This is a genomic window from Lysinibacillus antri, assembly GCF_003977595.1.
GTDB classification, from domain to species: Bacteria; Bacillota; Bacilli; order Bacillales_A; family Planococcaceae; genus Ureibacillus; species Ureibacillus antri.
The window spans coordinates 1-57,671 of record NZ_RYYR01000017.1; the positions used below are offsets into that span (position 1 = coordinate 1).

General features: G+C 37.1%; 63 protein-coding genes, 2 pseudogenes and 1 other annotated feature. Of the genes and pseudogenes, 13 read left to right on the top strand and 52 right to left on the bottom strand.

The features are described from left to right. Positions 1-92: 92 nt before the first annotated feature. The 6 genes and pseudogenes from radC to EK386_RS12710 all read right to left on the bottom strand — a co-directional run. Positions 93-614, bottom strand: a pseudogene (gene radC, locus EK386_RS12685) (RadC family protein); the annotation flags it as partial. 45 nt (positions 615-659) lie between these two features. Further along, entirely contained in the window at positions 660-1,247 is a 588-nt protein-coding gene (locus EK386_RS12690) for a Maf family protein (RefSeq protein ID WP_126659550.1), read from the bottom strand. Between the two features lie 95 nt (positions 1,248-1,342). Further along, positions 1,343-1,984 carry a hypothetical protein gene (locus tag EK386_RS12695; protein WP_126659551.1) on the bottom strand — a complete coding sequence of 214 codons (642 nt, stop codon included), beginning with the start codon at positions 1,982-1,984 and terminating at the stop codon, positions 1,343-1,345. Between the two features lie 152 nt (positions 1,985-2,136). After that, positions 2,137-3,381 (bottom strand): bifunctional folylpolyglutamate synthase/dihydrofolate synthase, encoded by a 1,245-nt coding sequence (locus tag EK386_RS12700; RefSeq protein ID WP_126659552.1) that lies wholly within the window; start codon positions 3,379-3,381, stop codon positions 2,137-2,139. Further along, entirely contained in the window at positions 3,365-4,657 is a 1,293-nt protein-coding gene (locus EK386_RS12705; protein ID WP_126659553.1) for a bifunctional folylpolyglutamate synthase/dihydrofolate synthase, read from the bottom strand. The genes EK386_RS12700 and EK386_RS12705 overlap by 17 nt, the downstream gene beginning before the upstream one ends. A 95-nt stretch (positions 4,658-4,752) precedes the next feature. Continuing rightward, entirely contained in the window at positions 4,753-7,404 is a 2,652-nt protein-coding gene (locus EK386_RS12710) for a valine--tRNA ligase (protein ID WP_126659554.1), read from the bottom strand. A 73-nt stretch (positions 7,405-7,477) separates the two neighbouring features. Further along, positions 7,478-7,731 (bottom strand) — a binding site (T-box leader). 167 nt (positions 7,732-7,898) lie between these two features. Here EK386_RS12710 and EK386_RS20830 point away from each other — a divergent pair. After that, positions 7,899-8,108 carry a YszA family small membrane protein gene (locus EK386_RS20830; RefSeq protein WP_126659555.1) on the top strand — a complete coding sequence of 70 codons (210 nt, stop codon included), beginning with the start codon at positions 7,899-7,901 and terminating at the stop codon, positions 8,106-8,108. Here the strand turns inward: EK386_RS20830 and EK386_RS12720 are convergent. The 12 genes from EK386_RS12720 to EK386_RS12775 all read right to left on the bottom strand — a co-directional run bounded on the left by EK386_RS12720 (position 8,085) and on the right by EK386_RS12775 (position 22,999). Continuing rightward, positions 8,085-9,098: a hypothetical protein gene (locus tag EK386_RS12720; RefSeq protein ID WP_126659556.1), complete on the bottom strand. Its 1,014-nt coding sequence runs from the start codon at positions 9,096-9,098 to the stop codon at positions 8,085-8,087. The genes EK386_RS20830 and EK386_RS12720 overlap by 24 nt on opposite strands. Before the next feature lie 105 nt (positions 9,099-9,203). Continuing rightward, positions 9,204-10,490, bottom strand: a complete 1,287-nt coding sequence (gene hemL / locus EK386_RS12725) for a glutamate-1-semialdehyde 2,1-aminomutase (protein WP_126659557.1) — start codon at positions 10,488-10,490, stop codon at positions 9,204-9,206. 3 nt (positions 10,491-10,493) lie between these two features. Then, complete coding sequence (gene hemB, locus EK386_RS12730; protein WP_126659558.1) at positions 10,494-11,474, bottom strand: porphobilinogen synthase; 981 nt, start codon at positions 11,472-11,474, stop codon at positions 10,494-10,496. After that, entirely contained in the window at positions 11,471-12,232 is a 762-nt protein-coding gene (locus EK386_RS12735) for a uroporphyrinogen-III synthase (RefSeq protein WP_126659559.1), read from the bottom strand. Before EK386_RS12735 ends, hemB begins: the two co-directional genes overlap by 4 nt. Next, positions 12,225-13,154 carry a hydroxymethylbilane synthase gene (hemC, locus tag EK386_RS12740; protein ID WP_126659560.1) on the bottom strand — a complete coding sequence of 310 codons (930 nt, stop codon included), beginning with the start codon at positions 13,152-13,154 and terminating at the stop codon, positions 12,225-12,227. The genes EK386_RS12735 and hemC overlap by 8 nt, the downstream gene beginning before the upstream one ends. An 18-nt stretch (positions 13,155-13,172) precedes the next feature. Beyond that, positions 13,173-14,000, bottom strand: a complete 828-nt coding sequence (ccsA, locus tag EK386_RS12745; protein WP_126659561.1) for a cytochrome c biogenesis protein CcsA — start codon at positions 13,998-14,000, stop codon at positions 13,173-13,175. A gap of 152 nt (positions 14,001-14,152) precedes the next feature. Next, positions 14,153-15,514: a glutamyl-tRNA reductase gene (hemA, locus tag EK386_RS12750; RefSeq protein ID WP_126659562.1), complete on the bottom strand. Its 1,362-nt coding sequence runs from the start codon at positions 15,512-15,514 to the stop codon at positions 14,153-14,155. Positions 15,515-15,871: 357 nt separating this feature from the next. Next, a complete protein-coding gene (yihA, locus tag EK386_RS12755) occupies positions 15,872-16,453 on the bottom strand; it encodes a ribosome biogenesis GTP-binding protein YihA/YsxC (protein WP_126659563.1) in 582 nt (193 codons plus the stop codon). A 4-nt stretch (positions 16,454-16,457) separates the two neighbouring features. Beyond that, positions 16,458-18,776, bottom strand: coding sequence for an endopeptidase La (lon, locus tag EK386_RS12760; RefSeq protein WP_126659564.1), 2,319 nt, complete (start codon positions 18,774-18,776; stop codon positions 16,458-16,460). A gap of 319 nt (positions 18,777-19,095) precedes the next feature. Continuing rightward, positions 19,096-20,364, bottom strand: coding sequence for an ATP-dependent protease ATP-binding subunit ClpX (gene clpX / locus EK386_RS12765; RefSeq protein WP_126659565.1), 1,269 nt, complete (start codon positions 20,362-20,364; stop codon positions 19,096-19,098). 228 nt (positions 20,365-20,592) lie between these two features. Further along, the gene (gene tig, locus EK386_RS12770) at positions 20,593-21,885 is read right to left on the bottom strand and encodes a trigger factor (protein WP_126659566.1); all 1,293 of its coding nucleotides are present in this window, start codon (positions 21,883-21,885) and stop codon (positions 20,593-20,595) included. 106 nt (positions 21,886-21,991) lie between these two features. After that, on the bottom strand, positions 21,992-22,999 hold the full coding sequence (locus EK386_RS12775) for a tetratricopeptide repeat protein (protein WP_439331235.1): 1,008 nt from the start codon (positions 22,997-22,999) through the stop codon (positions 21,992-21,994). Between the two features lie 345 nt (positions 23,000-23,344). On the opposite strand from EK386_RS12775, the gene EK386_RS12780 reads away from it, so the two are divergent. After that, complete coding sequence (locus tag EK386_RS12780; RefSeq protein ID WP_126659568.1) at positions 23,345-23,857, top strand: DUF3231 family protein; 513 nt, start codon at positions 23,345-23,347, stop codon at positions 23,855-23,857. A 182-nt stretch (positions 23,858-24,039) separates the two neighbouring features. Here EK386_RS12780 and EK386_RS12785 read toward each other — a convergent pair whose 3' ends face one another. Together EK386_RS12785 and EK386_RS12790 are read right to left on the bottom strand one after the other, a co-directional pair. After that, complete coding sequence (locus EK386_RS12785) at positions 24,040-25,140, bottom strand: acyltransferase family protein (protein ID WP_126659569.1); 1,101 nt, start codon at positions 25,138-25,140, stop codon at positions 24,040-24,042. Between the two features lie 161 nt (positions 25,141-25,301). Then, positions 25,302-26,345, bottom strand: a complete 1,044-nt coding sequence (locus tag EK386_RS12790; protein WP_126659570.1) for a Cj0069 family protein — start codon at positions 26,343-26,345, stop codon at positions 25,302-25,304. 170 nt (positions 26,346-26,515) lie between these two features. Here EK386_RS12790 and EK386_RS12795 point away from each other — a divergent pair, with 170 nt between their 5' ends. Further along, on the top strand, positions 26,516-27,262 hold the full coding sequence (locus EK386_RS12795; protein ID WP_126659571.1) for a glucose 1-dehydrogenase: 747 nt from the start codon (positions 26,516-26,518) through the stop codon (positions 27,260-27,262). A gap of 240 nt (positions 27,263-27,502) precedes the next feature. Here EK386_RS12795 and EK386_RS12800 read toward each other — a convergent pair whose 3' ends face one another. Further along, positions 27,503-28,780 (bottom strand): L-lactate MFS transporter, encoded by a 1,278-nt coding sequence (locus tag EK386_RS12800; RefSeq protein ID WP_126659572.1) that lies wholly within the window; start codon positions 28,778-28,780, stop codon positions 27,503-27,505. Between the two features lie 559 nt (positions 28,781-29,339). Further along, positions 29,340-29,762: a universal stress protein gene (locus EK386_RS12805; RefSeq protein WP_126659573.1), complete on the bottom strand. Its 423-nt coding sequence runs from the start codon at positions 29,760-29,762 to the stop codon at positions 29,340-29,342. Positions 29,763-29,927: 165 nt separating this feature from the next. Here EK386_RS12805 and EK386_RS12810 point away from each other — a divergent pair, with 165 nt between their 5' ends. From EK386_RS12810 to EK386_RS20475, 3 genes are all read left to right on the top strand, one after another. After that, positions 29,928-30,104 (top strand): asparagine synthase, encoded by a 177-nt coding sequence (locus EK386_RS12810; protein ID WP_126659574.1) that lies wholly within the window; start codon positions 29,928-29,930, stop codon positions 30,102-30,104. A gap of 775 nt (positions 30,105-30,879) precedes the next feature. Continuing rightward, a complete protein-coding gene (locus EK386_RS12815; RefSeq protein WP_126659575.1) occupies positions 30,880-31,161 on the top strand; it encodes a hypothetical protein in 282 nt (93 codons plus the stop codon). 162 nt (positions 31,162-31,323) lie between these two features. Next, entirely contained in the window at positions 31,324-31,590 is a 267-nt protein-coding gene (locus tag EK386_RS20475) for a Parvovirus coat protein VP1-like protein (RefSeq protein WP_255508022.1), read from the top strand. A gap of 55 nt (positions 31,591-31,645) precedes the next feature. Here the strand turns inward: EK386_RS20475 and EK386_RS12825 are convergent, their stop codons facing one another. Beyond that, complete coding sequence (locus EK386_RS12825; RefSeq protein WP_126659576.1) at positions 31,646-32,401, bottom strand: GTP cyclohydrolase II; 756 nt, start codon at positions 32,399-32,401, stop codon at positions 31,646-31,648. 134 nt (positions 32,402-32,535) lie between these two features. Between EK386_RS12825 and EK386_RS12830 the strand changes: the two genes are divergently transcribed. Further along, positions 32,536-33,564 (top strand): threonine aldolase family protein, encoded by a 1,029-nt coding sequence (locus EK386_RS12830; RefSeq protein WP_126659577.1) that lies wholly within the window; start codon positions 32,536-32,538, stop codon positions 33,562-33,564. A 50-nt stretch (positions 33,565-33,614) separates the two neighbouring features. Here the strand turns inward: EK386_RS12830 and EK386_RS12835 are convergent, their stop codons facing one another. After that, complete coding sequence (locus EK386_RS12835) at positions 33,615-34,187, bottom strand: YdcF family protein (RefSeq protein WP_126659578.1); 573 nt, start codon at positions 34,185-34,187, stop codon at positions 33,615-33,617. A 66-nt stretch (positions 34,188-34,253) separates the two neighbouring features. Then, positions 34,254-35,861 (bottom strand): M20/M25/M40 family metallo-hydrolase, encoded by a 1,608-nt coding sequence (locus tag EK386_RS12840; RefSeq protein WP_126659579.1) that lies wholly within the window; start codon positions 35,859-35,861, stop codon positions 34,254-34,256. Between the two features lie 244 nt (positions 35,862-36,105). Between EK386_RS12840 and EK386_RS12845 the strand changes: the two genes are divergently transcribed. After that, positions 36,106-36,495, top strand: a complete 390-nt coding sequence (locus EK386_RS12845) for a DnaA N-terminal domain-containing protein (RefSeq protein ID WP_126659580.1) — start codon at positions 36,106-36,108, stop codon at positions 36,493-36,495. A 407-nt stretch (positions 36,496-36,902) separates the two neighbouring features. On the opposite strand, the gene EK386_RS12850 is transcribed toward EK386_RS12845, so the two are convergent. After that, the gene (locus EK386_RS12850) at positions 36,903-37,616 is read right to left on the bottom strand and encodes a class I SAM-dependent methyltransferase (RefSeq protein WP_126659581.1); all 714 of its coding nucleotides are present in this window, start codon (positions 37,614-37,616) and stop codon (positions 36,903-36,905) included. A 393-nt stretch (positions 37,617-38,009) separates the two neighbouring features. On the opposite strand from EK386_RS12850, the pseudogene EK386_RS12855 reads away from it, so the two are divergent. Together EK386_RS12855 and EK386_RS12860 are read left to right on the top strand one after the other, a co-directional pair. Beyond that, positions 38,010-38,415 (top strand): annotated as a pseudogene (locus tag EK386_RS12855) (DNA/RNA helicase domain-containing protein); the annotation flags it as partial. Positions 38,416-39,092: 677 nt separating this feature from the next. Next, positions 39,093-39,653 carry a DUF6143 family protein gene (locus EK386_RS12860; protein ID WP_126659582.1) on the top strand — a complete coding sequence of 187 codons (561 nt, stop codon included), beginning with the start codon at positions 39,093-39,095 and terminating at the stop codon, positions 39,651-39,653. Positions 39,654-40,116: 463 nt separating this feature from the next. Here the strand turns inward: EK386_RS12860 and EK386_RS12865 are convergent, their stop codons facing one another. From EK386_RS12865 to EK386_RS12965, 23 genes are all read right to left on the bottom strand, one after another. Then, entirely contained in the window at positions 40,117-40,989 is an 873-nt protein-coding gene (locus EK386_RS12865; protein WP_158674423.1) for an alpha/beta fold hydrolase, read from the bottom strand. A 736-nt stretch (positions 40,990-41,725) separates the two neighbouring features. Continuing rightward, entirely contained in the window at positions 41,726-41,992 is a 267-nt protein-coding gene (locus EK386_RS12870; RefSeq protein WP_126659584.1) for a hypothetical protein, read from the bottom strand. Between the two features lie 198 nt (positions 41,993-42,190). Further along, positions 42,191-42,394 carry a hypothetical protein gene (locus EK386_RS12875; RefSeq protein WP_126659585.1) on the bottom strand — a complete coding sequence of 68 codons (204 nt, stop codon included), beginning with the start codon at positions 42,392-42,394 and terminating at the stop codon, positions 42,191-42,193. Further along, positions 42,395-43,093 carry an AbiTii domain-containing protein gene (locus EK386_RS12880; RefSeq protein ID WP_126659586.1) on the bottom strand — a complete coding sequence of 233 codons (699 nt, stop codon included), beginning with the start codon at positions 43,091-43,093 and terminating at the stop codon, positions 42,395-42,397. A 126-nt stretch (positions 43,094-43,219) separates the two neighbouring features. Then, positions 43,220-43,390: a hypothetical protein gene (locus EK386_RS20335; protein WP_179966038.1), complete on the bottom strand. Its 171-nt coding sequence runs from the start codon at positions 43,388-43,390 to the stop codon at positions 43,220-43,222. A 628-nt stretch (positions 43,391-44,018) separates the two neighbouring features. After that, entirely contained in the window at positions 44,019-44,423 is a 405-nt protein-coding gene (locus EK386_RS12885; protein ID WP_126659587.1) for a phBC6A51 family helix-turn-helix protein, read from the bottom strand. Then, positions 44,408-44,935: a hypothetical protein gene (locus EK386_RS12890; protein WP_126659588.1), complete on the bottom strand. Its 528-nt coding sequence runs from the start codon at positions 44,933-44,935 to the stop codon at positions 44,408-44,410. The genes EK386_RS12885 and EK386_RS12890 overlap by 16 nt, the downstream gene beginning before the upstream one ends. 62 nt (positions 44,936-44,997) lie before the next feature. Further along, on the bottom strand, positions 44,998-45,336 hold the full coding sequence (locus EK386_RS12895; protein ID WP_126659589.1) for a DUF2577 family protein: 339 nt from the start codon (positions 45,334-45,336) through the stop codon (positions 44,998-45,000). Further along, complete coding sequence (locus EK386_RS12900) at positions 45,326-46,879, bottom strand: hypothetical protein (RefSeq protein WP_126659590.1); 1,554 nt, start codon at positions 46,877-46,879, stop codon at positions 45,326-45,328. The genes EK386_RS12895 and EK386_RS12900 overlap by 11 nt, the downstream gene beginning before the upstream one ends. After that, the gene (locus EK386_RS12905; RefSeq protein WP_126659591.1) at positions 46,879-47,196 is read right to left on the bottom strand and encodes a hypothetical protein; all 318 of its coding nucleotides are present in this window, start codon (positions 47,194-47,196) and stop codon (positions 46,879-46,881) included. Before EK386_RS12905 ends, EK386_RS12900 begins: the two co-directional genes overlap by 1 nt. 170 nt (positions 47,197-47,366) lie before the next feature. After that, positions 47,367-47,600, bottom strand: coding sequence for a hypothetical protein (locus EK386_RS12910; protein WP_126659592.1), 234 nt, complete (start codon positions 47,598-47,600; stop codon positions 47,367-47,369). Between the two features lie 48 nt (positions 47,601-47,648). Continuing rightward, positions 47,649-47,861 carry a hypothetical protein gene (locus EK386_RS12915; protein WP_126659593.1) on the bottom strand — a complete coding sequence of 71 codons (213 nt, stop codon included), beginning with the start codon at positions 47,859-47,861 and terminating at the stop codon, positions 47,649-47,651. A 1-nt stretch (position 47,862) separates the two neighbouring features. Further along, complete coding sequence (locus EK386_RS12920; protein ID WP_126659594.1) at positions 47,863-48,534, bottom strand: hypothetical protein; 672 nt, start codon at positions 48,532-48,534, stop codon at positions 47,863-47,865. Next, positions 48,524-48,949 (bottom strand): hypothetical protein, encoded by a 426-nt coding sequence (locus EK386_RS12925; protein WP_126659595.1) that lies wholly within the window; start codon positions 48,947-48,949, stop codon positions 48,524-48,526. Before EK386_RS12925 ends, EK386_RS12920 begins: the two co-directional genes overlap by 11 nt. Before the next feature lie 4 nt (positions 48,950-48,953). Further along, positions 48,954-49,088 carry a hypothetical protein gene (locus EK386_RS20590; protein ID WP_281274264.1) on the bottom strand — a complete coding sequence of 45 codons (135 nt, stop codon included), beginning with the start codon at positions 49,086-49,088 and terminating at the stop codon, positions 48,954-48,956. A gap of 103 nt (positions 49,089-49,191) precedes the next feature. Continuing rightward, a complete protein-coding gene (locus EK386_RS12930) occupies positions 49,192-49,455 on the bottom strand; it encodes a hypothetical protein (protein WP_126659596.1) in 264 nt (87 codons plus the stop codon). Next, positions 49,445-49,675, bottom strand: a complete 231-nt coding sequence (locus EK386_RS12935; protein WP_126659597.1) for a helix-turn-helix domain-containing protein — start codon at positions 49,673-49,675, stop codon at positions 49,445-49,447. Before EK386_RS12935 ends, EK386_RS12930 begins: the two co-directional genes overlap by 11 nt. Positions 49,676-49,789: 114 nt before the next feature. Continuing rightward, positions 49,790-50,650 carry a hypothetical protein gene (locus tag EK386_RS12940; RefSeq protein ID WP_126659598.1) on the bottom strand — a complete coding sequence of 287 codons (861 nt, stop codon included), beginning with the start codon at positions 50,648-50,650 and terminating at the stop codon, positions 49,790-49,792. Between the two features lie 84 nt (positions 50,651-50,734). Further along, a complete protein-coding gene (locus tag EK386_RS12945; protein ID WP_158674424.1) occupies positions 50,735-52,150 on the bottom strand; it encodes a TOTE conflict system archaeo-eukaryotic primase domain-containing protein in 1,416 nt (471 codons plus the stop codon). Then, complete coding sequence (locus EK386_RS12950; RefSeq protein ID WP_126659600.1) at positions 52,062-52,328, bottom strand: hypothetical protein; 267 nt, start codon at positions 52,326-52,328, stop codon at positions 52,062-52,064. Before EK386_RS12950 ends, EK386_RS12945 begins: the two co-directional genes overlap by 89 nt. A 118-nt stretch (positions 52,329-52,446) precedes the next feature. Beyond that, positions 52,447-53,037, bottom strand: a complete 591-nt coding sequence (locus EK386_RS12955) for a hypothetical protein (RefSeq protein ID WP_126659601.1) — start codon at positions 53,035-53,037, stop codon at positions 52,447-52,449. Between the two features lie 696 nt (positions 53,038-53,733). Further along, a complete protein-coding gene (locus EK386_RS12960) occupies positions 53,734-53,967 on the bottom strand; it encodes a hypothetical protein (protein ID WP_126659602.1) in 234 nt (77 codons plus the stop codon). A gap of 1 nt (position 53,968) precedes the next feature. Continuing rightward, positions 53,969-54,205 (bottom strand): hypothetical protein, encoded by a 237-nt coding sequence (locus EK386_RS12965; RefSeq protein WP_126659603.1) that lies wholly within the window; start codon positions 54,203-54,205, stop codon positions 53,969-53,971. Between the two features lie 135 nt (positions 54,206-54,340). Between EK386_RS12965 and EK386_RS12970 the strand changes: the two genes are divergently transcribed. After that, on the top strand, positions 54,341-54,532 hold the full coding sequence (locus EK386_RS12970) for a helix-turn-helix domain-containing protein (RefSeq protein ID WP_126659604.1): 192 nt from the start codon (positions 54,341-54,343) through the stop codon (positions 54,530-54,532). A gap of 34 nt (positions 54,533-54,566) precedes the next feature. Here EK386_RS12970 and EK386_RS12975 read toward each other — a convergent pair whose 3' ends face one another. From EK386_RS12975 to EK386_RS12985, 3 genes are read right to left on the bottom strand one after another with little or no spacing between them, the layout of a single operon-like run. Beyond that, positions 54,567-55,064: a pilin gene (locus EK386_RS12975; protein WP_126659605.1), complete on the bottom strand. Its 498-nt coding sequence runs from the start codon at positions 55,062-55,064 to the stop codon at positions 54,567-54,569. 12 nt (positions 55,065-55,076) lie between these two features. Next, positions 55,077-55,670 carry a replication-relaxation family protein gene (locus tag EK386_RS12980; protein ID WP_126659606.1) on the bottom strand — a complete coding sequence of 198 codons (594 nt, stop codon included), beginning with the start codon at positions 55,668-55,670 and terminating at the stop codon, positions 55,077-55,079. Beyond that, the gene (locus EK386_RS12985) at positions 55,609-56,880 is read right to left on the bottom strand and encodes an FtsK/SpoIIIE domain-containing protein (RefSeq protein WP_126659607.1); all 1,272 of its coding nucleotides are present in this window, start codon (positions 56,878-56,880) and stop codon (positions 55,609-55,611) included. Before EK386_RS12985 ends, EK386_RS12980 begins: the two co-directional genes overlap by 62 nt. 241 nt (positions 56,881-57,121) lie before the next feature. Between EK386_RS12985 and EK386_RS12990 the strand changes: the two genes are divergently transcribed. Both EK386_RS12990 and EK386_RS12995 read left to right on the top strand, forming a co-directional pair. Next, complete coding sequence (locus EK386_RS12990) at positions 57,122-57,337, top strand: helix-turn-helix domain-containing protein (RefSeq protein ID WP_246027666.1); 216 nt, start codon at positions 57,122-57,124, stop codon at positions 57,335-57,337. 80 nt (positions 57,338-57,417) lie between these two features. Continuing rightward, positions 57,418-57,669 carry a hypothetical protein gene (locus EK386_RS12995; protein ID WP_126659608.1) on the top strand — a complete coding sequence of 84 codons (252 nt, stop codon included), beginning with the start codon at positions 57,418-57,420 and terminating at the stop codon, positions 57,667-57,669. Positions 57,670-57,671 lie beyond the last annotated feature (2 nt).

Genomic DNA, 57,671 nt, shown 5'->3' on the forward strand with positions numbered 1-57,671 from the left:
ACCTATCGAGTGAAGAGTTCACGACTCTCTTACTTGTCATTTTGACTTTCGGACAGCGTGCATAACCTTTTCAGTTATGAACGTGTCGCACGATGGTTATGTGCACAAATAATTGAAGCAGCAGAACGTTTTACTGCTTCGCGGTATATCTCCCTAGGGTGTACGATGCTAGAGTTTAGACTTCCAATAAAGATGGTTTGCTTGTGCAATACTTGATTTTTTACATTTAGGAATAATACCACGAAATGTTCTTGCTGAAGTGAGGACATTTCAGGAATTAAAAAAGTTGCAGCATCTTGTGGAGAACGGATTGTAAAGCGAGAATCGACCTGTTTTTGAGCTAGTCTTCTACCCAGTTCGATTGCCGCAAGCAATTGAGCGGCTTTCGCTTCACCAATCCCCCGAATGGAGACAATTTCCTCAAAGGTTGCGTGTTTTAGTTCATGAATTTTTTCAAATTCCTTTAGTACACGATTAGCAATTGTTAAAACGGATTCTTTCTTTGTTCCTGTCCGCAATAAAATAGCGATCAGCTCTTGATTGGATAAACTTTGGACACCTTGACGGATTAATCTTTCCCTTGGCCGTTCGTCTGCATGAACATCCCGTAACATCAAGCTAGGAAATTCTGCAGTTGTTGTCATACAACATCCCTTCCTTTATAGTTCAAGTAATTTCAATGCAACTAATTTTTCAAAGAGACTGGCTAATGGTAAACCTACGACGTTGTTATAATCCCCTTCAATTTTGTCAACAAATAATACACCATCCGTTTGAATTCCATAACCACCCGCTTTATCAAATGGATCTCCAGAATCTACATATCGTTCAATCAGTTTTAGAGGAAGGTTTTTAAAATACACATTCGTCACTTCAACAAAAGTATGCTCCATTCCATTCGGTTCAATAATAGCTACACCGGTCATGACTTGATGCATACGATTTGAAAGTTTTTGCAAATGTGTAATTGCTTCCTCATGATTTTTTGGTTTATGTAGAAGTGTATTCTCGAAGACAACAATGGTATCTGCACCGATGAGCGTTTTGCCTACTACCTTTTTCGCTACATCTCGCGTTTTTAATAACGCTACTTCCCGCACATAATCTATTGCTGTATTTGCTTCAACTGTTGTTTCCACAACATCACTCGTGATCACTTCAAAAGGAACACATAGTTTTTCAAATAATTCCTTTCTTCTTGGTGATGCAGATGCTAAAACAAATTGTTCGTTTGTAGTAAAATTCATTTCCATTCCTCCTCCCTCTATAATAGCCGAGAAAAGCCTTTTTGAAAATTTTTGCATTTTTGTAGAAAAGTAAATTTTGGTCGGAATTCATCATACTATAATTCAATTTTCATACAGTCGTTTTTTGTAAAGTAATGGACAATTAAGTGTAATCTTGCAACACTTAAATCCCCCGAAAGGCTTGTTAATGCTGATGTTATCGACTGCCAATCCTTTGGCATATTGCCTTGATTTTGACTATCCTCAAAATAAAATTTTGAAGGGTCATTACTTTGTAGATGTGCTGGTAGTGATTGTAAAGCAGGATCCGTACATGCAGCACCAGAAAGCTTAAAGGGTTTGGCAAAGGAAGTCGGATTATCTGTAATCACTAGCTCCTCCTTGATCGAAGTAATAGAAGACCAAACATAGAAATTCCCATCTATTTCAACAATTGCACTCGTATTTAATGAACCAAAACCTGCAATAAAATCTAACGCAGCTTTATTACTTGAAAATACTCCATGTTGGTTTGCGAAAAATTCCACAAAAGAATTTTTATCGACAACTGGCTGTTCTTGTTCTGAATTTACTGGTATTACTTCTTCTTCAGTTGAGCTCGCTTGTTGCTCTTGTTTTGCTGGATCCATTGAGCTAAGGATTAATATAAAAAACAGTACGCCAGCTAACCCAGCTACTGACCCAATTATTGCCGCATGAATAAGATCTCTTCGCCCAATTACGTTTGGAAATTTCATTCGCATCACCTCATTGTAACCGTATCAAATCAAGCACAAAAAAAAGCGAAACTAATGTCGCCTCGCTTAAAAAACATTTCGCAAAAAGCGTGATTAAACGATATCATTCAACATCATTCCCTATCACTATTTGCAATTTCATTTAATTTCAATCATAAAAATTCTTGTCTTCCTCGAAGTTCTGTTAATAAATACAAGGAGCCCGTTACAACCGTAATCCCTTCACAATGAGTAAAATCACTTATCTTTTTATTTAAAATACATTTCTTCGCTGCTTTCGAAATGCCTATCATATTTTCTGCTTCCATCGCACGCTCATTAGAGAAGTCCACAAAATAAAATTCATCGCTGATTGTTTCAAAAATCGATAAAACAGTAGCAACGTCTTTATCCGCTAACATCCCAATGACAAAACGGATATTGTTATTAGGAAATTCTGCCTGAAGTGTATCTACAAGCTTTTGTGCACTTGCCGGGTTATGCGCTCCATCAAAATAAATGTTTGGCCATACTTGTTCGAAACGGCCAGGTAAACGGGCAGCGCGTACTCCATCTCGCAGTTTTTGAGTTTCAACCGTCAATTGAAAATGGTCTGCTACCTCAAAGAAAGCTGTGATTGCTAAAGCCATATTATCCCCCTGATGGCGACCAGGAAGTTTTCGTTCTAGTTGCGAAATTGTGATCCCTTTCTCATGATTCGAATAACTATCCCCTTCCAGCGACGCCTCTATCTCAAAATGTTCGCCAATTATTCGCAATGGCGCATTTTTCTCAGAAGCTTCTTTTTGAATGATGGTCAATGCATCCTCTGGCAATCTACCAATCACAACAGGGGTATCTATTTTAATAATTCCTGCTTTATGTGCTGCAATGCTTTCAATTGTGTTTCCGAGAAATTTCGTATGCTCCAATGCGATGCTTGGAATTATGGAAACAATAGGGACAATAACATTTGTACTGTCTTCTCTTCCACCCATTCCTGCTTCTAACAAAACTAAATCTACCTTTTTTCGAGCAAATTGAAGAAACGCCACACAGGTTAACAGTTCAAAATCAGTTAATCGATTATGTAAGCCAGCCTTTTTCATCACTTTAAAAATTGCATCCAGCTCCTGCTCACTGATTGGTTGTCCATTTATTTGGATTTGATCATGTACATCCACAATACACGGGGACATAAATTTCCCAACAGAAAGTCCATGCAACCGCGCGATTTGTTCTAAAAACGTTAGTGTCGAACCTTTCCCATTCGTCCCTGCAATGTGAACGACTTGGAGCTTCTTTTCAGGATGATCTAGTAATTTCAATGCATTGGTAATGGCCTCTAAACCAGGTTTAATCATATCTGTACTTTCTAGCTGCCATTTTGATTTATAGTCATCAAGCTTGGGGATCATGTTGTCTCATCTCCAATAAAAATTGTCTAACATCTGAAATGAAATAAAGAGAACCTGTAATAACGAGTAAATCCTCCTCTTGTAAATTCGCTATCATTTTTTCAATTAAGCGTTGCCAGTTTTCATCTACAGAGACAAAAGAATGTGTCGATTGGTTTGCTAAATCTTTTGCTCTCGCAGCACGAGGTATTGAAATTTCTGTAAAACTCATGGAAGCTGCTACTTCATCCATCAAATGAATACTTTTTTCATGATCCTTATCACTTAATGCAGCATAAATAAAGTGATAATGTTTGTTAGGATAAAATTCTAATAATGTATTAAGTAAAGCTTCTGTACCTTCTGAATTATGGGCACCATCAATAATAACTTGCTCTGTTACTTGTTCAAATCGCCCTTCCCAACGAGCATTCTTTAGTGCTTGACGAATTGTACTTGCCTCAATCGATGAATCAAAAGCAAGCGCGGCCGTAATGGCTAAAGCGGCATTTTCGATTTGATGTGCTCCTTGCATGGCTAATGGTATATCGTTTATCGTTCCTTGTTGTGATTTGTAGTCAAATAGTTGAGGACTATTTTTTCGAATATTGAATAGTTCAATCTCTTGATTAAGAACATAAACGGGTGCATGACAATTGGTTGCTTTTTCAAAAATAATATCTAGTGCCTCTTGTTGCTTTACTCCTATAACAACAGGTTTACCTTCTTTTATAATCCCAGCCTTTTCATATGCCACTTTCTGAAGGGTGTCTCCAAGGATCTCTGTATGTTCTAGCGAAATTGTTGTAATGACCGAAACTTCTGGCGTAATGACATTCGTACTATCAATCCGTCCTCCAATGCCTGTTTCAATTAGCGCAACATCGACGTTCCTCTTCGAAAAATAAAGCAATGCAATGACGGTCATGATTTCAAAAAAGCTCGGGTACTGTCCATGTAGTTTTTCATCAATAATAGTCGAAATTTTATTGGCATAATGAAGGAATACTTCATCCGAAATAGGTTCTTTATTGATTGTAACGCGTTCATTGACAAATTCTAAATGTGGTGATGTAAATGCACCTACAGTTAGACCATGTTCCATAAGTATTTCTCGCGTCGCATTAACTGTTGATCCTTTCCCATTCGATCCCGCTATATGAATAAATTTTACAGTTTCTTGTGGGTTCCCCAATTCAGTTAAAATGATTCCAATCGCCTCTAATGGCTCTCCTTTATATGTACTTGCCTTTAGTTGAAAAATAAAATTTGTACATTCCTCAATCGTGTGAAACATTCTATCTTCTCCTACATAATGGCTAAAGCCTTTTTGATTTTTATGAATCGTTCAAAATAGAAAAATGCCCTAGTTTAAACTAGGACATCTTATTATTACATATTTTTTAATTCTGCTAAACGTTTTTCAACGGCTTCGTGTTTTTCTTGATAATCCGCTAGTTTTTCACGTTCTGCAGCTACTAATGCTTCTGGTGCTTTTGAAACGAATTTCTCATTCGAAAGCTTACCTGAAACTAACTTCACTTCTTTTGCCCATTTGTCTAATTCTTTTTCAAGGCGAGCAATTTCCTCATCTAAATTGATTAAACCTGCAAGTGGTAAGAATAGCTCAGCGCCCGTAACAACTGCAGACATCGATTGGCTTGGTGCTTCTAGGTTTTCACCAATTTCCAAGTTTTCTGGGTTACAGAATTTTTCAATATATGCGCGGTTGCTTTCAAGAACTTTTAACGTTTCTGCATCTTTTGCCGCAATGAATAATGGAACCTTTTTACTCATTGGCGTATTCACTTCTGCACGGATGTTTCGAACAGAACGTATAATGTCCATAAGTAACTTCATGCTCGATGCATCACTCGTAAAGTTAAATTCCTCTTTCACAGTTGGCCATGCTGCAACCGTAATGGATTCTCCGCTATGTGGAAGGTGTTGCCAAATTTCTTCTGTAATGAATGGCATTAATGGATGTAATAAACGCATTGTATTGTCTAATACGTATGCCAGTACAGAACGAGTTGTTTTCTTCGCCGCTTCATCTTCACCATAAAGAGGAAGTTTCGCCATTTCAATATACCAAGAACAGAAATCGTCCCAAATAAAGTTGTATAATTCTCGCCCTACTTCACCGAATTCATAGCGTTCAGATAAAGATATAACGCGTTCAATTGTTTCATTTAAACGAGTTAAAATCCATTTATCCGCAACATTTAAATTGCCCTTTAAATCGATTTCTTCAAACGTTAAGCCTTCCATATTCATTAAGGCAAAGCGAGAAGCATTCCAGATTTTATTCGCAAAGTTCCAAACCGATTCTACTTTTTCCGTTGTATAACGTAAATCTTGACCTGGTGATGAACCCGTCGCTAAAAAGTAACGTAATGAATCGGCACCATATTGAGCGATTACTTCCATTGGGTCTACCCCATTACCAAGAGATTTACTCATTTTACGGCCTTCGCCGTCACGAACTAAACCATGGATTAATACATCTTTAAATGGACGCTCGCCTGTAAATTCTTTACCTTGGAAAATCATACGACTTACCCAGAAGAAGATAATATCATAGCCTGTTACTAGTGTGTTTGTTGGGTAATAACGTTTGAATTCTTCATTTTCTGTATCTGGCCAGCCCATTGTTGAAAATGGCCATAACGCAGATGAGAACCACGTATCTAAAACGTCTTCATCCTGTGTCCAGTTTTCTGCGTCTTGAGGTGCATCTTTACCAACATAAATTTCGCCTGTTTCGTTATGATACCAAGCCGGAATTTGATGACCCCACCATAATTGACGAGAAATACACCAGTCATGGATATTTTCCATCCAACGATTATACGTATTTTCAAAACGATTTGGCACAAAGTTTACTTTTTCGTCTTCAGTTTTTTGAATTTCTAAAGCTTGCTCAGCTAGAGGTCCCATTTTAACGAACCATTGTGCGGAAAGATAAGGCTCTACTACTGCTCCAGAACGCTCAGAATGCCCTACTTGATGTGTATGAGGTTCAATTTCAACAAGTACCCCTGCATCTTGTAAATCCTTCACAATTTGTTTACGGCATTCGAAACGATCCATTCCAGCATATTTGCCAGCTAAATCATTCATCGATCCATCTTCGTTCATAACTAAGATACGTTCTAAGTTGTGACGATTCCCTACTTCAAAGTCGTTCGGGTCATGGGCTGGTGTCATTTTTACTACACCTGTACCGAATTCCATATCTACATAATCATCTGCTACAATCGGAATTTCACGGCCTACGATTGGCAGGATTACCGTTTTACCAATTAAATGTTTGTAGCGTTCATCTTCAGGGTGTACTGCTACACCAGAGTCCCCTAGCATTGTTTCAGGACGTGTCGTAGCAACTCGCAATTTTCCAGAACCATCAGCTAGTGGGTATTCCATATGGTAGAATGCCCCTTCAACTTCTTTATGGATTACTTCGATGTCCGATAACGCTGTTTTTGCTGCTGGGTCCCAGTTAATAATACGTTCACCACGGTAAATTAAGCCTTTTTCATATAACTTTACAAACACTTCTTTTACCGCATCGGATAACCCTTCATCAAGTGTGAAACGTTCACGCGTATAGTCTAAACCTAGACCTAGTTTTGCCCATTGCTCACGAATATGACCTGCGTATTCTTCTTTCCATTCCCATGTTTTTTCAAGGAATTTTTCGCGGCCAAGGTCATATCTTGTAATACCTTCCTCACGCAGTTTCCCTTCTACCTTTGCTTGTGTGGCAATCCCTGCATGGTCCATACCTGGTAACCATAGCGCATCATACCCTTGCATACGTTTCATACGAACTAGGATATCTTGTAACGTTGTATCCCACGCATGCCCTAAATGAAGCTTCCCTGTAACGTTCGGTGGGGGGATAACGATTGAGTAAGGCTGTTTTCCACTGTCAGGTTGTGCTTCGAAAAATTTCCCTTGTAGCCACCATTCATAGCGTCCAGCTTCGATACTTTGTGGATCGTATTTTGTTGGCATTGAGATGTTTTGCTGTTCTGTCATATACAATGACTCCTCCTTAATAAAATTAACGACATTTCGTAGCGAATAAAATAAAAAAACTCCTATCGCCTAGTAAAAGGACGAAGGAGTTTTGAGTTATTTTTCGCGGTACCACCTTTAGTTCCGAGAATAGTTCATACAGGTTGAAAATCACCATTTTTCTCGGCTCTCATTTCGATAACGGCGTTTAACCGGCAATTCACTACTTAAGGTTCGCAAATGCTGCTCCTAGGCTACATTCAAGTGGTTCGTGCAGAAACTTTTCAGCTACCGTTTCCTCTCTTTGGCAACAATGATCACTCTACTCTTCCTATTCATTGCATCAAATATTTATTTACGCCTGGCTTCATTCGTCTAGTTTAACCAAATTCACCAAAGCTTAAACTTTTGTTCCCTATAATTATAGGTAACCAAAGATTAACTGTGTACATTTTATAATATTACAACAACAGTTTTCAAGTTACAACGAATATCATGAAAGGTGAGTGAAAATCTTGAAAAAAAGAGGATTTAAAGGTCGAGGCTATAATCCATATTTATTACCCCCATGGCTAAGAAAAATAAGATTCTTTTGCAAACAAATTATCCTTCCCATTACCATATTCCAAGGATTAAGAACTTTATTTTTACCAACCACAGGGGATATTCTCTTCTTACTAATTTTAGCGGGGCTTTCTTATCTATTCATTACGGATTTTATTTGAAATATTTAAGATCGTGTAAGATTCCGTAAGTTCATTGTAAAATTCATCTGTATCTGTTGGGAAGTATTGATTGGAGTAAACAACTTTTTCTCGTTTTGCTGGTTCTTCAACGATTTTCTTTTTATCGATATCTTCAATAACTATGCCCTCATCTACAATGACATCCGTAGCCATATTCAAACTCGTACTCTCTACTTCTTCAACCCATTCATCTACCTCTTGCACTTTTTCAACGGACTGTGCTTCTTGTTGCACTTGTGGTTCAGAAGCTGGCACCATTTCTTGTACTGACATTTCCTGTATCGGTGCCACTTCTTCTTCCTGAATAGCATTCTGAACTGGAGTTAAATTTTGCAAAGGCTCACTATCTTCACTGTTTTCATATTCAGGAACATCTTGTAATGGTTGTCCTTCATTAGGAGCTGATTCAACTTCTAAAGATGACGTGACGTCGTTTGTTGGTGCTTCAGGGAAAATTGCATCATGACCAAATCGAATTTCTTCAGTAAACTCTCGTGTTTGTTCTGTACGATAGTCGTTTACGATCGGTGTTTCAGGTATTGGTTCATGTTGAAATAATGCACCTTCTACTGGCTCTTCAAAGGAGCATTTCACATCCCATTTAAACGTACAACTACACCCGTCATAGACAAAATAGGAAACATCCTCTATGTGCAATTCAGGTTTTGAATGCGGAGCAACTTTATCACGAGGTAAGTCAATATTTAATGGCAATGCATATTCAAAATAGCCATTATTCCCATCAAATTCTAACTCTTCAATTAGAGTGCCATCACTATATTGTGGTATTTCATATGGATTAAATTTAGCCACTGCCGTAATATGATAGATTCCATTTAATTGAATTGAATCTTCCGTCTCTACCTGTTGCCAACGAGGTGTTATATCACAAGAAATCACTTCTTCAACTAACCCTAATTGTTCTGGAAAAACAAATTGTGTCATCATATCCCAATTAATCTTTTGCATATGACATCCCTCCCGTATCTACAATATGCACGGAAATTTGAAGTATGCCAAAAAGGAGGGTGTCTCATAACCGAGACATCCCTCCTTGTTTAAGTGCTAAAATTTTTATCGTGCTAACTTAGCAAAGACATTATGAAACGCTTCAATTGTTCGTTCGATATGTTCTTCTGTATGAGCTGTTGAAATGAATAAGCCTTCAAATTGTGAAGGTGGTAAGTAAATACCTTCTTCCGCCATTAATTTGAAGTATTCCGCAAACATTTGTAAATCAGACGTTTTCGCAGATTCGAAATCTACTACTTCTTCATTTGTTAAGAATAAGCCAATCATTGAACCCGCGCGATTTACAGTGTGTGGAATATTATATTTCGTTGCAGCTTCACGAATACCCGCTTCTAGTCGATCCCCTAGTTTTGTGAAGTATTCATATGACTCAGGTGTTAAACGAGATAGCGTTTCAATACCCGCAGTCATGGCAAGAGGATTACCTGATAAAGTACCTGCTTGGTAAACTGGTCCAGCTGGTGCGATATGCTCCATAATTTCACGTTTTCCAGCAAATGCACCTACCGGAAGTCCACCACCTACCACTTTTCCTAAACATGTTAGGTCAGGATTGATGCCGAAGTACCCTTGTGCACAATGGTAATCAACACGGAAACCTGTCATTACTTCATCAAAAATTAGTAATGCACCATTGTCTTCTGTCACTTTACGTAATCCTTCTAAGAAACCTGGTTTTGGTGGCACTACACCCATGTTTCCTGCTACGGGCTCCACGATTACTGCGGCAATTTGCGAACCGAACTTCTCAAACACGACTTGAACAGCTTCTAAGTCGTTATAAGCAACTGTCATCGTATTTTTCGCAATATCTGCTGGAACTCCAGGGCTATCCGGTAAACCTAATGTTGCTACACCCGAACCAGCTTTAATTAATAACGAATCCCCATGACCATGGTAAGAACCTTCAAACTTTAAGATAATATCTCGACCAGTATAACCACGAGCAAGACGTAATGCTGCCATCGTTGCTTCTGTACCAGATGATACAAAACGAACCATTTCGATTGATGGAACACGGTCAATAATGAGTTGAGCTAGTTTTGTTTCTAGTAAAGTAGGCGCCCCAAAAGAAGACCCTTTTGCAACTTGCTCTTGAATTGCTTTTACTACTTCTGGGTGCGAGTGCCCTAAAATTAGTGGACCCCAGCTTAGAACATAGTCAATATATTCATTGCCATCAATGTCTTTAATGATGGCGCCTTGCCCTGATTCCATAAAGATCGGATCTGTATTTACGGATTTAAATGCGCGCACAGGGCTATTTACCCCACCTGGCATGTAATTTACTGCTTCACTAAAAGCTTGAATCGATTTTTCATATGTCATGTTCTATTTCTCCTCCAACCAACGAGCGACGTCTTTTGCGTGATAAGTAAGAATTAAATCGGCACCTGCACGTTTCATACCAAGTAATGTTTCTAGTACAACGGGTCTTTCTTCAATCCAACCATTTTGCGCTGCTGCTTTAATCATCGCATATTCACCTGATACATTATAAGCAACAATTGGTAAATGGTAGTTGTTACGTACATCACGGATAATATCTAAGTAAGACAGGGCAGGTTTTACAATTAGGAAGTCTGCTCCTTCTTCAATATCAGATTCAGCCTCACGGAATGCTTCTAAACGGTTTGCTGGATCCATTTGATACGTCTTACGGTCACCAAATTTCGGTGCGCCTTCAGCAGCTTCACGGAAAGGTCCATAATAGCCTGAAGCATATTTTACTGCATACGACATAATTGGCACATCTTCAAAACCGGCTTCATCTAACGCAACACGGATTGCTGCAACAAAACCATCCATCATATTCGAAGGTGCAATAATGTCTGCACCAGCTTGAGCTTGAGATACGGCTGTACGTGCTAACACATCAAGAGAAGGGTCATTTAAAATTTTCTCTCCTTCTACAACGCCACAATGTCCATGATCTGTAAATTCACATAAACAAGTATCTGCAATAACAAGTAATTCTGGGTGACGTTCTTTAATGAAACGTGTTGCTTTTTGAACAATCCCATGATCGTGGAAAGCACCTGTTCCAACTGCATCTTTTTCGGCTGGAATTCCAAATAAAATGACAGCAGGAATACCCAGTGCCACAACTTCATCAATTTCTTCACCTAATTTGTCTAATGAAAATTGAAAAACACCAGGCATTGAGCTTACTGGATTTTTAATATTTTCACCTTCTAATACGAAAATCGGGTAAATTAAGTCTTCTTTGTGTAAATACGTTTCTTTTACTATAGAGCGCATTGTAGCCGATGAACGTAGACGGCGATGTCTTTTAAAATTAAGTTGTGTCATAGTGTAGGATCCTCTCTCTTTATGATTTCATCTATAACTGATTGCATTGTATAAGTTTTAGGTTTATATGTAACTTTAACGCCATACTTTTGAATGGCAGCTTCTGTAATATGGCCAATTGCAGCGATCTGCACTTTATCCCACCCAACAACTGGGGCAATATGTTCCGCATAGACTTCTACCGCAGAAGGACTGGCGAAAATTAGGATCATGTTTTCCTTTTGTTGAACCAACTCAATTAGCGGCTCAGTACTCGAAAGGTTTTCTTTTGTTTCATAGACATTCCATTCCTTTACGAAAAACGGGAGCCCAGATTTAATGGTATTTTTAGCTTTTGTCCCACGAATGAATAAACATTGTGGATTGCCCTCAATCATTTGTGGAAATTCCTTGACAAAAACATCCGCGCTAAAAATCGAAGGCATAAAAGTTACTGAAAATCCATGATGTTCAAGAAGTTTTGCCGTTTTCTCCCCTACTGCAGCGATTTTCCCTTTAAAATCCAAGGCTTTTAGGTGATGCTGATTTATTTTATTCACAAAAGCATTCACTGCATTTTGACTCGTAAAGATTAGCCAGTCAAAACTTTTCGCCATTTCAAGTTGTACGGAATCGTCTGGTTCAATTATTTCACTTGTTTCGATCAGGGGAAAGGACAATGCCTCTCCACCGAAAGATTGTATTTGCGTAAGGATAGACGTTGTAATGTGACTACCCGTTACAACAATTGTAGCTCCACTTAATGGAAGGTTACGCATTTTGCTCAGCCTTTACTTTTTGAATTAACTCAAAGGCTCCTTGCTCTGTTAAAACTTTTGCGACTTCTTTTCCTAACTCTTCAGGATTCGTACCTGTCACCGTTTCTTTATAAATAACCGATGCATCTGGAGCAGCGACTAAACCTGTTAGCGTAATGTCACTACCATTCGTTGTTGCATAGCCTGCGATTGGAACTTGACAGCCACCATCCATTGCCGCTAAAAATGCTCGCTCTGCATGGGCTTCATTCCATGTAATCTTGTCCGTTAATTTTGCTAGCTCAGCAAGTAATTCTGCATCATCCTCGCGACATTCTATACCTAAAGTACCTTGAGCAACAGCGGGCAAACAAAGATCAACGTCTAAAAATTCCGTCACAACGTCGTCACTCCAGCCTAATCGCTTTAATCCAGCAGTAGCAAGAATAATCGCATCATAGTCTTCATTTTCTAATTTTGCTAATCGTGTATCAACGTTTCCACGGATCCATTTAATTTCAAGGTCTGGACGAGCTTGTAAAAGTTGTGCGCTTCTACGTAAAGAACTTGTCCCAACAACAGCACCTTTAGGAAGATCGGTAAATTTCACGTGATTTTTTGAAATAAATGCATCTCTCGCATCTTCACGTGGTGGAATACAACCAATCACTAAACCATCTGGAAGAACGGCTGGCATATCCTTCATTGAATGCACCGCAAAGTCGATTTCTTTATCGTAAAGCGCTTGTTCGATTTCCTTTACAAACAATCCTTTACCACCCACTTTAGATAATTGCACATCTAAAATACGGTCACCTTTTGTCACGATTTCTTTTACTTCAAACTCAAATGGTACACCTGCATTTTTTAATTCATTGATGAACCAGTTCGTTTGTGTTAATGCTAATTTACTTTTTCTTGATCCGACAATAATTTTTCGCAATCTAATCCTACCTTTCTGCTAATACCAAAGATGGAAATTGGATAACTTACTTCCTAAAAAGAAATTAATCACGACAAGTAAAAACGTATAAATTTGTGCCCATGCAAAATTTAAACCTGTTAACTTTCCACTTCGATGTAATACTAAAATAATTAAATAAATAATAGTGATGATAAAAGAACTGACAATTTTAAAATCTAATATGGAAAGTCCCTCTAATTTTAAAAATGCCCATTCTAATCCCAATAGTAAACTAATAAACAGCATAGGAATCCCAACCAATATGGAGTAGGACATCCATTTACCCGTTTGATATAAATTTGGTAAACGCGACCATAATTTCGAATACTTCTTCCCTTTTAAAATTCTATATAACACTAGATAGAGAACAGAGAAAACAAAGGCAAGAGTAAACGCCGCATACGAGAGAATCGCAAACGAAATGTGGATAAAGAGCATTTCAGATTCTAACGATTTGACTAATGGATTTTCTACATTGTTTGGCGCAAACAAATGAATTGTTACAAAAATAAAGCCTAGGACATTGAGAAAAAACACCGGCAAGTCCACTCGAACAATACAATGTAAAATAATTGATAATGTGACAAGTAACCATGCATAAAAATAGATTCCTTCTGTTAACGACAGAATAGGAAATCGTCTTGTCTCAATGATATAGAGTAAAAAGAAAGTTGTTTGTAAAAACCACACAATGGAAATAAACCAAAAAGCTATTCGACGTATTTTGACACGTTTATAGAAAAAATCGATAAAATAACAAACGATCCCGGTTGCATATAAGACAACCATGATTTCGTATAATCTAGCCATCGCTATTTCTGTCATTTTGCAACCCTTCTTCATTTTTTACAACTTTTACTAATGTAATACCATTTTAAAGATATCAAAGTAAAAAATATGTAAAATTTCAAAATAATAAAGCGTTTTACGTATCTAGTTTACCACACAGATACGAAAACGCCTTAATTTCTTCCTACTTAAAATGACAATTTTTTCGTTAAAATTGGTTCATTTTGTGAACTGATTGCTTGTACAATTTGTTGGGTTTGTGCATTTTTCACTTCTTCTTGTACATCTTCTTCAATTCCAAATATTTGCTGGAATAGTTGAAGTTGTTGACTTGCTTTTGGAGCATTGGCCAATTCCTTTGCTTGGAGAATTGGTTCTTTTAAAAGCTGATTAATAATAGATTTCGTATGCTTATTTAAAATTTTACGTTCACGTTCAGTTAAATTTGGCATTTTGTTTTCAATGCTGACCATTGTTTCTTGTTGAATTTGATTTGCTTTTTTACGAAGCGCTGAAATAACAGGTACCACACCTAATGTTGCAAACCAATCTTTAAATTGAACCACTTCTTGTCCAATCATATCTGTGATTTGTTGTGCAGCTTGTTCACGTTCTGCTAAGTTCGCTTCTACGATTCCTTGTAAGTCATCAATATCATATAAGAACACATTCGGTAAATCGCCAATACGTGGATCTAAGTCACGTGGAACGGCAATATCGACCATAAACAACGGTTTTCCTTTACGTAGACGTTCAACAAACTCCATTAATTCAAAATCAATCACGTAATCGCTTGAACCCGTTGAACTGATTAAAATATCGGCCTCAAGTAATGTACATTGTAATTCTGCCATTGATTTTGCAGAACCATGGAATTTTGACGCTAACTTTTCAGCTTTTTCAAATGTTCGATTCACGACCGTTACTTTACCAACACCACTACCATAAAGGTTTTGGATCGCAAGTTCACCCATTTTCCCAGCACCTAAAATCGCTACATGTTTATGTTTAAGAGAACCAAAGATTTTTTTTGCCAATTCCACTGCAGCATAAGAAACCGAAACGGCATTTTCATTGATTGTCGTTTCATTATGTGCACGCTTTGCAAATGTAACTGCTTGTTTAAATAACTGATTATAAATTGTTCCAGTCGTACCTACTTCTTGGGCTTCTAAAAAGCTTTTCTTTACTTGTCCAAGAATTTGTGTTTCACCTAACACCATAGAATCAATTCCGGCAGTAACACGGAACAGATGGTGTAAGGAATCATCATCTTCACGAATGTATAAATGCTTATCGAATTGATCAACTGGGATATTAAACCATTTTGATAAAAATTGTTTAATATAATAACGACCCGTATTTAATTGATCAACAACCGCATATATTTCAGTTCGATTACATGTCGAAACAATTACGTCCTCTAATATACTTTTTTCTTTTTTTAACGCCGCCATCGCTTTCGGAAGTTCATTCTCAATAAATGACAATCTTTCGCGAATTTCGACTGGCGCAGTTTTATAATTCAAGCCTACTACCAGTGTATGCATGAACTTTACACCTCACACGTTCTATTTCATAAAGCCTATTCTATCATAAAGAAATCAATTTCTGCAGGGTAATCTTAAAAATTATGTTGAGAAATTTTAAATTAGAATTATTCTAAAAAAAGTGTAACAAATAATGCTCCACGTTTCAATGGTAGTCACTCATTTGTCGCAATTTAAACATATATCTAAAATACTTATTTATATTGTAATACATAAACCGACATAATTACTACCTATTATTAATTTTTTTTAGTCTCTTTATTACATTATGTATCAAAAAAAGATGTTTTATTAAAAACCGACGAAATTTGTCAATTTTTAATAAAACATCTATAGATTGAATTATGTAGAAATAAATCACATACGCTTTTCAATTTCAGCCCAAGCTTGGTCATAGCCAAGTCCTGTTTCCGATGAAAATACAACCAAAGGATCATTTTTGTCCATTTGCAACGCATCTTTCACTACTTTTTTATGCTTATCCCATTTACCTTTTGGGATTTTATCTGCTTTTGTAGCAATTACGATTGCAGGAATGTTGTAGTACTTTAAAAAGTCATACATCATGATATCGTCATTTGTAGGCGAATGACGCAAATCAACGATAAGGACAACAGCACGTAACACGCTACGTGCTGTTATATATCGTTCAATCATTTTTCCCCAAGCCTCGCGCTCTGTTTTCGATACTTTGGCATAGCCGTATCCAGGAACGTCAACGAAAAATAACTGTTCTTCAATTTTATAAAAATTTAATGTTTGCGTTTTCCCTGGTTTAGAGGAAATACGAGCCATCGATTTTCTGCCAATCATCTTGTTAATAAAAGATGATTTCCCTACGTTTGATCTTCCAGCAAGAGCAAATTCAGGTAGTCCATCATCTGGATATTGTTCTGGCTTTACCGCGCTGATGACCATTTCTACGTTATGGACTTTCATTTTATTAAAAACCTCCAACAAGTGCGATCTTCAACACTTCTTCTGCGGATGACACCGGTTTAAACGTAAGCTGTTCACGAATACTTTCTGGAATGTCATCAATATCTTTTTCATTATCTTTCGGAATAATAATTGTCGTTAATCCCGCTCGGTGTGCACCTAACGATTTTTCTTTTAAACCACCAATTGGTAATACTCTACCACGCAACGTAATTTCACCTGTCATCCCAATTTCGCGTTTAATCGGTTTGTTTGAAATCGCCGAAACTAGAGCTGTCGCCATCGTAATCCCTGCAGATGGACCATCTTTTGGGACTGCACCTTCTGGAACGTGAATGTGAATATCATTTTGTTCGAAATAATCTGCATCAATTCCAAGTCGGTCTGACAAGGAGCGAACATAGGATAATGCCGTTTGTGCAGATTCTTTCATTACTTCCCCAAGCTTTCCGGTTAACATTAGCTTCCCTTTTCCAGGAGTTAAGGAAACTTCAATTTGTAGTGTGTCGCCACCAACAGCCGTATAGGCTAAACCAGTTGAAACACCCACTTGATTTTCTGTTTCGGCCTGACCGTAATGATAGCGATGTTTCCCGAGCATATCCTCTAATACTTTCGGGTTCACTGTTACTCGTTTTTTATCACCAGACACAATGATTTTAGCTGCTTTTCGACAAACAGCTGCAATTTGACGTTGTAAATTACGTACCCCAGCTTCTCTCGTATAATAACGGATTAAATCCACAATTGCTTCATCTTTAATGACTAATTGAGATTTCTTTAAACCATTATCCTGAATTTGTTTCGGGATTAAATGATTTTTCGTAATCATGATTTTTTCCAGTTCCGTGTAACCAGCAATTGTGATGACTTCCATACGGTCAAGTAATGGACCTGGCACTGTACTTAGATCGTTTGCCGTTGCAACAAACATTACTTGAGATAGATCATAAGGCTCTTCAATGAAATGGTCACTGAAGGAATTGTTTTGTTCTGGATCTAATACTTCTAGCATTGCAGCTGAAGGGTCTCCACGGAAATCATTAGACATTTTATCGATTTCATCAAGTAAAAATACTGGATTAACTGTCCCAGCTTTTTTCATTCCTTGAATAATACGACCCGGCATCGCACCTACATACGTACGACGGTGACCACGGATTTCTGATTCGTCACGTACCCCACCTAATGACACTCGAACGAAACTACGGTCAAGACTTTCTGCAATTGAACGTGCTAGCGAAGTTTTACCAACTCCTGGAGGACCTACTAAACATAGAATCGGACCACGAACTGAATTCATTAGCTGACGTACAGAAAGATATTCTAAAATACGTTCCTTCACTTTTTCAAGCCCATCATGATCACGATTTAAAATTTCCTCGGCATGATGGATATCAAGACGATCTGTTGTGCTTTCTGTCCAAGGAATCGTAATTAACCACTCAATATAGTTACGAATGACACCACTTTCAGCACTTGCTGCTGGTAATTTCTCGTAGCGATCAAGTTCTTTTAAAGCGACTTTTTTCGTTGATTCTGGCATTCCTGCACTTTCAACCCGTTTTCGTAATTCTGCAACTTCACCTGTTTTTCCTTCACGATCGCCAAGCTCAGCCTGAATCGCTTTCATTTGTTCACGCAAATAATATTCTTTTTGCGTTCGTTCCATTGCTTGCTTTACTTTTGAATTGATTTTCTTTTCTAAATTCAACACTTCTTGTTCATCATGTAGTCGAATAATTAGATGATCTAAACGTTTTTTAATGTTAAAGATGCTTAGGACCTCTTGTTTTTCAGCAACTTTAAATGGTAAATGAGAAGCAATTATATCAGCTAATCGACCTGGTTCTTCAATATCAACTACTGAATCAATTGTTTCTGTAGTAATTTTATTCGAAGACTTCGCATATTTTTCAAAGTAGTTAATCAGTGTACGCATTAAAGCTTCTATTTCAACGTCCTTATCCGTATCATCTTCCTGCATCTCTAAATCCACCACTGTGAAATCTTTTTGCTCAGTATATTTCACAATTTGTGCACGACTAATTCCTTCAACTAAAATACGTAAAGTACCGTTTGGCAGTTTTAGCATTTGTTTTACATTGACTAAGGTACCAATGGAATATAGTTCATCTTTTTTAGGTTGTTCAACTCGTAAATCTTTTTGTGTAGCCAAAAAGATTAAGTTTTCATTTAACATTGCGTATTCTAGTGCAGCTACTGATCGAGCTCTACCTACATCAATATGTAAAACCATTGAAGGGTATACTAATAAGCCTCGTAAAGGTAACAGAGGAATATTTGCTTTCTTATTGCTCATGCGGGCATTCACCTCCATCCACATTTTCCGTAACAACCCGCCGTGTTTAGTATGTGTTAAAAACAAAACATTTCACTAACATAATTTATAGTAATTTTTAGAATTTCATTTTTATGAAGAATTCCTGCTTTACTTATTATTATGTAGAGAAAAAAATTATATCTGTATGTAAATCATGGAATTTTAAAAGAAAAGCAAAAGCAATTACCCTTAAGAAAATTTTTCCTATTTTATCTTTAAAAAAACTGACTTACGACTTAGCGGGTTAACGCACGTTCGAAGTCAGCTTTTTTTGTACTATATAATGCTGAACTAAAGCTTATGCTGAAGTTTTCTTACCATTTTTATTAAGTTCTGTTCCATCAGCAAGAATTAATTTTGGTGTAGCCTTATCTGTAATTGTTTCTTTCGTCACAACACATTTTACAATATCTTCACGAGATGGTAATTCAAACATCATCTCTAGCATTGTCGATTCAATAATTGAACGTAGACCACGAGCACCTGTTTTTCGTTCAATTGCTTCTTTTGCAATCGCTTTTAATGCGTCTTCTTCAAATACTAACTCGACTTTATCTAGCTCTAACATTTTTTGATATTGTTTTGCTAAAGCGTTTTTCGGTTCTGTTAAAATTCGCACAAGCGCATCTTCATTTAATTGTTCTAAAGAAGCTAATACCGGTAAACGACCAATAAATTCTGGAATTAAACCAAACTTTAATAAGTCTTCTGGAATTAATTGTGATAGTAATGATACACTGTCATCTTCTTGTTTCTTTGGATCTGAACCGAAACCAATTACTTTACGACCTTGACGACGCTTAATAATTTGCTCAATCCCATCAAAAGCTCCACCAACAATAAATAGAATATTCGTTGTATCAATTTGTAAAAACTCTTGATGTGGGTGCTTACGACCACCTTGTGGAGGAACGCTTGCTACAGTACCTTCAAGAATTTTAAGTAATGCTTGTTGTACACCTTCACCGGATACATCACGAGTGATTGAAGGATTTTCTGATTTACGAGCGACTTTATCAATCTCATCGATATAGATAATGCCTTTTTCTGCTCGTTCGATGTCATAATCCGCAGCCTGGATCAGCTTTAATAGGATATTCTCTACATCTTCCCCAACATATCCCGCTTCAGTTAAAGATGTCGCATCTGCAATGGCAAATGGTACATTTAAAATACGGGCTAACGTTTGGGCAAGCAATGTTTTACCACTACCTGTTGGACCAATTAACACAATATTTGATTTAGCTAACTCTACATCATCTATTTTACTGTTAGAATTTATGCGTTTATAGTGATTGTACACGGCAACTGCTAAAGCTTTTTTGGCGCGCTCTTGTCCAATTACATATTCATCTAAAATTGATAATATTTCTTTTGGCTTTGGAATATCTTGAAAATCAATTTCTTCTTCTACTCCAAGCTCTTCAACTACAATCTCAGAACAGAGTTCGATACATTCGTCACAAATGTATACGCCAGGTCCAGCTACTAATTTCCGTACTTGTTCTTGTGGTTTGCCACAGAAAGAGCACTTTAAATTGCCTTTTTCATCATTAAATTTGAACAATTTGCTTCACCCCTATTCAAGCAACAATCTTACAAGATTCTTATGCCATTATCAAATAAGTTGTTTTGAGTTGTCTATAATATCATTACTATAGGCATTTTGTCTTTATGTATTAGTATGTTAAAACAAGGCACGGTAAAACGCCGTACCTTGTATTACATTTAAATTATTAACTTAACATATTATTACATTTTACCTAATAATTTTATTGTACTAGAAAAATGAAAATTATTCAGTAATTTTTGCGTTCTCAACTAAAAATTCTACTGTTTTTTGAGTGCGAATATCGTTTTCAAGAATTTCAGTTGAACCGCCTAATGCTGTAATGATTTGTTCGTTTGTCATACCGAATTGACCTGCCATTTTTTCAAGCTCAGCATTTACGTCTTCTTCAGTCACTTCGATGTTTTCAGCTTGGCCGATTGCTTCTAGTGTTAAAGAAACACGTACGCGATTTTCAGCTTCTGGACGCATTTGTTCGTGTAATGCATTTTCGTCTTGACCTGAGAATTGATAGTAAAGATCTAAAGACATTCCTTGCATTTGTAAACGTTGACCAAATTCATCAATCATACGGTGGATTTCGTTATGGATCATTGATTCTGGAATTTCGATTTCTGCATTTTCAGCAGCTTTTTCTACTAATTCATCACGTAATGCACTTTCTGCATCTGCTTTCTTTTGTTCAGCAGCTTGCTCTTTAAGTTTTGCACGTAATGCTTCTAAAGATTCAACTTCTGGGTCGATTTCTTTCGCGAATTCATCATTTAATTCTGGAAGTACTTTTGTTTTCACTTCTTTAACAGTTACTTTGAAAGTAGCTTCTTTACCAGCTAATTCAGCAGCATGGTACTCTTCTGGGAATGTTACAACAACATCTTTTGATTCGCCAGCTTTTACGCCTACTAATTGTTCTTCAAATCCTGGAATGAAAGATCCAGAACCGATTTCTAATGCGTAGTCTTCACCTTTACCGCCTTCGAAAGCTACTCCATCTTGGAATCCTTCGAAATCGATTACTGCAGTGTCGCCATTAACGATTGCTTCATCTTCTTTAATTTCTAATTCAGCTTTGCGCGCTAATTGTTCTTGGATTTGAGCTTCTACTTCTTCGTCAGTCACTTCAGTTGACGCTTTTGTTACTTCTAAACCTTTGTAATCACCTAATTTTGGTTCTGGTTTAACTGTAACTTTTGCAGTAAATGTGAAAGCTTGACCTTTTGCGAAAGCTTCAGTTCCATCGATTTCTGGGTAATCTACAGGAGTGATCCCAGTTTCATCGATTGCATTTGAGTATGCATCTGGAACTAAAATTTCTAAAGCATCTTGATAAAGAGCTTCTACACCAAAGCGTTTTTCAAAAATCGGACGAGGCATTTTCCCTTTACGGAAACCTGGTACGTTGATTTCTTTTACAACTTTAGCAAATGCTTTATCTAGAGCTTTATTTACTTCTTCAGCTGGTACTTCGATTGTTAGAGTACCGATATTACCTTCTTGTTTTTCCCATTTTGCTGACATTTATAATACCTCCAAAATTAATTTACAATTGTTAGACAAACCACTCGTTTATACGATTTTGACAACCATTTTAGTATAACATAGTTAGCATGAGTTTCAACTTTTTTCATACTTCTTGTAGTTCTGTAAGCATTTCGAGCTTTTGCAAAAAATCGACAAGTTCATAATCCATTTCTTGTACATGCCCAAACATTGTGCGCACTAAATCAATGTAACCTAATGCTACATCCTCCTCATCAAAATCTAGCCATTCAAAGGGATAGGTAACGATCGCATGCTTTGCTATTAAGTATTCGACCATTTCTAATGTAGAAGGTTCCTTTTCAAGTTTCTCAGAAATTATTCGTGATACATTTATAAATTGCGGTAATTTTGTTGGTAATTCCATTTGTGATGGATTGACCATTTTTTCTTTGTCAAATTTACTTATTTTTATATCTATATTTACTTCTTGTTCAACTAACAATATTAGAACGATACTTTTAATAAATGGATGGGTTTTCTCATTTTCAATGATCGCCTTCAATTCCGCAACGATTGGGCGGATATTCGTCGTTGTCAATTCATGCACTGCAGTTAGCTGCTCATGAGAAGTAAGCTGTAAAAAATTATTGAGCGAAAATTTATCTTTATCGATCTCAATTAAATTATTTTGTAGATCCTCTTGTTGTTCTTTATTTTCAGCAATATTAGCATTGATTTCTTTTAATCGTTCAAATTTATCGATTTGCTCTTTTGGAATAGCGCCTTCTTCAAGTAAGGACGTAATAATTTGCTCCACTTGCTTGTATTGTTTCAACTGCATACAAATGGTTAAATATAATTCCATTATTTCCAAATACATCGTTGGTCCAATACTTAACAATTGTTCACAAGTTTCTTTTGCTTTTTCAAAAGATTTTGCTTCATAGAGTGAATACGCATAAACACTTAAAGTAAACTCATCCCCCTCTTCATACTGGAGAGCTTCTTCAAATTTTTCATTTGCCAAATCAAATTGATAACTTTCAACATAATCATGCGCTTGTTTTAATAAGAACTCCGCTGTCCCAGGAAAGATAACGACATTATTGAATGTTGTATATTTTTTTGTTTTTCTCTTCAAACGTCTCACCCCTGGATGTCTTCAAAATATTTCCACCATTTCCGTTAATATTTTACCTTGAATTGAATAACGAAAACAACTCTAATCTCTTTCGTTTTTATGTAAAGTTAAGTGGTAGATAAAACGTATCCTTCCACATTTTTTGGAATTATTCAAGTATTTACCTTGTATTGTAATTTTTAATCGACTGAACTCTTTATTTCCCATTTTTGTTAGTAGCTAAACCACAAAAAGAAAATACCTTTTAGGGAAGAAGGTCTACAAATTGTTACATTTATGTGATTTTGAATAATATTAATAAACTTGTCTAATCTAGATTTTGTAAGGAAAAAAGGAATATAAGGAGTGCTATACATGGGTATTATGAGTAGAAATCCAAAAGAAGAGCCATTACACTATGGTGAAATATTCACTATGTGGTCAAACGTTTTAACGAACAACGGTATGATTGCAATGTACCAAACATTATATAACCATACTGGGGATCGCGACTTAGCAAAATTAGTTGAAGAAGCGATTGTAGGAATGGAAGAAGAAAATAAGCAATTAAAAGAAATCCTAAAAGTGAACGGTGTCGGCCTACCTCCTGCTCCACCAGAACGTCCGAATGCAAGACTTGAAGATATTCCTGTTGGCGCAAAGTATATGGATCCTGAAATTAGTGCTATCCTTTCTGGTAATGCAGCTGCTGGATTAGTGGCATGTAGTACTGCGATGAGTATGTGCACACGGGAAGATATTGCTTATATGTACGCTCAATTCCATATGGCAAAAGCACAAATGGGAGCAAAATTGCTTCGTTTAAATAAAAGTAAAGGGTGGTTAGTACCTCCCCCACTTCATATGAGTCCACAAGACGAAAGATAATAAGAAAAGCGAAAGGCGCTCGCCCAGCTCTGAAAACAACTGACCGACAAAAGGACGCTTTTTGTCCTTGAAGGCGATTTGCGAAGTTGCCCTCGGAGCTAGCGCCTGTAGCTAGACAAAATATTATAAAGGATAGGAGATGCATGATGTTAAGCCGCTTCTATCCTTTTTCAATTTGAAATTTACCGATAATTTCCCTTCAATCCAAATAGAATTCGTAAAATATTTATTTTCCGAATAACAAAATGATATATCAGCATAATGATTGAAAACGAGCTTAAAATTAAAAAAATCATTTTATAAAGGATTGGCCAAGAAAGATCATGTATTAAAAAGCCAATAAATACTATGATCGGTTGATGCAATACATAAAATGGCATTGAAGCCTCACTTGAATACGTTAGGAAGCGATTTGAAAATGCCAAATATTTAGCAGCCAAAGAAAAAATAACGCATAGCCAACTCCAACAAGCAATAACCTTAACTCCATAAAAAAGGTAATCTTGTATCGATCCTGCTACAGGTAGGCCTATCATAAACCAAACGATATAAATTACTGAAGTGATGATTGCTATCACAACTAATTTTTTATAGTTTGATTTTAGAGCCGGTTTAAAGGTAGCACTTGAAAAAAAATAATAACCATAGATAAAAATAATGAAATAAAATACGAGATCCCATCCACCTAAACCGAGCGTGTTAATGACACCACTTAAGAACAGAATGAATGGTAGGAGAAGAAAATGAAACCCACTAAACTTCTTCACTTGTGGCAATAGTTTAAAGATTGGTAATGCAACAATGGAGAACACGAGTAATACGAGCAAATACCAAAGATGCAATCCTGAAAAGGCAAAATTCCCGTTCCCACCGATATCTAAATATAAGCCATCGAAATAAGTAGGAAGAAATTGTAGAAAAGTACCAGAAAATTGGTGATTTGTTATACGTTCAATAAATACTTGTGGTGGCGATAAAATAAAAACACCGAATACAAGTGGGATTCCTAGTCTAATAAAACGTTCTTTCAAAAAAGTGAAGGTACTCCGTTTCGTTAACGAGTGAATCGTATTCATCCCCGAAATCGCAAAAAATATGGGCATAATCCATACCCCTACAAATAGCGAAAAGACCAATATCCCGCTTGTATCGATGGTATTATTTTTCACATGCCACGGAAATGGATTGAAAAACATCGAGCAATGATACAAAAAAACACCGATTGTTGCAATAACTCGAATCCAATCCAAATCATATTGACGAACTGTCTTGTTTACGTCCATAAAACACTCCTAAAATTATTGAGAAACTAGAATCCTATATTACCATATTCATCCTTTTATTAGATAGAATAATTTCCACACAAAAATAAGGATAGAGAACAGTTGAATACTGTGCTTTATCCTTTTTCATCTGATTTGCAATGTATTCTTTTTTCTCTAAACTATGCTGTCACCGTTTTATTTTTTTTAATAATTGATAGGATTTCTTCGGCTACATTATGGGCTAAGGTTAAATGTGATGTAAACCCAACACATGAACAATTCATCTCACCTAATATGTATCGGTCTTGTCCTAATTCATCCGTATCTAAAATAAAGTCTGCTGTCCAAATTAACGGCAAGTCATATCCACCTAGCAATGTCATAACTTGTGGTAGTTCACTTAGGAAATTTTCTACTAAGTTTGACCATTGATCTGGCGTATCATATCGGTATTGTGCACCAGAAAATAACGTAGCACTGAAGGCATTTTCCGTTTCTGCCGGCTTTTTATGAACGACATACACTGGTTTTTCGCTTAACATAAATAAGCGGATTTCGCCTTCTGTTATACGAGGTAAGAACGGCATATCAACCAGCATCCCGTTGTCACCTGTAATGTATTGTTCACAGTATTCAATAAACTCCCCTAACTGCCAAAATTCTACGTGATTATCCTTTGCTTCGGTACACTTAATTTGTGCATCGAATGGAATTTCCTGCTGATGTTCTTGTGGATTCACGAGCGTCACACGCCAAATTCCTTCCCCAGTAGATCCTCGATTTTGTTTTAGTACACGTTCGCCCTTCGCTAATGATTTTGGGAATTGATGTTTGAAATCTTCCATATTGTAATAAGCAAATGTATCATCCGGAACGAGTGTTGTTGATTTTAGTTTTACGAGAACATCCTTTGATCCATAACCAATCATCGCATCCGGATGTGGCATACCGATGACCCCATCCTGACAAAGACGACGTAACATTTCAAAATACGCCTGTTCTTCTTTTAAATTACCTGGATTAATACGAGATACATAGGCTAGTGCATTTGTGGATACATAGTTGTAAATTTCGTCTTCTTTTTCTTTGTCAAAAAAGATAACTTCTGCATCCATCCCTCTTTCTTTTAGAGCGTCCACCATAGGCATTGTATCCTTACGATACCCATCTGCACCTTTATCATTTCCACCTTGCACTTCAAAGAAAATTACTTTATTTCTCAAACAAATCCCTCCCTTGCATTATTTAATTAAATTATAAAGGTGAAGTATTATATTAGTTACATTTTTTTGTAAATAATTATTAAATTGTTACTAAATTTTGAATAAGAATAAATACCTAGATTCTTATGGTAATACTATTCATTATAATGAGAGAAATTAGGAGGTAGATTATGTTTGATAATAAAGTCGTGATAGTAACAGGAGCAGCACAAGGAATCGGAAAAGAAATCGCAACTCAGTATGCCAAGGTAGGTGCAAATGTCGTACTAGCTGATCTAAATGAAGAATTAGGTGAAACGGTGAATAACGAATTTCTCGCAGCAGGTTATTCCACAACTTTTGTTAAGACCGACGTACGAAAAGAAAAGGATATAGCCAATTTAATGAAACGGGCTGTAGAACAATTTGCAACAATCCACATTCTCATTAATAACGCAGGCATTTTCAAACCTATATCACCCTACGACATTACAGTTGAGCAATGGGATGATGTAATGAACACAAACTTACGAAGTGTTTTCTTATGTTCACGTGAAGCAGCAAAATTTATGCGATTAAATAAACAGGGTGGTGCAATTGTTTCCATGGCCTCTACCCGCGCAATGATGTCTGAACCATACACAGAATCGTATGCTGCCACAAAAGGAGGCATCGTAGCATTAACACATGCATTGGCTAGTTCCTTTAGTCATGACAGAATAAAGGTTAATTGCATTTCCCCGGGATGGATTGAGACCGTAGATTACGAAAGCTTGCGTGAAATTGACCACGAACAACATTTATCAAGGCGCGTTGGAAAACCAGAAGACATTGCCCGCGCTTGTTTTTACTTAACAGATGAGCGAAACGATTTTGTAACCGGCATTAATCTAACCGTAGATGGTGGAATGACGAAGAAAATGATTTATGAGGAATGAATCCTTCATAATTACCTACTAGATGACACGTCTCTTTAGTTCAGAACGAAATTTTCTTGTTTTCGTTCGAATTTCCAAATAATTGTTACATTGAGTTGACGTATAGTACTAACTGTATTACATTTATATAGAATCGATTCCGTTGTTATATAACAACGTACCATACTTCTTTCTTAACATTAAAAAATCCGAAAAACGTCATTTGCCGAGATGACATTTTTCGGAAGTTTCCTTAATTATTTAATACGTAGTTGAGAGATCTCCAACTGTTTCTTCTTTTTTCTTTAGTTCGTTTTGTTTTTTCTGTTTATTTACTTCAGCACGAAGTAATAACGAGATTAATAATGAAACTGCAATTAGGCCTGTGAAGATATAGAATACAGGAATATAACTATTTGTCATGTTTCTCACTGTATTTACTAAAATCGGACCAAAAATACCACCTAAAGACCAAGTTGTTAATAGGTATCCATGAATAACACCTAGTTGTTTTGTACCGAATAAATCACTCGCGTAGGCTGGTAAATTTGAGAATCCACCACCATAACAACTAACTACTAAGAAAATTAAAATTTGGAATAAAATTACGTTGGACGTAAAAGGTAATACCGCAAATGTAATAATTTGAATAACAAAGAAAATAACAAAAATATTCGGGCGTCCAATATAATCCGATACAGCAGCCCAAATCAGGCGTCCTCCACCGTTAAACATACCCATTAAACCAACCATTGCAGCAGCACCGGCTACGGATAAACCAACAATTTCTTGTGCCATTGGGGATGCAACAGAGATCATCATAATTCCCGCTGTTACATTGACTAAATGCATAGACCATAACATCCAGAATTGCTTCGTTTTTACTGCTTCACGTGCAAACATTTGTGCTAAATCTTGTTTTACTTTCTTTCCTGAAGCAGTAGCCACTTTCATACCCTCAGGCATATACCCTTGCTCAGGTGGTGCGATATACGAAGCTCCTAAAATCATTAAAACAAAATAAGATGCACCTAAAATAAAGTATGTTGTAGAAATACCTACACCTTGCATTAAGTTTGCTGCAACAGGTGCAGTAATTAAAGCACCCGAACCAAAACCTAAAACCGCCATACCCGTCGCAAGTCCTCTACGATCTGGGAACCATTTTACTAACGTAGAAACCGGTGCAATATAACCAATCCCCATACCTAACCCACTTAATAGTCCGTATGTTAACCAGTAAAGTACAACTGAATCCATCATGATTGCTAAACCTGCTCCTGCTTGTCCTGCTCCAAAAAGAACAGCTGCTACCATTGCAGATTTTCTTGGACCCATCTTTTCTACTAAACTTCCAAAGAGCGCTGCTGCAAACCCAGCTAACCCCATCATAATTGTAAATGCTACAGTAACATTTGTTTCAGTCCAACCCATCTCAGTAACAATTGGTAACTTATACACACTATATGCATAAGCTCCACCAATCGATAAATGGATTGCGATCGCCGAAAGTGCAATTAACCATCGATTTTTCTTCATATTTCTCTCTTACCCTCTTTCTTTCTAAATGTGAAGAAGTTGTGAACTACTTTATCAAGATAACATTTACATTATATGAAAATCAATAGTTTTCAAAAAAAAATTATTTAAAAAAAGTAGATTTATTGTGCAAAAGATAGAAAATAATTATTTAAACAACAGAATTCAACTATTTTTTAAGTTTTCAGTAAATTATCAATAGGTATTATACAATAATGTTCAAATTGTGATAACACATATAGCAGGATCGACTTGTAGTAGATAAACACTACACCAGGAGTAATTTTCCATGTAGAAATAATAAACATTAAAAAGAAAATAAAAAACATTAAATAGCTTTTAATAACTTGTAAAATTACCCATTCGATTTTTACGATAATAATTAAAACAATTTATACTATTTTTTATTTATTATTTAAAGTTAGCGATTTAATATATTAAAAAAGTTGTAACAAACTCTTTTTATATGAATATATTATACATTTAATATTTTTGGCAAAAAAACACACCTTTTTATGAGGCGATTTTTCCTCAAAAAAGGTGTCTCATTGAAATACTCTTATCGAACAATTAGTACATCACATGTGGCATTTCGAACAATACGTTCTGCCACAGATCCAATGACCATTTTCTCCATTTGGTTTACTCCTGTTGCCCCACAAATGATTAAATTCACATTTGGCAGCTGTGTTAAAATGACTTTTGGTGATCCTGCTTCCACCATCGTTTCTACATTCTTAACACCAGAAGCGATTGCTTGTTTTTTAATCTCTTCAATCTTTACTTCACATTCTTTTTTTAATTGATCAGCATATTTTAAATCGTACGCAGCAACAGAACCGAAAGATTTCGTATCCACAACATTGACTAACAGTAGCATTGCGCCATTTTCTTTCGCTACGGAAACAGCACGATCAAATGCTTTTAGGGACTGATTCGAAAAGTCCATTGCTACTGCTATTTTCTTATAATTAGTTACCATTATAATCCTCCTCTTGTTAAATGTATGATAACAAATTTCCTCCGATATCTAAACAATTAAACAACTTCAGAAAGAATAAATGGAATCTGTATAACTCACTTCAATTAACAAATAATAAGGATGGTGAAAATCCACCTACTAACTACGATTTGGAGGGATTTACAAATGAACAACGTACGTGAAGGTTTAATCCCAACAGTATTAGGGTCCGCTGTAACTGCAGCTGGTTATGCAATGAAACAAAAACATGGTTCGAACAAAATGTTAGCGAACACAATTTTTGGATTTGGACTTGCACATATTGTACTCGGTGCAATTGACCTAGTAGAACATCGTCGTTAGTAACAGAAGGGCACGTAATTGTGCTCTTCTTTTTATGTAATTTATCGGGGGATGAAGGACTCTTCCGCTGATTTTTCCAGTAGTTCGGGCTTTCATCGCCTCTATGAACACCTCTTCTATCGCTTTTTCCCGCTATTCGAGCTTTCATCGCCCCTATGAACACCTCTTCAGCCGCTTTTTCCCGCTATTCGGGCTTTCATCGCCTCTATGAACACCTCTTCAGTCGCTTTTTCCCGCTATTCAGGCTTTCATCGCTTCTATGAACACCTCTTCTATCGCTTTTTCCCGCCATTCGGGCTTTCATCGACTCTATGAACACCTCTTCTATCGTTTTTTCCCGCTGTTCGGGCTTTCATCGCCTCTATGAACACCTCTTCTATCGCTTTTTCCTGCTATTCGGGCTTTCATTGCCTCTATGAACACCTCTTCAGCCGCTTTTTCCCGCTATTCAGGCTTTCATCGTCTCTATGAACACCTCTTCTATCGCTTTTTCCCGCTATTCGGGCTTTCATTGCCTCTATGAACACCTCTTCAGCCGCTTTTTCCCGCTATTCGAGCTTTCATCGCCTCTATGAACACCTCTTCTACCGCTTTTTCCCGCTATTCGGGCTTTCAACAAGAATATGAACATTATTTCATCCAACTTTCCACGTTTTTTCGGTCTTCATGCACGGTATGATAGATACTTCTTCCCCATTTCCCTTTTAGGTCCATCCACATTCGAATAATGCTCCCAAACATTGTTACAATTAAGGAAAAGACTTGAGGTGAATCAATGGGCGAAATCATTGGTGGGATTATCGGTATTTTAGTGATGGGCTACTTACTTTTTTTCGTATGCATGCTAATCTTCCAGCTCATAAAAAAACTAGTCTATTTTATAAAATGGCTTACAATGACTCCTGCTAAAAGAGAGAAAGAACGCAAACGACGTAGAAGAAGAAAATATCAATCGGATTCTAGCTCCTCCGATTCGTGGTGGTCCTTTGATTGGAGCAGCAGTTCTAGCGACAGCGGTGGAGATAGTGGTAGTGACGGAGGAGGTGGCGGTGATTAGCCTTTGAAATATATGGAGATATACTACACCTTTCAAACCGTAACTAGATAGAAAGGTGTATTTTTTATTTATACGCACATCCATTTAATCTATTTGCCCGCCCCTCCATTCTAGCAATCCATATAATAACAGTAACTATTACTTTGATTGGAGGGATGAATTTTGGCCCCTATTCATTTTGGTTTTTGTTACCCTGGTTATCGTTATTGTGGGCCTGGATGTAGTGGACCTGGAGCACCTACAAATGAAGTGGATGTTTGTTGTATGTACCATGATTTATGTTATCTCCAATATGGCCGTCACCATCGAAAATATTGCGACGAACTTTTCCAACAATGTTTATATCCATATATTAATCCTTATAGCAAAATGGGTCGAGATGCGAGGGTATTCTCTAGAACGATGAATCTGAAGAATTTCTTTTTTTAATTCATAAATAGCCCTCTCCTCATTTAAGTGGACAGGGCTTAACCTTTAACCAATTTTAGTCATTACAACATGTCCCGTCTTCATTTAAATGACCCGAACGATTGATTTTCGTTTGTAAATAGTTTTTATTAAATTCTGATACATCGCCCCACAACTGTTTTCTTCCCGCAACCGGAAGACCAGATTGTTGCAACGCTTCTAATTTTTTTGGATTGTTTGTAATTAACGTCACCGGTTTTGTTCGTAGCGCATTTAACACACGAATCGCATCTTCATAATCTCGCGAGTCATTTACAAAACCAAGCATATGATTGGCATCGACCGTATCGTAGCCATTTTCCTGTAGCACGTATGCCATCGCTTTACTAAATAAGCCAATTCCTCTTCCTTCATGATTCGCTAAGTAAAACAGTGCTCCGGTACCATGATCCACAATCATTTTCATCGATTCTTTCAGTTGATACCCACAATCACAACGTTTACTTCCGAAAATATCTCCCGTATGACAAATGGAATGCATGCGAATTATAGCATCTTCCCCATGTTCAAAATCTCCATAGACCAGAACACTAGATTGTTGCATTTCGGCTAAATTTACTGAGGACAACTTGTCTATAATCTTTTCAAAATGCTCGGTTACCTCCTTACAATTTAACCAACAATACCATTGAAAGGTTACTGTCTCACCATATAAATTTACGGGTAATTTGACTGGACCTACTAAGTAAATGGCATTGGATTCGGTGCGGATAAGCTTAATCTTGTCTCCTAAGATCGAAAGTACTTTATTATCTAATTTTGTAGATCCCAAATTATATTCCTCCTCTAATACAAGTAGTTTGGTTTCTTTAGAAAAATTTATGATGCAACTTGTCATTTCGTTGTTCGATTAGAAAGTATAGTGTTATACTATGAAATACAAATCTACATAGAAGAGGGTACACAATGAAAAAATATAGTTTTCAAAATGATTATAGTGAGCTTTGCCATCCAGAACTATTAGATGCATTGATCTTGGCAAAAAACGAACAAAATAGTGGCTATGGATTAGATAGTCATACAGAAAATGCGAAAAGATTAATTCAGGCTAAGTTAGAAAGCGACAATTGTGATATTCATTTTGTAACGGGTGGAACACAAGCCAATGCAACGGTCATTTCCCATATTTTACGTCCATATGAAGCCGTGTTAGCTTGTGAGTCTGGGCATATTAATGTTCATGAAACTGGCGCCATCGAAGCAACAGGACATAAGGTATATACGGCACCTGGACAAGATGGCAAGTTAACACCAGAAGATATTGAAAATGCTCTTAAAGTTCATATTGATGAGCATATGGTAAAAATCGGGATGGTTTATATTTCGCAATCAACCGAAGTTGGTACGGTTTATAGTGTGGCAGAATTAAAGGCATTATTTGAAGCTTGCAAGAAAAACAATCTTTATTTATATATTGATGGGGCGCGACTTTCAAGTGGTCTTGCGGCAAGTGATGTTGAATTTAACATGTTAAAAGACCTTTGTGACGTCATGTATATAGGTGGGACTAAGATTGGTATGCTTAGCGGAGAAGCAATTGTTATTTTTAACGATCAATTAAAACCGTGGTTCCGTCATCAAATTAAAAATAAAGGGGCTATGTTAGCAAAAGGGTTTGTGATTGGAATCCAATTTGAAGCCGCATTTAAAGAAGATTTATATTTTAAAATGGGCCAACACGAAAATGAATTAGCCCGTTATTTAAGTGAGGAAATAAAAAAATTGGACATTCCATTACTGAGTGAATCGCCAACCAATCAAATCTTCCCAATTTTCAATAAAGATCAAGTCACAGCTTTGAAAGAACTTTATGATTTTGAACTTTGGGGCGAAGTAGAAGACAACATCGCCATTCGATTCGTCACATCTTGGGCAACTTCAAAAGAGGCTTGCGTTGAATTAATTGAAGATATTAAAACAATTATTACTAGATAAAAAAACAAAATCTTCCCGATTCTTTTTATAAAAAGAAAAAGGAAGATTTTTTATTTGCCAACCACATACGTTTTTAATAACGCTAACCGTTCGCGAATATTGGATTTACCTTCTACACTTCTTGGCGTTTTCGCAACTAAGACATCCGCCTCTAAACCAACTACATTTGCCAAATATCTCGCTCTTGCTAAATGATAATCATTAGAAACGATCGTAATGTTCTTAACTCCTTCTGGTAAAAAGTCTTTTGAAAATAATAAGTTCTCATACGTAGACGTTGACTTCTCTTCTAACTGAATTCTTAATGGGTCAATCTCCGCATCCATTAAATAGTTCGCCATAATAGACGCTTCTGTCGCCGGTTCATCCGCTCCCTGCCCACCTGATACAATTACTTGGACATGGGGATGCTTTTGTAAATAATCGACCGCCACATCTAACCGATTTTGTAAGGATAGCGAGGGACTTTTATCCGGTCTTACTTTCGCCCCGAGAATAACCATATAATCATTGGACCCATCCGCAACCGGCGTCTTCCCTTTTTCAATTTTTTCACCAAGCCATGTATACCCGCATCCAACGATTAACAGGAGCACGATGCCTCCACCTAGCCAAAATTTCATCAAACTCACCTCTTCTCTCTATTAAACGATGAGTAAGAGGAAAGGGTTCGTAAATTTACCAGATTATTACGAATTTGCGGATGTTTCTTTGTCAATAAAACGCAATAGTTGATAAATGAGATCTGGCATTTCATAAAAGGCACTTTTCACATGTAAACGTTCTGAAATTTGATGGGCATCTTTCCCATATGGTCCAACATTTAATACAGGCGCACTAAACTTGGCTATATGCTCAAAAGGAATATTGTACGTACGATTCCATACCGGTGTATTTCCTTCATATGCTTGCCAACCTTTATCATCCATGAGTTGACAGTAACTTAAATCGCATATTCCATTAAAATAATGCACTTGTTGTAATGGTATTTCATAAGGCTTTGACGCATTTAATACTAAGTCAATGGCCTTTTTCACAAGAGGATGGTCGCTTGAATTCACAGCAGGATAATATGGTGGGACAAATAATATGACAACGGCTGGTGCTAACTCTTGACACTGGATCAGTAATTTATCGGCAATCGTAAAAGATTGATCTCGCTCATCTAAATTTGGGACCGCCAATACTTCTTGAATTAACTCTTCCACGAACGGCTTCCCTAACTTGTTTGTGGCATAGTCTAATAGCTCGCTATAACGAATCGTACGTATTTGCCCGATTGGATTGACGTTCATTTTCGCACAAACTTCATCATACCGCGCTTGGCATTTGACCATTGCGTTTTTTGTCACTTCTTCAAACATATCGAATATTTCCGAGGCACTACGCTTCATTAAAAAGACATTGTACATCGCAACTGCCCGATATGGTGTTTGTGTAGAATATTGAGTTTTCAAATCCTGCAATTTCAACGCGACAGGAAGTGGGGTTGTTTCACCATAGACCGTTTCACAAAAGGCATCGTTCCATTCCATTTCGATTTCCAAATAGGCGCTCATAAATGGTGCACTAATACCTTTTAATGGCTCGCCAACATGGGTTTCCTTTCCATAGAACAACGCTGCAGGCATTACCTTTCCGATCGAACCTGAATAAATGTATTCCTGTGTATCATAGGGTCCTTGGGAAAAGGATGGTTCACTATTTAAAAACAAACAAAGCTCTAAATCATAATTTTGCACAACTTCTGTGATATGCTTCACTGCCACCAACATACCAGCAGAGCTTACTTCCTCATCTGGAACAGTCACTAAAAGTAAATTCATCGACCACGCTTCTTCAATCGCTCGCTCTAATACTTGCATATGAAGTGCAAGCCCCATTTTCATATCCATTACGCCACGACCGAATAAATAATCACCCGTTTGTAAATCTTGCTGCGCTTGCTCATTTAACATCCCTTTTGCTTCGTGGAATGCTTGAGTTAACTCTTCCGGCAATGTCGCAAGTGGCATGAGCGCACCGTATTCTTCAATTTGAACAGTATCAAAATGACTAATGAGTACAACAGTCTTCTTTGCTTTTGGATGTTTGTAAAGTGCGGAAACAACTTCTCTTTCCCCCTCTACTGCGACAGTTTGTAAATAATCACGATTTTTATTGAAATAAGGTAACAACTGAAGCTTTGCGATTAATTTTTTTGAAAACTCTTGTTCACCTTTTGTTAATGTTTGACTTTCCCAACTCACAAGCTCGTAAAGTAATGTTTTTAATTTTTCTGGAGTATCCCATTTCATCGTATCATCCTTTACTCGAAGATATTTTTGAATACCCGTAAACAAAATCCTTAGTTACTATATTTTTCTATTTAAACATAGTGGAAAAGATACTAATAGTGGATTTTGTCTAATTTTACAGAAATATTAGATTATTAACAAATATTTGACCTTAACGGCATAAGTTGGTTGAAAAAATAGGTTGCTGTATAATGATTTACGTATCTTTTTAACAAGGACTAAAACCAAAAGGAGTAATCGTAAAATGGAGTTTTCATGGGAGAGCGTTTTACAAAAGATTCACGATCAAATTTCAAAACCTAGTTACGAAACATGGTTCAAATCAACATCAGGCGAACTGAATGACGATACAGTAACTATTTATGCAGCTAACGCGTTTGCAAGAGATTGGATAGAAAATCATTATGAAGATATGCTGTTTGAAATCATAAAGGAAATGCTTGCTAAACCTGTTGAAATTATAGTTGTTAGTACAAGCAACATGGAAAAAGTAAATAGAAAAGATCGAACTGCCAAAACGGATACCAATTATGATATTATCAATAACCAAAACCAGCTACTGATGAAACAACAAGAAAAAATTGATGAACTGGAAAGACGAATTCGTGCGCTCGAGCAAAAGGTAGAATCTTAAAGTAGCGTCATCTTTATACGACTTAACCAAAAATATGTGAAAACCACGGCGGAAATACCTAGTTGATGCACATATTTACAATTAAGTCCTATCCTGATTGACGGAAATTGAACGCCAATAGGATTTGCCCAAAAATGTAAAATAAGCGTGGCGTTTTAAACACTATCGCTCCCAGCATCTGTTGTCACTGTTACAATAGATGCTTTTTTTGTGGAGTCTCAATGCTAACGCTGTTAAGACGAGGGGAAATTTGAGCAATTTGAGCTTCAATTAACTCGATGAAGGACAAAACTGCTTGAAAAATTGGGTGAAGTGGGCTTCATCACCTCGATGACAGACAAAACCTCTCGAAAATTCAATCGAATCAGTCTTCATCGCGCTGATAAATACCAACACGGAGCAGCCCATCAATGGTTTTTTCTAGCTACAAGAATCATCGCCTTTGAATCGCTGGAGTATGGCTCACCTTTAAAGCTCCCATAAATCGCTACATCCTTAAAACCGACATTCCCTAAAATCGTTTGCAATTGTTTTGAAACAACTGGATACAGAGCAATTGTATTTTCATTCTCCACATCCTCCACCTTCAACTTTGAAGTAAAAAGAATATTATCTTCCTGTTTTGTATAATGGCGTGTGAAAGTAAAATCTTCTTTCTCAATTACAGGGAAAGTAAAATTATCATTCGCTAAAACATGGTCATAATTAACAAGCTGTAAAATGAGTCTCCCACCTGCATGTAATTTATTAAAGCAGCCTCCGAGAAACTCTTGAATCTCCAGCAAATTTTTCAAATGCGGTAGCGTGTTGCCCACACAAAGAATGCCATCAAAGAATCCACCGATTGCTTCAATTTGTTGCATCGTTTCAGAATAAATGGAAATCGGAAAGGCTTTCGCTTCAACTTTGGTACGAATAATGTCAACCATTTCTTCATCTGGTTCGGAAGCCTTCACTATGAAACCTTTTTCAGCTAAAGCAAGCGCCATATTCCCCGTACCTGCACCAATATCGAGAAGCGATTCCCCTTGTTGAAAATGCTTTTCTACAAATGTTAATGCCATGTTGTTTAATAGAAAAATCCGATCGTAATATGAAGCGAGTGATTGGTAAAATGACATGATAATCTCCCTTAAGGTATATTTCCTAATATATTTTTTACCTAAAGGATTTTTTCATACAATTAATCCAATTATACTCACATTTATTAAATGCCTTCACCTATTAGCAGTCTATTAGAGATTTCAAGATATATCTATTTATTTTCCACTTCTAGCATCTTTATAATATAAAATTGCACCTTATTAGTGTAAATAGCAAGCATATTTCTGATGACCTCCGCAACAAGTCTAACGGATTCTTTAGTAAAAGAAATATTTGAATTAAACTGCGTTGTGATAGAAAAGTCCTTTAGTTATTCCAATTGGGCGACATCACAATAACTAGATTATTTTATATATCAAAAAAAGAGGGATAACCCTCTTTTTTTGATTTAGCGCTTGTGGTATCCAACCGGCGTAATTTGTGCTAGCGGTGCTAATGGTCAAAAAGAGGTGCCCGTCATCCCGAGAGATACGCGGTACGAGAAACCATCTAAAGTCGCACAGTACTTTAACTATCCAAATTCAGAGTTTCATTGTAAAAAGTTAAACTACGCAACAACAGAGTTTCATACACAAGGTTTAGAATTAGATTTGGCAATTGTCCATTGGGAGGATGATTTGTATTTAAATAATGGGAAATGGCATGCTCAACGTTTCCAATGGGGCGTAGAAAATAAGTTTCAGATTAAGTTAAATTCTTATCGGGTTATCCTAACAAGAGGTAGAGATGGAACGATCATATAATTTCCCACCAAAAACTTGTTTAGATGAGACGTGGCAGATCCTAACAACATATATACGTATACCGATAATTTAAATTACAATTCAACTTTTCCATAGGATGATGGATAATTAATAGAATATAAGGTAAGATAGATTATATTATAGAGAGAAAAGGAGAGATACGATGTTTGATCAAGTTGTGGTGGGTATTTTACAAGCCCTTACAGTTGTAGCAGCTGTAGTTGTTGTGGTAGTAATCCCTCTTGTGGATACAATGGTTCACAACAAATAAAGAAGTTGGGACAAAACTCCTCACTAAAATAAAAAGTCGGTGAAATTTTACTCGTCGTAAAATTTCATCGGCTTTTACTCTTTTACTGGGTTTGTATGACGTTGTGTATAGAATCTGTGTAGAACAACTTATTTTGAAATCGGAACCTAAATTTAACGATTGATTCTTATTAGCTTTGTCAAATTCCCTATCATAATTGCTTATTATTCATTGCTACGTCATCAATGATTCTAGCACTAGATCCAAAACCTAAACACTATATACACTCTATATTTTTATCAATCTTTAATTTTTCCTGTAACTCGTTACAAGCTTTAGCATTTTGAAGATAAAATTCTTCTTTTTTATATTTTATACACTATTATTTTGACTACTATTGTTAGTTATAGCTAAATCCATTTATATAAAATTTTAATTATCTTGCCCAAACTATTCTCTATCTATCTACATAAACTTTAGAAAAGGAGTGAATTAATCATATGTCAAAGTTTAGTAATGATCGTTTTAATAAATCTGTCAATATACCTAACCCCTTATATCAATCTTTACAGGGACGATATTTTGTTGGTCAAACCGAAACTATTTGTTTAGAAAAAGGTAGAAATGCATGGGGTGGTCTAATTAACCTTTCTAATTCAGATGTGGATTTATTTGTAAACGCCTTTACCATTACAAATCATTCTAATCAACCTATTGTCGCTGAAATTTGGTTTAATCCTATACCTTTAGGGGAACCAATGATTTCGGATATGGTATCACCTGCAAATACAACTCTATCTCCACTTCCAAAGCCGAAAGTAAAAATCGCATTTGAAGAACTTGTTAAGAGGTTTCCAAAGAAAGGCGTAAATGTCTTTAAGCGAATTGTGCCACCACAAAGTACATTAACAAGTGATGAAGATGGAAAATTCATTTTTCCACCGGGCGGATCATTTATAATTTTTTTAATTGCAAAAAGTAATGAAATTATTCAATCAGAAGTTGCATTCGGTTGGTTTGAAAAAAAGCGAGATAATGGAAATGGCTGTAATAAACACTAAATTAAAAATAAGCAATATAGATTTGCCTTGTTATTTCCATTTATAGTCTTAAACGCGCTTGTTTGGGGAAGATCTTTATATTAACGCTTTAGTAGTAAATAATTTTTCCTACCGTATTTATGTAAATAAAGATACCAAAAGCCATTAGTTTCGTACATTCTTTCACAATCACTTCTAGAGTTAAAGTGATTTTGTTAAAGCAGCAGTGATTACCGTTTAAAGAAAACTTCCCCATACATCTATTAGCTATATCTATTAAATGTATTTTTACTTTGTTGAAGAAGTTTAGAATACCCTGTTCTGTCTCATATGCTTTTTCAGGAGAATATTCTTCTTAGCCCTTCATTATAGATGGGATTTTTTTACTTCTAATATGCAAAAAGATTACGCCACGCAAAAAAAGAGGATCTCCTTCTTGAAAATCACTGCCCGATCGAATAACACCATTTAATAAATGCAGTTCTTAACCCACTGAACTTTTTAGAATTTCATCCCACTGAGATAAATAAAGTAAGTGTCCTGCATTATCAATATAAGTATAAGTGGAATTAGGATACTTTTCTCGAAGATAATTTGAAGTTTCTGCAGTCCAAATCGTATCTTTTCCACCCTGCCATATATTTACTTTTATATTTGAAATAGGATTTTTAAATACTTTAAATTTTTTGCACAATGCAAGAGCATCATAATATACACCGATCCCACTATTTTTGTAACCTTCTACCGTACCTTTTATAATAGCCGCCTGCATTATAGGATTATTTACAACCTTCTTGTCCTCTTCAACCATTTGCTCTATAGATTCTTGTATGGTAGCATCCATATTTTTGGCTACTTTCTTACTGAGACTCTGAAAATAAAACTTTGTCATAAGAGGTATGTACCTGTTCATAATCCTAATCATTTTCCAATTCATTGGTAAGATTCTCTTAGTTTCACTACCATTTAGAGGTATAGCACTACTAACTAAGTTAAGACATGTAACTTTTTCTGGATATTTGCCTGTGAAAACTTGGCTATATAATCCACCAGCTGACCACCCAATAAGAGAAGCCTTTTGAATTCCTTTAGCCATTAGGAATTCATTTACCCAATCGGCATAATCCTCCATTGAATACCCCAAATCAAAATCTGATTCTCCATAACCCGGACGATTAAGGGCGAAGAAACGAATATTATATTTATCCAATATTTTTGTATCAGGATGAATGGAACGAGCAGAGGAACCAAATCCATGAAGGAAGATAACTGTATTTTCATTCGTATCGCCATAACCTATGTACGACAATTTCTGATTATTTGATAAAACAATAAATGATTCATAGTAATTTTGCATGATATTTATAATCTCCCTTTGCATGTTATCCCCATATATTCAATATAGGAACTTAAATTCCCTTTTTAACCATCTCTAGTTTAAGTGAAAATCATCACAATCTCTACATCTATAACGATTTTCTTCAAATATTGTATTATTAGAATATGACCCTTTATTGAAGAATTCCTCTAAACCATTTATGTATAGCAGAGTGCCCATAAATCATTGCCATAGTTAAACCATATAGAGCAATTGGATATATTCGTTTCAACCAAGTTATTCGATGCATAATCTCTCTTTGCTGGCAAAATCGATAAATGATCAATAACAAAACGAAAATTACTTATAACACGGCTAAAATCATTTTGTTCACCTCAATTTTTATTATCTGTTATTCAATCTGGATATCAAACATTTCCTTCTTTTTAGTCAAACGAAAAAAGCACCTCCACCTACAATTCTTTAGTACAGAAACTCGGCTGATCGAGTGCTGTAAAACTGAATCATAAGCGAAAGTGCTTATTTCTCTAAGTATAACGTTATAAAACTGTACGTCCCAGGAGGGATTCGAACCCCCGACCCGTTTAAGACGCCGTTATATAATCCGTACACAATGCGAAGTTTGTAACGGTCATTGATTTCGTAGAATTGACCGCCTATCTAACTTCTATTAAATACGATTATAAACGACTATCAAAACGGTTGCAATCGAAATTAGAAAACACTTGCAGTATTTTTACAAAGAGAAGTTAAGTTAATTTTTCACTCTTGTTATTCTACGTTGATAAAACGCCTCAACCGCTAAGTCGCAAGCCTCATCTTGGGAGTATTCTTTCATACGAATATAAACAAATTCAATCGCTGCAGCCTCATGTTTTTTTAGTCTACTAACACCACTTATTGACGGAGCAAATTGCGTCAATCGTTTACGAAGTTTTGAAATAATCGTATTTATTTGTCCCTCAGTTAATCCAAGATAATGCGCTAATTCTAATCTTGTAATATTTTTATTGTTCCACATAAAAAATCCTCACTTTCCATGCGTAACAATATCGTATAGATTAGCGAATTTCAAGAACAATATTTCCGGTAAAACTACGTCATTAATGCGTTTGTTAACGTTTTTCATTGAAATAACGATAACGAGTTGTTCTATAATATTTTGAAATTGTTGTTATAAAGCCTAAACTATTAATAGAGGATTAATGCTTAAATTTCGCTACTTAAATAAGTTCTCTATAAATTCCACGATAGTATCCCAAAATGAAAATAAAAATAAGAATCCAAAAATAAATGTAATAATTATTGAAATTAATACCGGGTGTCTTTCTGTAAATGATTTTTTATTAGGCTCGCCCTGTATATTTTGATTCCCTATAACAGAATCTTTTATTTTATTATTATTACCAATTTTTATTTTCATTTATTTTCTCCCAAATAATTTTCCAATTGTAGAATTTTTAATTTTATTCTTATTACCTAATTCTATCGAAGTGGGGTTTTCATTATAAACTAATTGATTAATATACGTAGCTGCTTCCTCTCTTTTTTCTGGGTCATCTATCACTTGTTCAGAAATATCCATCTCATCAATAGCACTTGAACCAAAATTCTTTTCTAGTACCATAATAATATCTACTATTTTACCTTTAACTTTAGATAAAATAGCTTCAAAATCATTAGCAGCATACCTAATAGTCATACTGAGTATTTGAAGTTCGTAATTAGAAATAGTATGACAAATTTCCGTAGCAATTGGTTTACCTAATCTATCCCTATTTTTTGAGTTTAAATTCTTTTCAATAGTTGAAATACCATCTCTAACATTCAATGTAAGCATTTCATCAATCATTTCTTTACCCAATATCGTAAAATTTAAAGGTACTAGGGCTTCTGAATATTTAGCATGCCCATTTACTACATAAGTTCCCATCGGACGCCCCTTTATTATTCTATAGTCAGGAACTATATCTTCTTCACCATATCCTCTTAATTCCCCTTCAATCCACCCTAATATATTCTCATCATCAAGATCACTTAATATAATTTTTAAACGTAATAAAATATTTTCCACATCAACTTGACCACTAACTGTATCTTTTAATAAATTACTTCTGGCCATTTAAAAACCCCATTTCTTATAACAACTTTATTAATCATCTCTATAATTAACTCTAATATATTATAAAGTAAAAATTTGTAAAGTAACAATAATTTCACCATTACAAATACATACACATTTACCAAGTTAATTATTTGTCATAGTTAAATAATACTCAGTAGCTTTTAGTTCCTGATGGGTCAAATAAAATACGCTAACTTTACCGTCCTGGCTAACTCTAACTTCGTATAATTCATCGCCAACTGGCGTTATTTCCAACCAATTGTTATCGTCCAATTGCATATTTAACGATTTCATACGCGATCACCTCACTAATATAATACCGTAAAAAGTGTTGATTTTCGGTACTAATAACTATATATATTAATAACGTAATAACGGATAAGTACGTTAATAACGTGTAATAACGAATATGAGGTATAATAGTGTAAAGTCGGCTGTTTTCAAAAATGATATGTGCAATTTCGGAGCAGCAGATGAGAGAGTTGCGAGAGGTGGCCTTTGGGGGTTTCGACTCTGTGGCGATCAATTGCGATGTATATGGCTTTGTAAGTATTCGGAGCCAACTTCGTATAATAAATGATTATGTAAACTAGATATACATCCTAACCCCTGTCATTATGCGATTCCTCTACTTCCACTTACTTACCGCCTATACATTATTTTATACATCGCCAACAAACGCAGTATTTCCGCATAGTTACGAATAGTAAGTAGTACAGACGGATACAGACCGAATGTATAAAATAAGTGGTACACCCGATATATAAATTGTCAGACATTCGTTTGTTTTCGGATGTAACGTGTCCATAACTACCTCACAACCGATGATTTCGGAAGCAAACGGAATCCACTTCGCCATAAATAGGCACAAAAAAAGACGGAGCCAGCCCGTAGCCAACTCCGATTTAACGCTATATCGCCATTAATAACGGCTTTTAATGCTTTGTAGCTTCGCCATAACTTCGGATTCATCCACTTTTTCCGACTTGACTTCGATTTCCGAACGGTCTACTAGCATACTCTGATTCTGCATGAATAACTTCGCCATTGAAGCGTTACCTAACTCGGCCTCACGCACTACTGCACGCATGATACGCGCTCGATGCTCCTTCGTGTACATATCCGTCATAACGACTTTATACTCTAACATTGCGTCAAGTTGGCGCCAGTTATATAGCGTCCTAACATCTACGCCTAACTCTGTTGCAATTGCGTCATAAGAGCGTCGATTCTTAGGCTCCATTATATCGTTTTCAAATAGTAAATGTGCCGCTTTCACTTGATCCGGTGTTAAATCCTCTAAAATTTCGTCTAGTTTTCTTGCCATAGTCGTATCTCTCCTTGTTTTTGTACGTAATATTTATCGAAATTGCCGTCGTAATCATCCGTAAATGGCTCGTAAACATGGTACGGATAGTCCGACAATTCCTCCGCGATGATACTCGCTAATTCTGCGTATTTATTGCCCTTCTTGAATGAACCGCCATCCATTGCCGTCTTGATAAAGGCATTAGCGTAAATATTACACGTAGCACTTAAGACGGTATCGTCGCAATAACTCGCTACGTCTAATAGTTCGCGCCACTCTTTCAGCTTTTCAGATTCGCCAATTACGATTACTTGTTTACTCGTCAATAACAATTCCGCATACTCCGCTAAGAACTCTTTTATTTCCGGCAAATGCTTTTGAAACGCCTCTTGCGCCCATATGTCACTAACTACTGGCGGCGGTAATTTACAGTAGCCTTGCTCTAAATTGCTTGCGTCAATTTCCTTTTGTAAGCGGTCAATGTCCGCTTTTAACTCTTCAATCGTTGGCCATTTTTCGTAAATATTCACCTGTTCCACTCCTTCCGTAATATAAAAGGCAACACCCCGTTAATAAGAATGCTGCCCGTCTATTATTCTGCTAACGTTAAAATATATAGTAGTTGTCGATGTTCCGGTTCAAATGCGTACACCTTAGTACCAACGTTAAGTTTATTATCGTATTCAATTGCTACTCGTTCGTCGTTAATAGTAACGATCTCACTGTGCGGCAACAATTCCGGATTGCAAACTAGCCCATCTATTGATGTATCAATTGTCTCCCCGTCAACTCGTACCGCTAAATTAGGAGGCTCCTTTACGACTGTCGCACGAACGATATTACCTCCTGGATTGTAACCAACGTATCCCATCAATCCGAACAACTTTGAAATTGGACTGCCTTCCGTTGGGAATTCCGGTTTAAATGCCACGTTGAGCAGCCTCCCTTCTAAATTCGGTATATAGCGCCAATGCTACTTTTTGTATATCCGCTTCTTCACGTATCTGCATTGTGCCGTTATAGTTGAACGTAAATCCATTTCCTCCGCCTTCACGATATGCTTTGGCTTCTTGACGAGGCAATACCATTTCCCCTTTGTGTAGTTGAGAAACACGATCAGTAGGTACATAATCTATTCCGTGGTAATATGATCCTTTTTCCTTTTTAGTGCTAGAATACTTAATTAAATCTTTAGCAGCGTTAAATACGCCTGTAACGGGATTTGTGTATTTCAGCATCGCCCCATCGATTGCCAAGTATTTACCGAGCCAAGACTCTTTAATGGAACTCGATACGCCTTGCATGATACCACTTGCTAATGAATTACCTAAACTAACGCCAAGTGTCGCAAATTTATCCGAGTTATTAAGTACGCCGATAATGGTTTCGGATACTTTTGAAATAGCCGTTTCAATTTTCGTCTTGCCTCCGCCTTCATACCATGCTGAAATTTTATCGGCAATGTCGGACACGATAAAATCGACCTTGCCAGTAATAGTAGTCCGCTTCTTAAACTCCGGACTGGACGTTAGTTGCGTTAAATAATCGTACAATTTCACGGCACCATTCGATAGTCCCGATACCATTTGACTGATAATTTTACCGCCGAACTCACTGAATTTGCGCATAGGTTCGCCTTCTAGTCGTGCTAACGTTTTATTTAAGAAATCACTAACCGTTCCTAATGATTTCTCACCTATATCACGCATAATTAGTTGCCAACGCTCTTTTACTTGCGTCCATTTTCCGAGTGCTGTTTCGCCCATATCAGCGATTAATTTATCTGAGAATCCTAGTTTGTTGAAGTATTCGTCTAAGCGCTTTAGCTGCTGCTCTAACGGCAATTTCTTAATCTCATTCATTACGTCTCTACTCATCTCAAAGCGGTCTACAATCGAAATTGCATCGCCGGAGAATAGTTCACGTAAAGCAAATACAGCCCCCTCGACACCTTGCGATGGATCGGAAGCCACTAACTTCTCAGTCAATTTCCACATCTTCGATAACTCTTTAGAGTCTTTAGATAAAGCTACAAAGGATTTACTGTTTCCGTACATAGTCTGCGAATCTAAAAGCGGAGAGTTAATCGCTAGACTGTCCATCATCTTCATGTACTCTTTGCTCAATTTCTCGTTATCAAACATAGCGCCGATCATTACCTGTGACTGCTGCATTTTCATTGCTTCGCCTACTGTCGCATTAAATACCTTTACGGACGCATACGCACTAGCCGCAGCCGCCCCGACTGCTGCTATTCCCATCGCTACTGGATTTAATTTCGATACTACTGACGTTAGTCCTCCTGCTAGACTCTTAACTCCACCGCCGAAACCGTTAAAACTACTCGCAGATTTTTTAGATGCTTTTTCTAGTTTTTCAGCCGATTTTGAAGCTTGCTCCATTTTCTTGATGGCTTTTTGCATTGGACTGCTAAAGTCGTCTTTCATGCGTAATCGTGCAACTAAATCGATCATTAATCCTCAATCTCCTTCCAAAGTCTAGTTGCAACTCTTTCCGCTGCCTTAAACTCGGTGATCATTCGTTTTCGCACGCATTTATCTCCTGTTTTTGCGTATTCAATGGAAGCATTTAACGCAGCCAGCTCGCGAGATGCGTAATGCTTTAATTCATTGTCAGCAGCAATAATCCTTAATAACGGCAACTTGTACGATTCCATTTGCTGAATGAATAATCGAGATACTTTGCCGTGTTGTTTCTCAACTTCATAAATTTGTATTGCTGCGTTGGTAATCGTACCTAACTGTATTTGTAGCTCCGGTGTTCTTTTCATTTACCGTTCTCCTTTCCTAAAAATAATTGCCCGCCCGATTGACGGTCGAGCGAGCGTTGGAGGAATTTAATATGACGTCATACTAAATGCTTTTACCATAGGTGTCCGAGTGAAGTCGGACATGATAATAAAAAGCACCTCGGAAATTTAATCCGGGATGCTTTGATGTGCTACTGTTTATTTTGTTGTTCCATAAACTTCTCTTTAATTGCAAAGTATCGTTTAATTGCGTCAATGCCCTTTGATTCTGCATCGTTATAAGCTACTGCCAATAAACCCGCACCGATCCGCTCGCCTGTTAAGTCGATTTCGTTTACGTTGAAGTCCGCCGGTAATTTCGTCTTTAAATAATCGTCACCTAGAACTTTTACGCCTTCGTTTGTGTGGTTAATAATTAATGCCATTTGATTGTCTCCATTCGTTTAAGTTTTTTTATTAAAAAAGCAATCGGCTTATTGTTCTTCTTCCGACTGCTCTGATTCCGTTAGTTTTTCAATTTCTTGCGATAGTTTATAAGAACGACTTGCCCGTGCATACAGTAAGCGGTCGCTCATGCTGCCGGTACGCCTTGCTGACGTCGCTAACGTTTGTAAATCGTCGATTGTAACTGTACCGCTTGCGATTTTTTGCTGTAATTGTGCTTTAAATGCTCGAATGTCTGCCATTTTATTTCGCTCCTTTTTCTAGTTTTGGTGCTTTTGCGATGTACTGGAAGTTGTAAGGCGTTTTCCCATACGTGAAGCCGCTGACGTCGTTTAATACGCCTTGTACCGCTTTAATGACGCCCGCTTTGCCTAAGACGTGAGCCTCGTCTGTTGGATGATGAGCCGGATTAATAAGAGATGTTTTCCCGCTCGAATGATTCGCCATTGTGATTTCCTTCATTTCTTGCGATAAATCACTGTAAGCAGCGGAATACTCTCGATGATCCATAATTGCCGATAAGATTAAATCACGCGCCAACTTTAACTTATCTTCGACTAGCGGCACATACTCCGATTGAATTTCCTTTCTAAACGTAGAGTTATACTCGTTTACGACGTCAACCGACGTAATATCGCCGTCGGGCAATGCCTGGTTTGCGAGTTTATAGTCATGCTCACGTCTAGCAACTACCTCACGTTGTAAGGAAATGTCGTCATTAATCTTGTCGAGTTCCTTCGCTTTGTCCTCACCTTTCGAAACGCTAGTAGTAAATGTATAGTCATACTGCGTCTCAAGTTCTTGCAAGCGTGATTTTGCGTCAGTTAGCGCCTGTTGGTACTGTTGCAAGGCGTCTGCTCGTTTTGTGTTTTGCTCTTTGTATTGGTTTAATAACTCATATTCTTTAATTTGCATTTGTTTTAACTCCCTTTGTTTGTAGTAGTTTTATTAAACGTTCTAACTTATCGATACACCATAAACGCCAAGCCGGAAGCACTGGCGCATCTTGTTCCACTTCTTTATCTAATTCGTATAATTCAACGAGCATGGCCTCGCTTTGCTTAACTGCTCGCCTTGTATCCTCGATTTCTCTGCGATATATCACGGGAAATTTAACGTTCACTAAGTCTCGGTAGAGCGCTTGACTGTCCGTTTCAGCTTGATTTATCTGAAAGTCGTGTAAATCGTCAAGCAAGTCGATAAAATCGCCATAAGGCTTTATAATGTCCGCTATGAGTGCCGATATGCCTTGCTCGTCTGTCTCGTAGATTAGTAGACTCACAAACGGCTGCTCACGCAATTCAACAATTGATAGTAGACCGAAGCGCATCGGATCACTCCTTTTTCATCGCTTGTCTAAATGCGTATTCCATCGCAGTTTCTTCTTTTTGCTTGGCGCGCTTTTTACGTCGAACTTGCGCGGGCTTTAATTTACTTTCACGAATCTCTTTATTCGTTTTCTTTGTCATTTAAAAACACCGTCCCTCTCGTTTTTTAGCTACATATATGAACATGATTCTATAAAACTAGTAGTATTTTAGTTGTTAAATTCTTTTCCTAATGGGATTTATCCTAACCTGTCTTTCTAACGCTTGTAGGCTCTGATATTGTGCAATCATGTACGCCTTTACTAACTCTATTTACAATCCTCCGTGCCTTTCGATATTCTGATTCAGGTATGCGCCATTGCAAACCGACTACTTGCCCGCCCTTTTGATATGTCGCAATAATCTGCCAGTCTCGCGATCGTTTGATATTACGAATTTCCTTACTGTGCAACCCGTCGATATAAAGAGCAAAATTGTTACCGTCTAAGCGCCATAATTCAGCTGCCATTATTTACTCCTCCTTGTTTTATTTCATATAAAAAGCGCTCAAACTCCGGTGATTTCGGATAGTTGCGTATTAATGCTGCTCGCAACCGATCACTGGCGTTCTTGCGCTTGTTCTCTACGTCTGAGATTGTCGTTTGTTTATAGCCTAATTTTTCTGCAAACTCTTTTTGAGTTAGCCCGTAAAATAACCTTGTATGTCGAACGTACTCGCTAAAGTCCATTTGCTCACGTCCTTTCAAATATTGTTTTTTATCATTTTTAACGCTAAATATCGAAATAAATAAGACGAAGTAGCCTCAACTTCGCCCTCTACTTCACTATGAAAATAGGTATCGCTAAATTGCGCATTTCCCTTTGCTTTTGCGAGTTTTATAAGCATTTCTACGTTGCCAACATACGCTCTTTTTAGTTGGTATTAATATATTGTCTTTGACGATATATTTAACAGTTAAATCGCATACTTCCGTTCGTGCGTCCTTTGCATAAAAGACTTGTCCGCACTCTTTGCACTCTTTCACGCTGTCATAACTTAAGCGACTGATTTTACGTCTCAACGATCGCTTGTCGAGCGTACATTCACGCATTTTAAGCAAGTCTGCTACAATCTCGTCAATATTTGCTTTCCAGTCGTCAATTAACTCGTACATCATTTCTTTTGTTACCTCGTATGTTTCTGGACGCTCCGCCACTTGTTGCGCTAAATCATCACTTGAGATCGTGCCGAACGGTTGTCGAGCGTCTTCATCGTCTGAATCGATGTCAAATATCGCGATTTCATGACGCAAACGCATTTGTTGGCGACTTAATTCTTGCGCTTCGCTATAAACAGGATATTTACGCACATCTTCAATTATTGCGTCGTGTTCAGTTGCGATAAAGTCAGCAATAATATCGTAAATACACGCTTTCCGTACGCTCCCTTTACGGTAGTAAGCCGGGTGCTTTAATTCAATATCCATTAACGTAAGTTTTTTACCTTTAATTTTTCCGTCATCGCGTGTTTTGTCGTGGAGGTAGTTTAAATGATGTTTCCACAAATGATGCTGTTCGGTAAGAAACTCTTTGGCAATCGTGGTTTTTTCAATTGTTGTATATGACTTCCCCTTTTTTCCGGCGTACTCTTTCCAAAATGCGTATATATCTCTTTGTAACTGTTCTACGGATGGCATTTTAATCTTTGTGGTTTTTGTAGTCATTTAAACATTACTCCCTTTGTCGTTTTAGTAGTGTTGATTTTCGGTACTAATAACTATATATATTAATAACGGTATACTACGAGGCTAACGCGCCCATCGACCGCCAAACTCTGACCGCTTTATAATCCGCTTCAATTCTCTTGTGTCGAATAGTTGAAACGAAACGTCGACTAAAGATTGTTCGGCCGTCACGTCTATGCTCCGCTCGTCTGCTTTCGGTTTTTCTATTAGGATTCGGTAACGGTTCGGCTTGTAAAACGGATGGCCACGTACCTTACTTTGCGCCATATCCAATTCACCTTTACGAACATATTCGATAAATCCGACCTCGATCAATTTCTCTATCGCATTTTGAACCGTTTCCCTGGATGTCGTGCCAAGCATCCGCATAGCTGTATTTACCGTTAAATAGAACGTGTTGCCATATCGTTTGGAAGTCATTAACATGGCGTAAGCTAATTGCTTTTGACGGAATGTTCCGACACTAAGGACGGCAAGTATTTCCGACTTGTAAACGGTGACCGGCTTATTTTCATTTCCGAGCTGATAGTTACAATCAAACGCCCTTTTGACAATACGCTCCGCCTCACGCCGCCAAAATTCCGGCTTGCTGCCTTCGCTAAAATAATCCGATGGCGTATTATGCAAAATATCCATTATTAGCGATACCGCTTCATCTTCCGCATAGCCTTGAGTATTACAAAATGTCGCGAGCAATAGCGTCGTTTCATGACGTGAATTACTGTGCAATAATTGTCCCGCATTTATTATGTCAATTACCTTTTGCTGCGCCTTCTGATGCGTAACAACATTTACATCAATATCTGTTCGCTCCACGACTTTATGAAACTCCGCTTCTTGTTCGGGCGATAAATCGATTAAAGCGTCCAATATTAACGAATGGTCCATCGACGCAACGTCGTTCAAGTAGTCGAATGACTCGATTGGCTCTAATGTTTCGCGATCAACGAACCAACAACGCTTGCCTGTTTTTTGATGGATGCCTAACGGTAACTTGACTGCTTGCGTATAAGATGGACGGAACTCTACTTTTTCTGACGGTAGTCCTGCGGTATTAATGACGCGCTCATAAAACGACTTAGCATCATCTGCTTTTATAGCTTTATCGAAATATAAATCAACGTGATAGCCTTTATTTCCGCTAAATGAAACGTGAATATCCGAACTTCTTATATTAAACTCGGATTCTAGCGCTTGAATAATATTGAAAGTCGCCCAACGAGCCATTGCCGAATCATCTGCATAATCAATATCGAAAGTGATAAATTTGTTAACTGTATTACCGTTAAATATTCCGTAGGTTGTTTTTCCATCTAAATGGCGTTGTATCATACCATCGTTTAAGGTCCATATATTTTGGTGTTTAAATCCGTCCAATGTGATATATTGGTCAACGGTCTGAATGATGTACTTCTTTCGAGTGCTGATATAAAGTTGGTTTATTTGGGCGATTGCGTCGTTCTGTTTCTGTCGTTGCATCTGCATGCGCTCCTTTATGTGAGATTTCCGCTAATGTGCGGTTAAAATGATCGTCAGCAATAAAGATAAATACGAGTTTGCCTTGGCGAGCCGTTGAACTATCTACGTCTATTAATCTACAACCTCTTGATAATAGATTCCGTGCAACACCAAGGGACAATATACACTTCTTTCCCATCTGATTTCCTCCTAAAAATGTCGATTTTCGGTACTAATAACTATATATATATTAGGGACGATAGGATTACAGGTAATAATAGTTATTAGCCCGACGGTTATGCCGGGCAAAAGAATTATTAATCGTGTGCCATAAATACATCGATTTGAAGTTGTCCAACTAAATCTGAAATTTCAAGATAGCGCTCGATATAATCGACTCTCTTATCGTCTGAAATCTCGCCATACTCTAACGTTTTCCATACCATTATCCATTCCTTAATTAATCGGTCATATGAAACTAGAGCATCTAACTGCGAACTAAACGCAACTTCTTCCATGGCCCCTACCATATGATCGCCTTCACCATGAATAAACGTCAGCATTGCATTAACCGCCTCGGCTGAAATACTCTGTAATTCCATTCTCTCGTCTCCGACATAACATTCACCTTCTTCAATGTAGACTGTTAGTAAGTCGTTACCTCCATATATTTCGTATAATTGAATTTGGTATGTCTCCATTTGCGAAACGTTTCCATAGCAATCAACGTCCAGGCGCTCGCTCTTTGTGAATGCCACTTTGAACACACCATTGTCACCATTCTTGGCTTGCTCTTCTTTAGTATTTATAAACGTCGGCATTTCAATAATTGCTGCGACTGTTGCAAAAGCTAACTTCCCGTTGATTTCTTTCATACCATTTTGAATTTCAGTTTTTGTCATTGTCATAATAAAATCTCTCCCTTTGGTTGTTTTTATTGGTTGTATGTCAACGCCGATTGATCGGACCTAATTTTCTCTCCTACTTATATCTGCTCGGTAATCTCAAAATTTGATAACGGATTTCGCGAAAGTTTTTTAAAAATTATTCCCTCTACTTCACATGGCGCACTAAAACTTCAAAAAATGGGACGGATTTTCTGAAAAAGTTCCATTACTAGACAATGCATAAGTAGACCATTAAAATTGCAACGGTTATTACAAAAAACTTCCCCTACTCTTTTCTATACAAAAAAATTTAACTTTGGGCGTTTTCGCTGATTTGCATCCCTACTTTAAATACCCGAAAAAAGTTGGCCGATTGCCACGGACTTTTTGTAATAAATGTGACGAATTTGTGAACCTCCCACTTTTTCCTTCCTACATACTTCTATACAAATTTTTTTATCGATTTACGCTGCTACATACTTATATACTCACAAAATACATATCGCACAGTTTTAGCACACCCACTTTATGACGAAATTGTGAACAAATAAAAAAGAAGAGCGGTTGCCGCCGCTCTGCCTCTCGTAGCAAACTCCGCCAATAGTTCGCATTATAGTCAAGTAGTTGCCGCTACCTGACCATTCATGTTCGCGAATTGTCGCCAACCAACTCGCTTGCTCGCCCTTGTAAAACGCTGCCTCACGCTTCTATGCGGTTTTAAAACTTCGTCATTTCCGCCTCGATAAATTCGTTAAAAGTTCTAACGTAGCTGCCAATTTGTGCATCTGACGCGCCATAAAGATTGCATAAGTCCGCCAGGTCGCCATAAAGATATGCGCTCAAATACTGCTCTACATCGTGCATATCTGTTGCTATACCGTCCTGGCTCCGTTCGTCTAGCCAAGTTTGCAAGCGGTCTGCTGCCTTCTTTAATAACGTTTGATTATCCATTCTAACGCCCCTTTAACTGTGATAATGCTGTTAACAATTCGATTGGCTCGCAAGTATCGATTGAGTCGAATATCGCCTTTGCATCTTCCGTCCAATCGAAGTTGATCTCGCTTCTGCCTAAAATTAACGTCGCATCTTCGTTGTCATAGACCTTCAAGCGAATTTCCTTTGTAATTGCTACCGTGAAAACTTCGATTACATAACCTTCTTCGATTTCTAGTAATTCTACCGTCGTCATAACTCCATCTCCTCAATTCATTAATTATTCCTTAAATTCATAATATATGAGTATTATTACCGAGTCAACATTTTTTATGAATTAAATTCATATTTTATGTTATTATGGATATAACTTATGAAAGGAGCGTTATTCATGGATATTACAAAACAAATTAAACACTTACTAGTTGAACGAGATATGACCGCAACTCAACTAGCCGAAGCAATAAATACTACACAGTCGAACTTATCTAAAAAGATGAAAAACGGCTCTTATACTGTTAATGACTTAGAAAAGATTGCAAATGCGTTAGAAGTTGACTTAATAATCGATTTCAAAAAATAAAGGCCTATCTCGCAATGAGAAAGGCCTTTTTATTTTATAATAATGAACCAACGCTCTTTAAAATGTTGAGTAGCATCGGGCTCAATTGTATCAATATATACCCTAACCCCGCCTTCATCATCATATCGAATGCTTTCTCCTGGTTACCGAGCATAATTAAGAAAAACGAGCAGACAACGATTACACTTGCGATAGGGAAGCTAATGGCCACCAATAGATTGATGATAGGATCTAGTATCGTCGTTATTGCCGTAAGCGATGCGTCAGCAATTATGCCAGTCTGCTGCGGTGCTACTACGGGAATTTGCGCATACACTGGAATAGACGTTAAAGCGGTTGCCGTTTTCTCTGCGTATTGATGGACTGCAAGCCCGATACTTGTAGCCGTTGGAATCACAGTAGCCAGGGCGACCGTTTTTCTTGTTGCATACTTTTCTTCTCTACGCATCTTCTCAAACTCTGCGAATCGTTCCGTGTAATCCGTGTACTCACTCACTGGCACGACCTCGATTTTATTCCGCTTGAAAAACATGATGTTTCCCCCTTATCGAATATCGTTAATCGTATAAACAATCGTTTTCAATCCGTCGCAAGCGCCTTCTATTTGCTTTTTACGATGTTCTGTCGTCGTAATCCATACGATTGTTGGATAGTAGCCGAATTGCTTTACAAGACTCTCCATGAGTGATTTATAGCGATTAATTTTCGCTCGGTTCTCTTTCATCGTCTGCAAATGATCGACCTCTAAAAAGTGATAAAATCCGTTACGTGTAAAGACTGCATCTGCTATAACTGATATAGCGCCGTTCGATATTTTGACTTCGTTCTTCCAATCACGCGGACATTTATAGAAAAGCCAGGCGTCATTGCGCATAAGAATATGCGCTATATGTCCGCCCTTCTTGCGGATTTTATCGCAATCTACGTAGTCTCGACCTTGAGAGTTCAAATAATAAACAGTCATATAGCCATCTCGAAATGACGATAGATATTCTGATAAACCCGATAAGACTCGATTCGTATTGCGAACCGTCCCCAAGTGAAAGTAGCGGTTTAGTTGCTCGCGGCTTAGAAAGTCAAAGCGTTTCAAAAGTAATAGAATCTGTTCGTCTCGCTTCGTCAGAATCTTCTTTTTCATGCGAACTCTCCTCCTTAACGATGTGAGGCTCGATTATCTGTTGAATAGTTTGGTTTGAAATAAACGGCGATTGGACTGTATATCGTTTCACGTTGTTTTTATAAATGCCTCGCCCTGGTATATCGGGCAATTTATCGGCTCCACATTCATCGAGTACGACTCTTGAGGCGGTATCTGTATCAACGACATAGCATAATCGGGCGATAATATTCCTTTTGGTTTGAGATGGGATTACTTGTGCGGTAGGATATTGCGTGCAGAATATGAGGTAATAGCCGGCCGAACGACCTCGACGGGCAATATCTGTAATGATTTCCATAACGTCTTTATCGTCTGATAAGTCGGCTGCTTCATCGATGATAATAAAGTGACGTTTCTTTATTTTCGCTTCCTTTACATCTTCAAAGCCACTATCAACGACATGTTCGAATGATTTTTGCATGTCATTTTGAACTTTTGTTAGTACGTCCATCGCACTTTTGGGATCGCGAGAGTAGTATTTTACTTGCTTACAATTTCTAAATCGATGGAAGGCCGAGCCCCCTTTGAGGTCAATTAATGACAATTCGACGTTTTCCGGTTGTTGCTCAATCAACATTGTAGTAATCAATTTTAAAATGGCGCTCTTTCCGAAGCCTGTTGCGCCGGCTATGATTAAATGCTTATCTTTATCGAAATCGTGCCGGATAGTTTCGCCGTTTCGGGTAAATCCGATAGGCACGGACCATGTATTTGATTTTAAAAGCGCATCATTCCAATTAATTTGCGTTGGCAACGCCTTGTCGTAAACTCTTACGATCAGTAAGCCGTCGTAAGCCAGTTCAATCTCTTTACGCTCCGTCAGCTTCGTTTTCCATAACGTTCTTAGATTGTCGATAATATTCGCGTCAAGCTGCAACGACTTTAAATCTGCAAAGGTAATCCGTTTACGACGATTGTTTAATCCGTCCTCTAGCACGCGCAATTTACTGGCATAATCGTCAAAGCTACGCCCTAACGGTATTCGGTAACGATACTCCCATCCCCAATAATATTGCTTTTTCTTAATTAGCTGCGTTGTATGCGTATCTTCTCCGTCCTTCACATTCAGACCACTTAGCGACATTATCCGTTGAATCTTGCCCGAATCATTCGATAAACCTTTCTTTGACGTGTAGGCTTTAATAGCGATTGCACCAAAGACCGTAGTTGATACGATTTCAAAAAGCATAAACATCTCCCTTCACAAAATATTTGCGTCACGGTTATCTTACGTAGTAAGAGTTGCACCAATCGAGAATGTTTTAAATGGCGGTTTAATCGTTGCTATTAAAGGAATTTGCATATTCCAAGTTGAAATACTAGAGTAGACACGAAACTAGAAGTCGACTAGGAATCGTATTTGGTAATATTTTATTTCCGTTTAACGGAAATTATGCTAAACGGAAATGAAAAAGTTGTGAGGTGATCGTTTGGAACTCGAAATCAAATTGAAGCAACTATTAAAAGAGCGGAACATGGAACAGAAAGAACTCGCAGCACTTACCGGCTTGTCCAACCGCACTATCTCTGAATTGGCTACGAATAAAACAGAACGTATTCCTAAAACAGCGATATGTAAGATCGCTGAGGTATTAGAAATTAATGATATACGCGAAATCTTAGACTTTAAAACACTATCCGAATAAGATTATAGTTGCACTATCATTCCATTTAAAAGATAAAATGCTATAATTATACAATAACTTTAAATGGAGGTTTTAGGATAATGAGCAATAATCAACAAAAATTACGAGAAAAATATGAACATGAAATTAGAGAAATAAATTACATTCTGAAAAATCTAGAAGAAGGTCGTATATACGGATTAGGTTCAAATGTTGATCGAAGCGCAGGTAGTTTACAAACAAACATTTCAAAACTTCGTGAACGTTTAAATGACTTGTTTTATAAAGTTGAAAATAATAAACCATCTGATAGTGAAACACTTCAAGAAGCATTTAATAAATTTATTGATTGACA

What these genes read in the sequence shown, in the direction of transcription:
- EK386_RS12690 (WP_126659550.1), bottom strand. Translation starts at nt 1,247, where the DNA reads ATGAATTTTACTACAAACGAACAATTTGTTTTAGCATCTGCATCACCA.
- EK386_RS12695 (WP_126659551.1), bottom strand. Translation starts at nt 1,984, where the DNA reads ATGAAATTTCCAAACGTAATTGGGCGAAGAGATCTTATTCATGCGGCA.
- EK386_RS12700 (WP_126659552.1), bottom strand. Translation starts at nt 3,381, where the DNA reads ATGATCCCCAAGCTTGATGACTATAAATCAAAATGGCAGCTAGAAAGT.
- EK386_RS12705 (WP_126659553.1), bottom strand. Translation starts at nt 4,657, where the DNA reads ATGTTTCACACGATTGAGGAATGTACAAATTTTATTTTTCAACTAAAG.
- EK386_RS12710 (WP_126659554.1), bottom strand. Translation starts at nt 7,404, where the DNA reads ATGACAGAACAGCAAAACATCTCAATGCCAACAAAATACGATCCACAA.
- EK386_RS12720 (WP_126659556.1), bottom strand. Translation starts at nt 9,098, where the DNA reads ATGCAAAAGATTAATTGGGATATGATGACACAATTTGTTTTTCCAGAA.
- hemL (WP_126659557.1), bottom strand. Translation starts at nt 10,490, where the DNA reads ATGACATATGAAAAATCGATTCAAGCTTTTAGTGAAGCAGTAAATTAC.
- hemB (WP_126659558.1), bottom strand. Translation starts at nt 11,474, where the DNA reads ATGACACAACTTAATTTTAAAAGACATCGCCGTCTACGTTCATCGGCT.
- EK386_RS12735 (WP_126659559.1), bottom strand. Translation starts at nt 12,232, where the DNA reads ATGCGTAACCTTCCATTAAGTGGAGCTACAATTGTTGTAACGGGTAGT.
- ccsA (WP_126659561.1), bottom strand. Translation starts at nt 14,000, where the DNA reads ATGACAGAAATAGCGATGGCTAGATTATACGAAATCATGGTTGTCTTA.
- hemA (WP_126659562.1), bottom strand. Translation starts at nt 15,514, where the DNA reads ATGCATACACTGGTAGTAGGCTTGAATTATAAAACTGCGCCAGTCGAA.
- yihA (WP_126659563.1), bottom strand. Translation starts at nt 16,453, where the DNA reads ATGAAAGTCCATAACGTAGAAATGGTCATCAGCGCGGTAAAGCCAGAA.
- lon (WP_126659564.1), bottom strand. Translation starts at nt 18,776, where the DNA reads ATGAGCAATAAGAAAGCAAATATTCCTCTGTTACCTTTACGAGGCTTA.
- tig (WP_126659566.1), bottom strand. Translation starts at nt 21,885, where the DNA reads ATGTCAGCAAAATGGGAAAAACAAGAAGGTAATATCGGTACTCTAACA.
- EK386_RS12780 (WP_126659568.1), top strand. Translation starts at nt 23,345, where the DNA reads ATGGGTATTATGAGTAGAAATCCAAAAGAAGAGCCATTACACTATGGT.
- EK386_RS12785 (WP_126659569.1), bottom strand. Translation starts at nt 25,140, where the DNA reads ATGGACGTAAACAAGACAGTTCGTCAATATGATTTGGATTGGATTCGA.
- EK386_RS12795 (WP_126659571.1), top strand. Translation starts at nt 26,516, where the DNA reads ATGTTTGATAATAAAGTCGTGATAGTAACAGGAGCAGCACAAGGAATC.
- EK386_RS12800 (WP_126659572.1), bottom strand. Translation starts at nt 28,780, where the DNA reads ATGAAGAAAAATCGATGGTTAATTGCACTTTCGGCGATCGCAATCCAT.
- EK386_RS12805 (WP_126659573.1), bottom strand. Translation starts at nt 29,762, where the DNA reads ATGGTAACTAATTATAAGAAAATAGCAGTAGCAATGGACTTTTCGAAT.
- EK386_RS12810 (WP_126659574.1), top strand. Translation starts at nt 29,928, where the DNA reads ATGAACAACGTACGTGAAGGTTTAATCCCAACAGTATTAGGGTCCGCT.
- EK386_RS12815 (WP_126659575.1), top strand. Translation starts at nt 30,880, where the DNA reads ATGGGCGAAATCATTGGTGGGATTATCGGTATTTTAGTGATGGGCTAC.
- EK386_RS12830 (WP_126659577.1), top strand. Translation starts at nt 32,536, where the DNA reads ATGAAAAAATATAGTTTTCAAAATGATTATAGTGAGCTTTGCCATCCA.
- EK386_RS12835 (WP_126659578.1), bottom strand. Translation starts at nt 34,187, where the DNA reads ATGAAATTTTGGCTAGGTGGAGGCATCGTGCTCCTGTTAATCGTTGGA.
- EK386_RS12840 (WP_126659579.1), bottom strand. Translation starts at nt 35,861, where the DNA reads ATGAAATGGGATACTCCAGAAAAATTAAAAACATTACTTTACGAGCTT.
- EK386_RS12845 (WP_126659580.1), top strand. Translation starts at nt 36,106, where the DNA reads ATGGAGTTTTCATGGGAGAGCGTTTTACAAAAGATTCACGATCAAATT.
- EK386_RS12850 (WP_126659581.1), bottom strand. Translation starts at nt 37,616, where the DNA reads ATGTCATTTTACCAATCACTCGCTTCATATTACGATCGGATTTTTCTA.
- EK386_RS12860 (WP_126659582.1), top strand. Translation starts at nt 39,093, where the DNA reads ATGTCAAAGTTTAGTAATGATCGTTTTAATAAATCTGTCAATATACCT.
- EK386_RS12865 (WP_158674423.1), bottom strand. Translation starts at nt 40,989, where the DNA reads ATGCAAAATTACTATGAATCATTTATTGTTTTATCAAATAATCAGAAA.
- EK386_RS12870 (WP_126659584.1), bottom strand. Translation starts at nt 41,992, where the DNA reads ATGTGGAACAATAAAAATATTACAAGATTAGAATTAGCGCATTATCTT.
- EK386_RS12875 (WP_126659585.1), bottom strand. Translation starts at nt 42,394, where the DNA reads ATGAAAATAAAAATTGGTAATAATAATAAAATAAAAGATTCTGTTATA.
- EK386_RS12880 (WP_126659586.1), bottom strand. Translation starts at nt 43,093, where the DNA reads ATGGCCAGAAGTAATTTATTAAAAGATACAGTTAGTGGTCAAGTTGAT.
- EK386_RS20335 (WP_179966038.1), bottom strand. Translation starts at nt 43,390, where the DNA reads ATGAAATCGTTAAATATGCAATTGGACGATAACAATTGGTTGGAAATA.
- EK386_RS12885 (WP_126659587.1), bottom strand. Translation starts at nt 44,423, where the DNA reads ATGGCAAGAAAACTAGACGAAATTTTAGAGGATTTAACACCGGATCAA.
- EK386_RS12900 (WP_126659590.1), bottom strand. Translation starts at nt 46,879, where the DNA reads ATGATCGATTTAGTTGCACGATTACGCATGAAAGACGACTTTAGCAGT.
- EK386_RS12905 (WP_126659591.1), bottom strand. Translation starts at nt 47,196, where the DNA reads ATGAAAAGAACACCGGAGCTACAAATACAGTTAGGTACGATTACCAAC.
- EK386_RS12910 (WP_126659592.1), bottom strand. Translation starts at nt 47,600, where the DNA reads ATGGCATTAATTATTAACCACACAAACGAAGGCGTAAAAGTTCTAGGT.
- EK386_RS12915 (WP_126659593.1), bottom strand. Translation starts at nt 47,861, where the DNA reads ATGGCAGACATTCGAGCATTTAAAGCACAATTACAGCAAAAAATCGCA.
- EK386_RS12920 (WP_126659594.1), bottom strand. Translation starts at nt 48,534, where the DNA reads ATGCAAATTAAAGAATATGAGTTATTAAACCAATACAAAGAGCAAAAC.
- EK386_RS12925 (WP_126659595.1), bottom strand. Translation starts at nt 48,949, where the DNA reads ATGCGCTTCGGTCTACTATCAATTGTTGAATTGCGTGAGCAGCCGTTT.
- EK386_RS20590 (WP_281274264.1), bottom strand. Translation starts at nt 49,088, where the DNA reads ATGACAAAGAAAACGAATAAAGAGATTCGTGAAAGTAAATTAAAGCCC.
- EK386_RS12930 (WP_126659596.1), bottom strand. Translation starts at nt 49,455, where the DNA reads ATGGCAGCTGAATTATGGCGCTTAGACGGTAACAATTTTGCTCTTTAT.
- EK386_RS12935 (WP_126659597.1), bottom strand. Translation starts at nt 49,675, where the DNA reads ATGGACTTTAGCGAGTACGTTCGACATACAAGGTTATTTTACGGGCTA.
- EK386_RS12940 (WP_126659598.1), bottom strand. Translation starts at nt 50,650, where the DNA reads ATGACTACAAAAACCACAAAGATTAAAATGCCATCCGTAGAACAGTTA.
- EK386_RS12945 (WP_158674424.1), bottom strand. Translation starts at nt 52,150, where the DNA reads ATGCAACGACAGAAACAGAACGACGCAATCGCCCAAATAAACCAACTT.
- EK386_RS12950 (WP_126659600.1), bottom strand. Translation starts at nt 52,328, where the DNA reads ATGGGAAAGAAGTGTATATTGTCCCTTGGTGTTGCACGGAATCTATTA.
- EK386_RS12955 (WP_126659601.1), bottom strand. Translation starts at nt 53,037, where the DNA reads ATGACAATGACAAAAACTGAAATTCAAAATGGTATGAAAGAAATCAAC.
- EK386_RS12960 (WP_126659602.1), bottom strand. Translation starts at nt 53,967, where the DNA reads ATGGATAATCAAACGTTATTAAAGAAGGCAGCAGACCGCTTGCAAACT.
- EK386_RS12965 (WP_126659603.1), bottom strand. Translation starts at nt 54,205, where the DNA reads ATGACGACGGTAGAATTACTAGAAATCGAAGAAGGTTATGTAATCGAA.
- EK386_RS12970 (WP_126659604.1), top strand. Translation starts at nt 54,341, where the DNA reads ATGGATATTACAAAACAAATTAAACACTTACTAGTTGAACGAGATATG.
- EK386_RS12975 (WP_126659605.1), bottom strand. Translation starts at nt 55,064, where the DNA reads ATGTTTTTCAAGCGGAATAAAATCGAGGTCGTGCCAGTGAGTGAGTAC.
- EK386_RS12980 (WP_126659606.1), bottom strand. Translation starts at nt 55,670, where the DNA reads ATGAAAAAGAAGATTCTGACGAAGCGAGACGAACAGATTCTATTACTT.
- EK386_RS12985 (WP_126659607.1), bottom strand. Translation starts at nt 56,880, where the DNA reads ATGCTTTTTGAAATCGTATCAACTACGGTCTTTGGTGCAATCGCTATT.
- EK386_RS12995 (WP_126659608.1), top strand. Translation starts at nt 57,418, where the DNA reads ATGAGCAATAATCAACAAAAATTACGAGAAAAATATGAACATGAAATT.